The organism is Stenotrophomonas sp. YJH_SMC_65 (assembly GCF_059369475.1).
This window is the reverse complement of record NZ_JCAFSR010000006.1, coordinates 171,363-229,033: the sequence shown is the minus strand read 5'-3', so window position 1 is coordinate 229,033 and position 57,671 is coordinate 171,363. Positions and strand designations below refer to the sequence as shown.

The following is a 57,671-nucleotide window of genomic DNA, read 5'->3' as shown; positions in this document are numbered from 1 at the left end:
GCAGGTCGCCGAATGCGGCCAGCTGCTCGCCGGCCTTGCGCACCAGCTTGGTCGGATCCTTCGGATCGAACACGTCGGCCAGCGCCTTGCCGTTGTATTCCATCGCCAGCTCTTCCGGCGTCGGCAGCTCCGGGTTGGAATACTTCCAGGCCAGGTCGCGCACCGGCTCCCACCACGCACCGCCGTCCTTCTCGTACATCGCCTTGATGCGATGGAACAGCTCGGACATGATCTCGATGTCGCTGCGCGCTTCACCCGGCGGATTGGCGCCCTTCCAGTGCCACTGCAGCCAGCGCGAGGAGTTCACCACCGCGCCGTTCTCCTCGGCGAAGGACGTGGTGGGCAGGCGGAATACTTCGGTCTGGATCGTGCTCGGGTCGACGTCGTTCAACGCGCCGTGGTTCTGCCAGAAGGCGATGGTCTCGGTTTCCAGCGGGTCCATGCTGACCATGAACTTCAGCTTGGAGAACGCGCTGATCAGCTTGCCCTTGTTAGGCGCCGAGGCCAGCGGGTTGAAACCCTGGCAGATGTAGCCGTGGATCTTGCCCTCGTTCATCAGCTCGTACGCCTGCAGCATGTCGTACGGCTTGTCGAGCTTGGGCAGGTAATCGAAGCACCAGTTGTTGTCGGCGGTGGCGGCATCGCCCCACCACGATTTCATCAGGCTGACGTGGAACTTCGGATAGTTCTGCCAGAACGACATCTGGTTGGCGCGCAGCGGCTTCTGCGTGCGCTTGGCGATGTAGGCGTCGTAGTCCTGCTCGTCCTGCCTCGGCAGCGTCAGGTAGCCGGGCAGCAGGTCGGACATCAGGCCGATGTCGGTCAGGCCCTGGATGTTGGAATGCCCGCGCAGCGCGTTCATGCCGCCACCGGCCACGCCGATGTTGCCCAGCAGCAGCTGCACCATGGTGCCGGCACGCACGTTCTGTGCGCCGATCGAGTGCTGCGTCCATCCCAGCGCGTACAGGATGGTCATCGCCTTGTCCTTGCCGGCGGTGGACGCGATCATGTCCCAGATCTGGCGGATGCTGTCGGCCGGCGTGCCGCAGATGCGCTCGACCATCTCCACGGTGTAGCGCGCGTAGTGTTGTTTCAGCAGGTTGTAGACGCAGCGCGGGTCCTTCAGCGTCGGGTCGCTGCGTACGTAGCCGTCGTCACCGTAGGCGTAGTCCCAGCTGGAACGGTCGTAGCTGCGCTTCTCTTCGTTGTAACCCGAATACAGGCCGTCCTTGAAGGCGAATTCGTCCTTCACCAGGAACGGCATGTCGGTGTAGTTCAGCACGTACTCGTGCTGGATGCGGTCCTCGGTCAGCAGGTAGTTGATCAGGCCGCCCAGGAACACGATATCGGTACCGGTGCGGATCGGTGCGTACACGTCGGCCACCGCGGCCGAGCGGTTGAAGCGCGGATCGACCACGATCAGCCGGGCCTTGTTGTGTGCCTTGGCCTCGGTCACCCATTTGAATCCGCACGGGTGTGCCTCGGCGGCATTGCCACCCATGATCAGGATCAGGTCGGCATTCTTGATGTCGACCCAGTGGTTCGTCATCGCACCACGGCCTAGCGTCGGGGCAAGACCTGCCACCGTCGGGCCGTGTCAGACACGTGCCTGGTTGTCGAATGCCAGCATGCCAAGGGAGCGGACGACCTTGTGGGTCAGCACCGCGGTTTCATTGCTGGTGGCCGAGGCCGCCAGCATGCCGGTGGTCAGCCAGCGGTTGACCGTCTGCCCGGCTTCGTTCTTCTGCACGAAGTTGGCATCGCGGTCTTCCTTCATCAGCCGCGCGATGCGGTCCAGCGCATCGTCCCAGCTCAGCCGCTTCCACTCGTTGGAGCCCGGTGCCCGGTACTCGGGGTAGAGCAGGCGCGACTTGCTGTGGATGATGTCGGCCAGGCCGGCGCCCTTCGGGCACAGCGTGCCGCGGTTGACCGGATGGTCCGGGTCACCCTCGATATGGAAGATGCTCGGCTCGGCGTTCTTGGCGCCGTCGCCGAGGCTGTACATCAGGATGCCGCAGGCCACCGAACAGTAGGTACAGGTGTTGCGGGTCTCGGTCGCGCGGGTCAGCTTGTACTGCCTGACCTCCGCGAGCGCGATGCCGGGCGCGAAGCCCATCAATGCCAGGCTGGAGCCGACCAGGGTTGTCCCGGTCACTTTCAGGAACTGGCGGCGGCTCATCGATGGCATGCCGTTCTCCTGGGATGGCGGGGAGGCACGGGCCTCCGGGCTGTCGTTGGGTACGGCCCGGTTATAGCACAGGCCCCCGCACGCCCATGTGGCACAAGGCCCGGCGCCGGCGGGGCGGGCGCGCAACGGGGCCGCTCTGGTAAAGTTGCGTGCCCGCCCCCCGGGGAAGCGTCTGCCGGGCCTGGTTCCAGGATGTTCCGCGCAGCCCCCGCCGTCCTGGCGCGATCCTCCGCGCCGGATCTGGAACACCGAGGAAAAATTTTGCGAAATCAACCAGTTGGGTTCCGCGCATGAGCGCCCCGTCGAAGCCGTCGGACGCCGTTGCGCGCGGCACGCTGTACATCGTTGCCGCCCCGTCCGGCGCCGGCAAGAGCAGCATCGTCAATGCCACCCTGGCGCGTGACCCGCAGATCGCGCTGTCGATCTCCTTCACCTCGCGCGCGATGCGCCCGGGGGAAGTGAACGGCCAGCACTACCATTTCGTCTCTGCGGAAAGGTTCGAGGAAATGATCGCCGCCGGCGACTTCTTCGAGCATGCGTGGGTGCACGGCGACTGGAAGGGCACGGCCCGGCAGTCGGTGGAGCCGCAGCTGGCCGCCGGCCAGGACGTGCTGCTGGAAATCGACTGGCAGGGCGCGCAGCAGGTGCGCCAGCTGGTGCCGGGCACGGTCACCGTGTTCATCCTGCCGCCGTCCAGGCAGGCCCTGCAGGATCGCATGCGCAAGCGCGGCCAGGACAGCGAGGCGGTCATCGCCCAGCGCCTGGGCGCGGCGCGCGATGAAATGCTGCACTTCAACGAGTTCGACTACGTCATCGTCAACGAGGTGTTCGACACCGCCGTGGACGAGTTGTGCGCCATCTTCACCGCCAGCCGCCTGCGCCGGGAGGCCCAGAAGGTCCGCCACGCCGGCCTGATCCAGGCCCTGCTGACTCCCGATCCGGGCGCAACTGACTGATTCCAAAAGAATCGGGTAGGGGTTGGCTTGATTTTGTCCAGCCCCTGCCAGTACACTCCGTCCCCTTTCCCTCATTCGACTGAGCGGCCGACCGGTCGCCGGGAGCCCGTATGGCCCGCATCACCGTAGAAGATTGCCTGGAAGTCGTTAACAACCGTTTCGAACTGGTCATGATGGCATCCAAGCGTGCCCGCCAGCTCGCCAACGGCGTGCAGGCCACGCTGGACAACAGCGAGACCGAGGACAAGCCGACCGTGCTGGCGCTGCGCGAAATCGCCGCCCGCAAGATCGACAACGCGCTGATCGACGAAGTCGAGAAGGCCGAGCGTGAGCGCGCCGAGCGCGAAGCGCTGGAGTGGGCTGCCGCCGAAGTGGTCGCTGACGAAGACATGTCCAAGAACGACGATTGATCGCATCGATCAACGTAATCGTTGGATACACCGAACAGCCCGCCCCGTGCGGGCTGTTTCGCATTCAGGATTTGCCGTAAACGTCGCGCTGGAATAGGCTGCGGGCATGAACCCAGGCCCCACTGCCAAGGTCGCCGCAGCCCCCACTGCCGCCGTACCCGACTACGTCCTCCAGCTTGAACGCGCCGCCCATTACCTGCCGCCGGAACAGCTGCCGCTGTTGCGCCGTGCCTGGGAAGTCGGAGCCTCCGCGCACGCTGGGCAGACGCGCAAGTCGGGTGAGCCCTATATCACCCACCCGGTGGCGGTGGCCCAGGTGCTGGCCGAGCTCGGCCTGGACGTGGAAGCGCTGATCGCCGCGATCCTGCACGACACCATCGAAGACACGCCGCTGACCCGCGAGGCGCTGGCCGCCGAGTTCGGCGAAGCCGTGGCCGAACTGGTCGACGGCGTCACCAAGCTGGACAAGCTGAAGTTCCGCGACCGCCAGGAGGCGGCCGCCGAGAGCTTCCGCAAGATGCTGCTGGCGATGTCGCGCGACCTGCGCGTGATCATGATCAAGCTGGCCGACCGCCTGCACAACATGCGCACGCTGGGTGCGCAGAGCCGCGAAGCGCGCGGCCGCATCGCCCGCGAGACGCTGGAGATCTACGCGCCCATCGCCCAGCGCCTGGGCATGAGCCTGGTCAAGAGCGAGCTGCAGAACCTCGGTTTCAAGGCGCTGTACCCGTGGCGCCACGCCATCATCGAGAAGCACATCCGCAGCCAGCCGGTGGTGCGTCGCGAGGCGATGGCGCAGGTGGAAGTGCAGCTGTCGCAGCGCCTGGCCAAGGAGGGGATCGAGCATCGGCTGATCAGCCGCATCAAGACCCCGTGGAGCATCTACAACAAGATGCGCGACGAGAACAAATCCTTCGACCAGGTGATGGATGTGTTCGGCTTCCGCCTGGTCGTGCGCAGCGTGCCCAGCTGCTACCACGCGCTGGGTTCGGTGCATGCCACCTTCAAGCCGCTGGATGGCCGTTTCCGCGACTTCATCGCCATTCCCAAGGCCAACGGTTACCAGTCGCTGCACACGGTGCTGTTCGGGCCGTATGGCTCGCCGATCGAAGTGCAGATCCGTACCGAGGAAATGGACCTGATCGCCGAACGCGGCGTGGCCGCGCACTGGACCTACAAGTTCGGCGGCGATTCGCCCAACAGCGCACAGAGCCGTGCCCACGCGTGGATCGTCGAGCTGATCGACTCGCAGCGTGCCGCCGGTTCCTCGCTGGAGTTCCTGGACAACGTCAAGGTCGACCTGTTCCCGGACGAGGTCTACCTGTTCACCCCGAAGGGCAAGATCCTGGCCCTGCCGCGCAATTCCACCGCGCTCGATTTCGCCTACGCCGTGCATACCGACGTCGGCAACATGGCGGTGGCCTCGCGCGTGGACAAGAAACTGGTGCCACTGCGCACCAAGCTGGTGTCGGGCCAGTCGGTGGAGATCATCACCGCACGCTCGGCCACGCCGAAACCGCAGTGGCTGGAATTCGTGGTTACCAGCAAGGCGCGCACCGCCATCCGCCACCAGCTCAAGCAGCTGGAGCACGAGGATGCCGTGCAGCTGGGCCACCGCATGCTCGACCGTGCGCTGGAAGCGATGGATTCGTCGCTGGAGCGGCTGCCGAAGGGGCGCCTGGATGCGTTCCTGGCCGAACACCGCTTCCCGCGCCTGGAAGCCCTGCTGGCCGAGGTCGCACTGGGCAACTGGATGCCGACCCAGGCCGCGCAGGCGCTGATGGCCTACGCCGAACTGCGTGGTGGCCCGCATTCGCGCCACCACTCGCAGGAAAAGATCCTGATCAACGGCAGCGAGCGTGGCGTGGTCACCTTCGCCGGCTGCTGCCAGCCGATTCCCGGCGACGAGATCATGGGCTACCACACCGCCGGCAAGGGCATCGTGGTGCACCGCATGGACTGCCCGAACCTGGCCGAGCTGCGCAAGTCGCCCGAGCGCTGGGTGCCGATCGGCTGGGACACCACCGTCTCCGGCGACTACGACACCTCGCTGGTGGTGGAAGTGGAGAACGGCACCGGCGTGCTGGCACAGCTGGCCGCTGCCATCGCGCAGAGCCACTCCAACATCGAGCGCGTGGACTACCTGGATCGCGATTTCAACGCCGCCGTGCTGGCGTTCAACATCCAGGTGCGCGACCGCAACCACCTGGCCGAAGTGATGCGCCGCCTGCGCCGCCTGTCGGTCGTGCAGTCGGTACGCCGCCAGTAGGTCCACGCCATGCGTGGATGACGTTCCGCGCACACGACATACGGGGTCGGATCCGTTTCCCGCCGGGAAACGGATCCGACCCCCAGCCGATGCCGCGCCCACCCGGTACAATCACCGCTCTGTTTTCCCCCAAAGCACCGGAGCGACCCATGTCCCGCCAGATCATCAACACCGAAAAGGCCCCCGCCGCCATCGGCCCGTACTCGCAGGCCGTGCGCGCCGGCAACACCGTGTACTTCTCCGGCCAGATCCCGCTTGACCCGGCCACCGGCGACATCGTCGGCGCTGGCGACGTCGAAGCGCAGGCCCGTCGCGCCTTCGACAACCTCAAGGCCGTGGCCGAAGCCGCCGGCGGCTCGCTGGACAAGGTCGTGCGTCTGGGCCTGTACCTGACCGACCTGGGCGAGTTCGCCAAGGTCAACGCGGTCATGCAGGACTACTTCCAGGCCCCGTACCCGGCCCGTTCCACCATCGAAGTCTCCGGCCTGCCGAAGGGCGCCAGCTTCGAGGTCGATGCGGTGATGGTCATCGACTGACCGCCACGTGGCACGCAAGGCGGCGGTCACTCCGGTCCTGTCACCGTCCGGCGAAGCATCCCTGGCGATGCTCGCCGGCGTCGGTCCGGCCGTGGCCGCCAAACTGCAGGCGCGTGGCCTGGCCACCCTGCAGGATCTCTGGCTTCACCTGCCCCTGCGCTATGAAGACCGGACCCGGCTGACCCGCATCGAAGACCTGCGCAACGGCGTGCCGGCCCAGGTGGAAGGGCGGGTGGTCGCGGTGGAGCGCGTCATGCGCTACCGGCCGATGCTGAAAGTGGCGGTGGAGGACGAAGGGCAGGGCACCCTGGTGCTGCGATTCTTCCATTTCCGCCAGCAGCAGGTCGGCCAGTTCGCGGTCGGCAACCGGCTGCGCTGCTTCGGCACGCCCAAGCCCGGCCACCTCGGCCTGGAAATCGTCCATCCCAGCTACCAGGTGCTGGGCCGCAACGATGATCCCGAACTCGGCGACCGCCTCGACCCGGTGTATCCCACCGTCGAAGGCGTGGGCCCGATGACGATGCGCAAGCTGATCGGCCAGGCCCTGGATCGCCTGCCCGAGGAAAGCACGCTGGAACTGCTGCCCAGCGGTTGGCTCGATGGCCTGGGCCTGCCGTCGCTGCGCAGCGCGCTGCTGACCGTGCACCGGCCACCGCCGGATGCCGACCTCGCCGCGCTGGCCGCCGGCACCCACCCGGCGCAGCGCCGCCTGGCGATGGAAGAACTGCTGGCCCACCACCTCAGCCTGCGTCGCCAGCGCATTGCCTTGCAGGCACACCATGCGCCGCCGCTGGCTGGTCCTGGCAAGCTGGCCAAGGCGCTGCTGAAGCAGCTGCCGTTCGCGCTCACCGGCGCGCAGGCGCGCGTGTTCAAGCAGATCCGTGAAGACCTCGCGCGCCCCAGCCCGATGCTGCGGCTGGTGCAGGGCGACGTCGGTTCCGGCAAGACCGTGGTGGCCGCACTGGCGGCGATGCTGGCGGTGGAGCAGGGCAAGCAGGTCGCATTGGCAGCGCCCACTGAACTGCTGGCCGAACAGCATCTCAACAACCTGCGCGGCTGGCTGGAGCCGCTCGGTGTGCGTATCGCCTGGCTGGCCGGCAAGGTCACCGGCAAGGCGCGCGCCAAGGTGATGGCGCAGGTCGCCAGTGGCGAAGCGCAGGTGGTGGTCGGTACCCACGCGCTGATGCAGGAGGCGGTGGTGTTCCAGGATCTGGCTCTGGCCATCGTCGACGAACAGCACCGCTTCGGCGTGCACCAGCGCTTGGCGCTGCGCGACAAGGGCGCGGGTGGCAACAGCGTGCCGCACCAGCTGGTGATGACCGCCACGCCGATTCCGCGCACGCTGGCGATGTCCGAGTACGCGGACCTGGATGTGTCGGCCATCGATGAACTGCCACCGGGACGCACGCCGGTGCAGACCGTCGCCCTCAACAATGACCGCCGCCCGGAGCTGATCGAGCGCATCGCGCTGGCCTGCCAGGAAGGGCGGCAGGTGTACTGGGTGTGCACGCTCATCGAGGAAAGCGAAGAACTGGATGCCACCCCGGCGCAGGCCACCTACGAATCGCTGCAGGCACTGCTGCCCGGCGTTCGCGTGGGGCTGGTGCACGGACGCCTGAAAGCCGCCGAAAAGCTGGCGACGATGGTGGCGTTCAAGACCGGCGAGATCGACCTGCTGGTCGCGACCACGGTCATCGAAGTGGGCGTGGACGTACCCAATGCTTCGTTGATGGTGATCGAGAACGCCGAACGCCTCGGCCTGGCCCAGCTGCACCAGCTGCGCGGCCGCGTGGGGCGTGGTTCGGCGGTATCGCGCTGCGTGCTGCTGTACCAGGCTCCGCTTTCGCAGATGGCGCGCGAGCGCCTGCAGACCATGCGCGAAACCAACGATGGTTTCGTCATCGCCGAGAAGGATCTGGAACTGCGCGGCCCCGGCGAACTGCTGGGCACCCGCCAGACCGGCCTGGCCGGTTTCCGCATTGCAGACCTGGCCCGCGATGCCGGCCTGCTGCCCGGCGTGCATGACCTGGCCGAGCGGCTGCTGGCCCAGCAGCCCGCGTTGGCCGATCGCGTGGTGCAGCGCTGGATCGGCACCGCCGTGCGCTACGCCTCGGCGTAAGTGGCGGGGTCAGGCCCCTTTGCACAGCAAAGGGCTCTGACCCCATCCCCGGGACGCTCATCCACGCACGGCGTGGATCCACTGTAGAGCCGAGCCCACGCTCGGCTGCTGTGCGCGTTGCGCGCGGGAGTCGAGCATGGCTCGACTCTACAGAGAGCTCTCCCTGCCATCCGCGGGAAACCCGTTTTCGGCGTTGCTGTTGAAGTTGTCGGCCAGCGGCCGGCACTACCGCGGGTGCAGGTCGCAGCCCTGCCGCCCCCCATACTTGCAACGGTCATCATCCCGGTCCACACTTCGTTGCCGATCTGAAGACGGCAACGATGACCCACAAGATCCCCCTGTTGATCGACACCGACCCCGGTGTGGACGACGCCCTGGCCCTGCTGATGGCCTTTGCCGATGAACGGCATGACGTGGTCGCCCTGACCATCGCCGCCGGCAATGTCGGCCTGCAGTACACCGTCCGCAACGCCCTCAAGCTCTGCGACATCGTCGGCCGCACCGACGTGCCGGTGTTTGCCGGCAGCCCGGATCCGCTGCTGCATCCTTCCGTAGACGCTGCCCACGTGCATGGCCGTGATGGCTATGGCGACGTGGACCTGCCGCCGCCGAGCCGCCAGGCCGAAGCCGAGCACGCTGCGCTGGCCATCCTGCGCCTGTCGCACGCGCATGCCGGCGAACTGATGCTGGTGATGCTTGGCCCGCTAACCAACCTCGCGCTGGCACTGAAGCTGGACCCGACCCTGCCCCAGCGCATCAAGCGCATCGTGGTGATGGGCGGCGCGGTCACCTGCCACGGCAACATCACCCCGGCGGCCGAATTCAACATCGCCTTCGATCCGGAAGCGGCGCATGTGGTGTTCACCTCGTTCAAGCACCTGCTGGTGTCGGACTGGGAGGCCACCGTCGCCCACGGCCTGCCGCTGGAAGAAGCCGAGAAGTGGCTGCAGGCCGACTCCGATCGTGCCCGCTTCTACGAGCTGATCTCGCGCAAGACCCGTGGCCTGTCCGAAGACAGCAAGGGTGGCCGCTGGTACACCGCCGACGCGGTTGCCATGGCCTGGGCACTGAACCCGGAAGGGCAGCTGCGGGTCGAGTCGCGTCCGCTGAACGTGGAGCTGAATGGCACGTTCAGCCGCGGCGCCACCATCGTCGACTGGAACCGCCAGACCGGCCAGCCGGACAACTGCGATCTGCTGATGGCCTACGACCAGCAGCGTTTCGAGGCCCTGGTACGCCAGGCCCTGGGCGCGGACTGAAGCCGATTGACCGGCACCGGTTGCCCCGGGCGGCAACCGGTGCTTATAATGCCGCTCTTGACCACCAGCCCATTTACGGTGTGAGCCCATGAAGGCCGATATCCATCCGAACTACCGCGACGTCGTCTTCCATGACGTCACCTCCGATTTCAAGATCCTGACCCGCTCGACCATGGCGACGAAGGAAACCATCAAGTGGGAAGACGGCAACGACTACCCGCTGGTGAAGGTTGAAATTTCCTCGGCTTCGCACCCGTTCTACACGGGCAAGCACAAGGTCATCGACACCTCGGGCCGTATCGACAAGTTCCAGAAGCGCTACGCGCGCTGATCTGTCGATCCAGCTTCGAACCGACGGCCGCGCTCTGCGCGGCCGTTTGTTTTTCCCCAACGCCTACCCAACGGGCGTTTGGATGGACAGAACACTGCGTTCGTGTGACAACGCTTTTGCCGATCCGGGCCGCTTGCTGGCCGGGTTCTGGCCGCCTGCCGTCTACGACTTCTGTCTAGCGCCGGGCAAATGCTGCTGTGCGATAATGGCATGATCCCCGGCACAGGCCGAGGACGTCATTCACGTGCCTGACCAATGCGCTTGGGCAGGCGCCTTCCCATGAAGGAGCGCACACAGTGTCCGATCTTGATCAGGTCACGCTCAACGCCGGCGATAAGTCCGTCGTTCTGCCCGTCATCAAACCCACCCTTGGCAACGACTGCGTCGACATCGCGAAGCTGACCAAGGAAACGGGGTTTTTCACCTACGATTCCGGCTTCACCGCGACGGCCAGCTGCAAGTCCGCCATCACTTACATCGACGGCGACAAGGGCGTGCTGCTGTATCGCGGCTACCCGATCGAGCAGCTGTCGGAAAAGTCGAGCTACGTCGAAGTGGCCTACCTGCTGATCAACGGCGAGCGCCCGAGCGCCGAGCAGCTGAAGGCCTTCACCGATGAGCTGACTGCCGAAGCCAATGTCGACGACTCGATCAACACCCTGATCGGCAGCTTCGCCAAGGACGCCCACCCGATGGCCATCCTGGCTGCTGCGATCGCGCAGCTGTCGGCCATCTACCACGACGCGCTGGACCTGTCCGACGCCGAACAGCGCCGCCAGGCCGCCGTGCGCCTGATCGCCAAGGTGCCGACCCTGTCGGCGCTGATCTACCGCCATGGCAAGGGCCTGCCGGCCAACAAGCCGGACACGTCGCTGGACTACGTCAGCCGCTTCCTGAAGCAGACCTTCGAGTCGGCTGACGGCCAGTACGATCTGAACCCGGATGTGGTCAAGGCGCTGGACCTGCTGTTCATCCTGCACGCCGACCACGAGCAGAACGCCTCGACCTCGACCGTGCGCCTGGTCGGTTCGACCGGTGCCAACCCGTACGCGTCGGTCGCCGCTGGCGTCACCGCGCTGTGGGGTCCGGCCCACGGCGGTGCCAACGAAGCCGTGCTGAAGATGCTGGAAGAGATCGGCAGCGCCGACAACGTCGAGTCCGCCGTGGTCAAGGCCAAGGACAAGACCTCCGGCTTCCGCCTGATGGGCTTCGGCCACCGCGTCTACAAGAACTTCGACCCGCGCGCCAAGGTCATCGGCGAGATGACCAGCAAGGTGCTCAAGCAGCTGGGCGTGCAGGATCCGCTGCTGGACGTGGCCGTGAAGCTGGAACAGGCCGCGCTGCAGGACGAGTACTTCGTCGCGCGCAAGCTGTACCCGAACGTCGATTTCTACAGCGGCATCATCTACAAGGCGCTGCAGATCCCGACCGAAATGTTCACCGTCATGTTCGCCCTGGGCCGTACCTCCGGCTGGGTCTCGCATTGGCTGGAACAGCAGGTCGATCCGGAAATGAAGATCGGCCGTCCGCGCCAGGTCTACACCGGCAGCGACGTGCGCGACTACCAGGGCTGATCGCCCCGCGTAGGTTGTGCCGAGAACGCCCCGCATGCGCGGGGCGTTTTTTTTTCTGCCGCCCTGGTGGGTGCCAACCAAGGTTGGCACGCTTTCGACACTCGCGAAAAACCATCCACGCATGGCGTGGATCCACTTGTTCCCGCCCTTGGTTGGCACGCTCCCCATCCACGCGTGGCATGGATTTACCGCGTTCCCGCCTTGGTAGGTGCCAACCTTGGTTGGCACGCTCCCCCATCCACGCGTGGCATGGATTTACCGCGTTCCCGCCTTTGGTAGGTGCCAACCTTGGTTGGCACGCTCTTCAACGCGCCAAGACCGCGTGATTCAGGGGTCTCACCAGCTTCACAAGCGCTCGCGCAGCCTCAGGACGCCAGCTGCATTCGCAGCACCTGAAATGGAGCGTCCATCCCGATGAGTACCCGATTCGACCCACCCGAGCGCGGCCCGCTCGGCGCTGACGTCGCCGCTGTCGTCACTGCCCCCATCGTTCCGCCCGCCAGCGAAAGCGCGGTGTCGTGGGGAGCCATCTTCGCTGGCGCCGCCGCCGCCGCTGCGCTCTCTCTCATCCTGCTGATCCTCGGCGTGGGCCTGGGGTTGTCGTCGGTGTCGCCCTGGTCGTTCGAAGGCGTCAGCAAGGAAACCTTCGGCTGGTCCAGCATCGCCTGGCTCACCTTCACCGCGCTGGCCGCTTCCGGCCTGGGTGGCTATCTGGCGGGTCGCCTGCGTACCAAGTGGACGCAGATCCACGGCGACGAAACCTACTTCCGCGACACCGCGCACGGCTTCGTGTCGTGGGCGGTGGCCACGCTGCTGACCGCGGGCCTGCTGACCTCGGCCATCGGTGGCGTGCTGGGTGCGGGCGCAAAGGTGGCCGGCGCCACTGCCGGTGCCGCTGCGTCCACCGTCGGCGTGGCTGCAGCCGGTGCCAGCGGCGCTGTGGCGGCTGCGCCGGAAGGCGACCTCGACTATTGGGTGGATGCGCTGTTCCGCAGCACGACCCACGCAGGGCCGGCCGATCCCGCAGCGCCGCCGCCGGGCGCACCGATGGACCCGGATGCCGCGCCACCGCCGGCAGCGGGCGCCGGTCCGCGCGACGCGCGCATGGCCCCACCGCCGCGACCGGCGCCGGGCAACGGTCCGATCGGCGATCGCCGCGAAGTGCGTGCCGAAGTGAACCGCATCATCGTCAACAGCCTGCAGGGGGAAGGCCTGGATCCGGCCGATACCCAGTATCTGTCACAGCTGATCGCGCGCGATACCGGGATGAGCCCGGCTGAAGCGCAGGCCCGCGTGACCGATGTGCAGACGCGCATGCGTGCAGCGCTGGAGAAGGCCAGGAATACCGCCAAGCAGGCTGCCGACGATGCGCGGAAGGCGACCGCCTACGCCGCATTGTGGCTCTTCATCACCCTGCTGATCGGCGCGTTCTTCGCCAGCCTCAGCGCCACCTGGGGCGGCCGCCGCCGCGACCTGTAATCCACCCTTCCATGCAAGGAGACCTGCCATGAAGATGATTCTGCTCTGGTTGCTGGGCGTGCCGATTCCGCTGCTGATCCTGTACGCGATCTTCTTCTGATCGCGCACCACCGCGCCGTGTCATCGGGCCGCCGAAAGGCGGCCTGATGCCATCCCGCAGATCCACGCCACGCGTGGATGCCCCACAGTAGAGTCGAGCCATGCCCGACTCTACAAACGCAATGCAATGAGGTTTATTGCATTCAAACAGTGAGGGAAATTGCATAACCCTCAAACATAGAGCGCCTTCAAAAATTCTCCTTAACGTTCAACGTTTTAGGAATGCTTGAATGGCCTGCATGGCAATGGATTTCTAACATTCTCTCCGTCGCCCGCACCCATCCCCGCGGGCGGCGCTTCCCTCCCTTTTCTCCTTGGGGAGGGGAGCTTTCAAATTCCCCCTTGTCCGAGAGAGACAATCATGCACGCCATTATCAAGAAGGCCGCGCTCGCTGCAGCGCTGGCCACTGCTTCGCTGTCCGCGCACGCTGTTGAAACCAGGATCTCCGTCTACGCCGACGTCGACCCGACCCTGGCGCTGCTGCGCGATGACGGCACCCCGCTGCCGGACCTGGTCACGCTGACCCACGATCCGCTGCGCGGCCTGATTCCGGACACCCAGCGCGTCCGCATCCACTCCAACGATGAAACCGCCGATATCGAGGCCCGTATCGACGGTCCATTCGTGCTGGCCAACGAGACCGGCGCCGTCACCGTGCCGATGACCATCAGCCTCAACAACCGCGCACTGGGTACCACTGCCATCGAGTACAAGGCGGCTGATCTGTTCACCGGCGCCGGCTCCACTCCGGGCGCCTCGATTTCGATGCCGTTGACCATTGCCCAGACCACGCCGGCGCCGATTGCCACCAAGGGCCGCTACGCCGGCATCGTCAGCGTCGTGTTGAACCAGAAGGCCACCACGCCGTAATCCCCGCGCGCCGGTCCGCACGCCGGGCCGGCCGCTTCTACAGCGGTACCCCCATGATTCGACACGCCCCCGCCGTCACTCGGCTGGCGGTCGCGCTCGCCCTGGCAATGGTTGCTCCCTTGGTGGCGGCCCGCGGCGTGCCCGCCGGTTTCGAGGATCTGGTCGATGGCCAGACCGAACAACTCGACATCCAGCTGTTCGGCCGCTCGGCCGGGCTGTCGCCGGTGCGCGTGACCCTGGAGCACGTGCAGCTGGAAGATCCTGCGCGCGTGCTGCAGGCGCTGGCCCTGCCTGCCGAAGCACAGGCCGCGTTGCTACCGGCGCTGTCGCAACCGTTGCCGCGCAACAGTCACCTGGCCTGCCGCTTTGGTGGCGCCACGGCGGGGTGCGGCTATCTGGACCCGCCCGAAGAGCCCACCGCGGCGCGCGCGCTGTACGACGAAGGCGAGGGCGCCGTGCGCCTGTTCGTGGCGCGGCAGTGGATTCCCGGCGAGCCGGCAGCGGAGCGTTACCACACGGTCACGGCCAATGCCGAGAACGCCTTCCTGCACCAGCAGACGCTCAATGTGAGCGGTGGTCGCGATTACCAGGCACTGTCCGCGCGCGGCGTGGGCACGCTGGGCCTGTTCGACCGCGGTCATCTGTCCGCCGAGTGGTACTACACCCAGCAACGCTACCGCAGCCGAAGTGACGACGACTTCCAGTTCGACAACGTCTATTACCGCCATGACCTGGGCCAGGCGCATTACCTGCAGCTCGGGCGCATGGATCGCCGCAACCTGTCCAGCCCGCAGGGTGGCACCTTCAGTTTCAGCATGCTGCCGCTGGACCGTTTCCAGGGCGCGCGCGTGGGTACCACCCAGGCCTATGTGGACACCGATGCCGCCGTGCAGGCCACGCCGCTGACGGTGCTGCTGGCGCGCGACGCTCGCGTCGATGTGTTCGATGGCGAGCGGCTGCTGCAGACCTTCTACCTGCAGGCCGGCATCAACCAGATCGACACCCGCAATTTCCCGTTCGGCAACTACCTGGTGCGCATGCGCATCTACGAGGACGGTGTGCTGGTGCGCACCGAGGAGGCGCCGTTCGACAAGGGCGGCGACTGGACCAACAGCCAGTGGCAGTGGTTCGTGCAGGGCGGCCGCCGCAACGAGCGACGCAGCGATCGTTTCGACGGTGAGTCGGTTGCGGTGGCGGGCGTACGTGTGCCGTTGGGCCGCGATGCCGCCATGACTGCCGGCGCTGCCAACCTCGGCGGCCACAGCTACGGCGAGCTGCGCCTGGACCTGCGCCGCGTGCTGGCCACCCAGGAAATGCGCGCCTCGCTCAGCGGCATGCGTGGAAGCGATGGCAGCAATGGTCAGCAGCACCAGCTGTCATACCGGCGCAAGGCGTCGTGGAATCTTTACCAGCAGCGCATGCGCGGCAAGGCCTGCCAGTTCGAGGCCGATGCACGCGACCAGCTGGGCTGCACCAACTCACTCAGCGGCTCGGTATCGCTGCCGCTGGCCGGCGGCAACGTCTACGTGGGCTACACCCGGCGCCAGACCTGGCGCACCGGCTGGCATCGGCCTGAATCCGAGCAGGACCCGTTGTTCGGGCTGGATCCCTTGCTGCCGCCCGGTCCGCTGGAGCCGCGCCGCGAGCCCGTGCTCAGCCGGACCTGGCAGGCCAGCTTCAGCCGCAGCCACCGCTGGCAGGACTTCAGCGTGTCCACGCGCGTGGGGCTATGGCAGCAGCGCAGCACCGACAGCGTGCGCGGCAGCAACGAGCGTGACCGTGGCATCTACTTCAACCTGAGCCTGACCCGCCTGCAGCGCAACCATGACAGCAGCGGCCAGCGCCGCTACGCGGTGGACGTGCGCCAGCCGCAGCATCAGCGCCCGGCCATCGACTACAGCGTGGGCCAGAGCCTGCGCCAGGACCGGGACACGCACTATCGGGAGTTCAACGCCGAACTGCGCGGCAACAACACTGACCGTTACAGCGCCTCGCTGAGCGGCCAGCTGCAGAACGGCATCGGCAACACCGCCGCCAGCATCGCGCACTATCAGCAGCGCGGGCGTGGCGAGACCGGCTACAGCGGCAGCCACAGCTCCGGCTTCGCACTGGGCCGTCGTGGTTTCTACTGGAGCGGTGCCAACGGCGCCGAGGCCGGCCTGGCCGTGCAGGTGGACGGTTTCGACGATGCCGACCTGCATGGCGTGGCCGCGGAATTGCAGGTGGGTGGGCTGCGCCGACAGCGTCTGCAGATCGGCGAGCGCCGGCTGCTGCCGCTGCAGGCCTATCAGTCGCAGCGCGCCGAAGTGCAGGATGCCAGCACGCTGGACAGCATCGCCGCGATCCGCGTGACCGGCGTGGGCGGTGCACGGCCGATGTTCCTCACGCCCGGCAAGCTGATGCGCATGCCGGTGCCGATCGAAGTGACCTACACCTTCATTGGCAACGCCAAGGACCTTGCGGGGTCGCCGCTGGGCGGCGCCCGCATCCTCAACGCGCCGGTGCCCGGCACCAGCGCCAACGGCAGCTTCGTTGCCGATTTCCCGCGCCGCGAAACAACGCTGTACCTGCTGCAGGACGACCGCCTGCTGCACTGCCCGTTGCAGGTGCGCGAGCGCCGCCAGGTGGTGCTGCTGGTCGGCGCCGTGCACTGCGAGCCGCTGGCCGTGGCCCAGCTGCCGCCCGAGATCCGCCAGCAGGCCCGCGTGACCCGCCTGCTGCAGGAACGCGCGTTGATTGCCGCCACGCCCCAGACCGCTGCTGCAGGAGGTACGCCATGAGCCGGCGTTGGATGTGTGTGTTGATGCTGGTGTGTGCGCTGGTGCTGGTGATGCCACGGGCGTGGGCGCAGTGGCCGCCGGAGACGCATCCGACGGACCAGAGCCGGGACATCGTGATGAGCTGGGATCGCTCGGCGGTGCCGGGTGATGTGGAGCTGTGGGCGCCGCGGACCGTGCTGGGGTTCAGTCACGACCTGGCGTTCAAGTATGGGCAGATCCACGTAGTTTGTGGGTCTGCTTCTGATAGTGAGTTTGGGCGATGCGCGACGGAAGGAGATTCATCGATAGTTAGCGGACCGTCCGAAATTGTCCTGCGGCTTGTGGAGAGCCGGACAGGCCTGCGCACGGAGCTTCGGGTGCTCGGGAGCCTTCAGAGAGTCCTGAGTGATTGGAGTTGTAACCCAGATTATTGGGACAGAAATCAGCGGGCGCTCCATGAAGCGTTCTATTACACCTGTGGTAGCGATCAGCCAATCGGTACAGGTTCCCAGCTCGTATTTCCATCATCCGAGCTGACGCGTCTCGTCGCTGGTCACTGGAGAGCCACAATGCGCCTAAAAATCAAGGCCGACCCCGCCGCAGCACCCGTCGCCACAGCCACTTTCAACTTCGATTTCACCGTCACCGACTACGACGCGATCTCGATTTACTTCCCGGGCTTCGACGGCATCGCACCGCTGGTCAACATGGACCTGCGCTACGACCCCATCCGCAAGATGGTCGGCGGCTACAAGGAAGTGGACATGTGCCTGTACGACGGCGTGGGCTCGCAGAGCGAGTTCCTCGGCGTCACCGTGCGCGACAGCGGGCCACGGCCCCCGCCTGGGCGGGACTACGCGGTCTGGCACGGAGATGGCGGCAGTGACGACACCCAACGCCTCGACTACCAGGTCGGCCTGAAATACGGCGGAAACCTGCTGGCCATGAAACACGGCGAGGAACAGCTGCTGCGCGGCATCGACAGCGCGCAGCTGCGCCTGGTGATGCTGCCGGGCATCAATCAACCCGTGTACTGCGTGCCCACGCCGCTGGTGCTGGAAACGCCGCCTACCCCCATCGCCAGCAAGCGGCCCGGTCTTTACGACGGCGAGCTGACGGTAGAGCTGCGCGTGCCGACCGCCAAACCCTGATCCCACGGAGCCTCATCATGAAGAAGCTGCTGTTCTGTCTGCTGCCGTTGAGCGCGCTGCTGGCGCCGCCGGTACATGCCAACCTCTCGATCCATCCGATGCGCGCGGCCGTCGATGGCAAGCGCGGTACGCAGATCCGCGTCTACTCGCACTCCACCCAGCCGCAGTACGTGCAGGCACGCCTGTTGCGCATCTCGAATCCCGCCCAGGCTGGCGAGGAAGAGGTGGACATGGAGGCGGCCGATGCCGCGGTCGCCATCACCCCTGGGAAGTTCGCACTCAGTGGCGGAGGCAATCGCCTGATCCGGGTGATTCCGCTACGCAGCGTGGAGAAGGAAGTGGCCTACCGCGTCTACTTCGAGGGTGTCAGGGGACCGGACGGGACCCTGCTCGAGGGTGACGAGCAGGCGGCACAGGCCAACGTCGGCGTCAGCCTGGTCTGGGGTGCGCTGGTGAACGTGCTGCCCGCCAATGGCAGCGTGGATCTGCAACTGCAGGGCGACACCCTGCGCAACGTGGGGACCTTGCGGGTGGGCATCACAGGGCTGGCCGAGTGCACCGGCAGTGGTGCCTGCACGACCCACGACTTTGCCAAAAGCCTGTACCCGGATGCGGAGCTGAAGCTGCCGTTCCAGCCTCAGCCGGGCAACACCGTGCAGCTGCATTACCGCCTGTCCAAGGACGGCTACCGCGAGCACGTAACCACCCTGGCGCCAAGCGCCTGATCGTTCCTGGCCCCGCGCTGTTCGCGGGGCCTCATTTTCGATGTCCTGTTAAGGAAGAGAGCATGAATCATATCTATCGTCGTATCTGGAGCAATGCAAAGCAGTGTTGGGTGGTCGTGGGCGAGCTGGTAGCAGCGCGTGGAAAGCCACGAAGCACCTTGATTCATCGTCGCGGGACCGCACTGATTGTCTTCATCGCACTGGCCGGTGCGGCCGGCAGCGCGAATGCGGGCCTCGATGTCGGTTGTTCGGGTGACAACGGGAACATCCGGCACTGCATTCCATTCATGGGTGTGTGGGATCCGCGCATGTCGACAGGCTATGCCGACATGAGTTTGGATGTGACGAACTCGATGGCGATCGGTGCGGGGTCCAGGATCTACGGAAGCTACTCATTCGCCTTCGGTCAAGGCGCACGGATCGAGAAGCGGAACAGTGTCGCTTTTGGATACCACTCTACTTCCTCCGACGTTGACAGCGTGGCGATCGGTTACACGTCGCGTACCGGCAGCAATGGAGGCCACAATGTCGCCATTGGGGCCAAGGCCTTTGCCGATTACATTGGCGCAACCGCTTTGGGAAACAGCTCAACGGCTCGCGCTGAGAATGCTGTCGCCATTGGAAGCGGCGCCTCGGCCACCGCATCGAATGCGGTGGCCATTGGTGCCAATTCGGTAGCCAACGGAAGCAACACAGTCTCGGTGGGAAGTAGCAGCATTAAACGTAGGATCGTGAATGTCGCATCAGGTAACATTTCCTACGGTAGCGCGGACGCGGTCACCGGTGGTCAGCTGTATGAAACCAATCAGAATGTAGCCTCGGCGCGAAGCACTGCGGATTCGGCTTACTCGACCGCCAGGACGGCCAGGACTGTTGCCGATACGGCGAAGTCCAATGCGGACAATGCCTTGTCGAAAGCCAATGTGCTTTCCGGCCTTCTGAGCCAGACGTCTGCCTCGGGGAATGTTCGTGTAGGTGCAAGTAACAGCGGCACCGTACTGGATGTGCGCAACAGCGCAAACGCCAGCCGTAAGATCACGGGCGTGGCGGATGCCACGCTAAGCACGACCAGTACGGATGCTGTTTCAGGCAAGCAGCTGAATGCCACCAACACCAATGTAACGGCCGCACGGTCCGTCGCCGACTCCGCCAAGACCAATGCCGACAGCGCGCTGGCAAAAGCCAATGTGCTTTCCGGTCTTCTGAGCCAGACGTCTGCCTCGGGGAACGTTCGCCTAGGTGCAAGTAACAGCGGCACTGTACTGGACGTCCGCAACAGCGCGAGCGCCAGTCGCAGGATCACGGGCGTGGCGGATGCCACGCTAAGCACGACCAGTACGGATGCTGTTTCAGGCAAGCAGTTGAATGCCACCAACACCAAGCTGGCAGATGCACAGCGCGTCGCAGACGCGGCAGCCGCGCGCCTGAGCGCATCCGCCCCGGCCATCGGGCTGGCGGCAGAGGCGGAGGGAAGCGGAAGCACCGCCAGCGTAGCAATGGGGCGCTCGGCGAAGGCCTACAACACCAACAGCATCGCAGTTGGTGCAGATGCTCGGGCCGGTGTCGACGCCAACGGCGACAAGAGCGCTGCCACCGGTGCAGTTGCTCTCGGTGCTGCAACGCGCGGTGGCAATGGCGCGGTGGCGGCAGGCCTGCGTGCTTCGGCAGTGGGTGATCGCGCCGTGGCCGTAGGCAATGATGCGACGGCCGCGGCGACCCATGCCGCCGCGCTGGGCTACAAGGCAGATGCGAGCGGCAATCAGGCCGTCGCCATTGGCCGGGAGGCCGCCGCATCGGCCTTGTATTCGACGGCGCTTGGCAATCTTGCAAAGGCGGGTGCCGAAAGTGCCGTTGCGTTGGGCGACCGCGCCCTGGCATCGCACACGGGAAGTGTCGCTCTGGGCAACGGCTCCCAGACCACCGGCATCAATCAGGTCTCGGTCGGCAGTTCCAGTATCAAGCGCAAGATCGTCAACCTTGCGGATGGCGCTGTCAGCAGCAGCAGTACCGAGGCCATTACGGGCAAGCAGTTGAATGAAACCAACGGCCGGGTAACGACTGCACAGAATGCTGCGAACGGCGCGCAGGCAACGGCCAATGCCGCACAGGTTGATGCCACCAAGGCCTTGGCTGAAGCTACCGTATTGGGTGGGCTGGTCGGGCAGGTTTCGGCCACGGGGATTGTCCGCCTGGGTGAGCAGAACCGCGGCACGACGTTGGACGTGCGCAACAGTGCCAATGTCGATCGGAAGATCAGTGGTGTAGCGGACGCGATATTGAGCGCCAGCAGCGCCGAAGCAGTCTCTGGGAAGCAGTTGTATTCAAGCAATTCACGGATCTCAGTTCTGGAAGGGGTTAGTCAGTTCCTGAGTATTGGCGTGGCGCCCATCAGTGAGCCTGCTGCAGCGGGGGCAGGAGGGGTCGCTATCGGTAACTCAGCCAAGACAGGTTCTGAAAGTGGAACTGCGGTTGGTACTCGAGCCAGGGCAATGGGCAGGAGTTCGACTGCGATTGGTAGAGGGGCAACCGTTTTTGAGCAATCCGAGAGTGGCTTTGCAATGGGGGCCGGTGCTGAGGTGGGGGCAGCGGGCGGTGGAGCAGATGGCGGTGTTGCTATTGGTGCGGGCGCAAAGATCGGGAGTGGAGCCCATGGCTCGCTGGCACTCGGAAGCAGCGCTCAGGCAAATGAAGCCGGAGTTGCATCGTTCGGAAACAGTGGTATGCAGCGCCGCCTTGTAAACATCGCCCGAGGCACCGCCGACCACAACGCCACCACCGTTTCTCAGCTCAAGGATTCGCTCGCCACCCTCGGCGGCAGTGCGGGTATGGACGCCAGCGGCAACATTATCGCCCCGACCTACAAGGTGCAGGGTGGAACTCAGAGCACCGTTGAGGGCGCGCTGATGGCGCTCGATGGCGCTGTCATCACCGCAGACCGTCGCGCGGACAAGGTGGAAGGCCAGCTCAGCTCGATCTTCCAGGACTCACCTTCGACCCGCGCCGACGGCATGAACCAGATCGCGCTGAACGGCGTGGATGGCATGGTGCTGACCAACCTGGCTGACGGCCGAGTGGCGCCGGGAAGCCGTGATGCCGTAACCGGCAGTCAGTTGTACGCCGCAGAGCAGAAGATCTCGCAAAATCGGAATGATCTGGAGGCGATGCGCAAGGAGCGGGAGATAGGTGAGCAGGCCATGCGTGGATTGGATGCGAGCGTCATCGACTACGGCGGTGCGCGTTTGACTGGTGTGGCGGAGGCGAAGCTGTCGGCTGACAGCTCGGATGTTGTGCGCGGCAGTCAGCTCTATGAGACCAACAGCCGCGTTTCGGAACTTGAGGATGTCGCACAGTTTGTGAGTATCGGGTCAGCCCCTTTCAGTGAACGCGCAGAAGCGGGTGCTGCAGGCGTTGCGGTGGGGAATTCAGCAAAGACGGGGCTGGAGGGAGGAACTGCGGTAGGCACGTTTGCGGGGGCCATGGGCAAGAACTCGACCGCAATTGGTAGAGCGGCGACTGTCTCTGTGGATTCTGCCAATGGATTCGCAATGGGAGTCGGTGCGCAGGTCGGTGGAGGCGCGGGCGGTGCGAATGAAGGTGTCGCGATTGGTGCAGGCGCAAGAGTTGGAAGCGGGGCTCACGGATCGCTAGCACTTGGAAATGGCTCCCAAGCAGATGAAGAGGGCGTGGCGTCATTTGGCGGTGTTGGCATCAAGCGCCGCCTCGTAAACATCGCCAACGGCACCGCCAACCACAACGCCGCCACCGTCGGCCAGCTGCGTGGCGCACTGTCCGCCCTCGGCGGAGAAGTCGATACCAATGGCAACATCGTCGGCCCCAGCTTCAACGTGCAGGGCCAGTCCCAATCCACGCTCAATGGTGCATTGGAAGCGCTCGACGGCGCAGTCGTCAGCACCACCTCGCGGGTGAACCAGGTCGAATCCCAGCTCCGCTCCGTGTTCCAGGAAACTCCCTCGGTGCGTGCAGACGGCACCCACCAGCTCACCCTGGCCGGTGCCAACGGCATGGTCATCTCCAACGTGGCCAACGGCCTGATCGCGGCCGGCAGCCGCGATGCGGTCAATGGCGGCCAGCTGCATTCGATGCAGCAGCAGATCAACGGCCGCATGGATGGGCTGGAGCAGCGCATCGACGATCAGCCGCAGGCCCGCGCCATGTCGGCGGCGTCCACGCCTTCGCCATCCACCGAAGAGATCGCGCCGACGCCGGAGACCGGAGGCTCGCCGCAGATCGCCTCAACCGGTGAAGGTGACAAGCCGGCCCCGCAGCCGAAGCCGAAGCAGGACGACACGCCCAAGCCGCAGGTCGACACCGCCGAGCTGGAGAAGATGCTGGCCCGCGCCAACGAGTACACCGATGGTGCGATCAGCACCTTCGAACGCCGCCTGGACAAGATGGACAAGCGCTTCAACCGCATGGCGGCGATGAGCAGCGCACAGAGTGCGATGGCGATGAATACCGCCGGCCTGGCTACCTACAACCGCCTGGGTGCGGGCGTGGGTTACAGCGAGGGTGAGTCGGCGATGGCGGTGGGCTACCAGCGCGTGCTGAACGAGAAGGGTTCGGCCACCTTCAGCCTCAATGGTGCGTTCACCAACAGCGGTGAGCGCAGCATGGGCGTCGGCGTGGGCATCGGCTGGTAAGCCGTGCAGCCCCGGCGTGGTGCGCGTAATGAACCCCGCCGCGCCGGGGTCCTTGCCGAGGAGATGGCAATGTATCGATGGGTAAGCCGATTCATCAGCTACCGCACGTTCTATCTGTGGCGGGCGCGTTTCTACTACTACACCCGCAATCTGGATCGCTGGGTGCAGTTCACCTTGTTGTGCCTGGTGGGCATGGTGCTGGTGCTCTGGTACCACTGGCGGGTGGCGAGCGTGCCGCCACCGCGCGTGCATCCGGAGGCTGCCGCGCTGCGCGTGGAGAACATCACCCAGGAAGCGATCCACCGCATCGTGCTGGTGCGCCATGGCGGCCCGACACCGGGCGAGCCGTTCACCACGCCGGAAGACGTCCGCGCGGGAACGCTGCGCACCCTGCGGGTGCGACAACTGCTGGACAGTGAGAGGGTGTGGCAGCTGAAAGCCCACATGCTGGCCGACATGGCGGCGTACATCGAAGCCACGGGCAGCTGCTTCCCCTTCCCATGCTGGCAGGTGAGCCACCGGCTGGAGCTCATGCGTGCGGCGGAGGCGGAGAACGCGGCCATCAACCGGGGGCTGGAGCCGGTGCTGGAGGTGCCGTTGGACAGGATGCCCAACCTCAACGGCGGTGAGCGCGCGCGGATACAGACGGCGTGGTCGGACCCGTTCGGCGATGTCTACAACCAGACTTGGTTGCTGGGCGATCTGCAGAACATGCACGCGCGGATGATGATGGCGTACCCGCAGCGGGTGGGAGCACCGTGGCTGATGCGCCTGCTTGGCGATGAGCCGGAGGAGCAGCACCATGATGTCTGGTAGGTCAGCGCGCCTTCTGTAGGGCCGAGCCATGCTCGGCTGCTCTTGGGCCAGGTGTCCGGATGCCTGATGCATCGTGCGGACCAACGGTCCGCACCCACCAGAAGAAGTAAGCAGGCAGCGCGCCTTCTGTAGAGCCGAGCCATGCTCGGCTGCTCTTGGGCCAGGTGTCCGGATGCCTGATGCACAGTGCGGACCAACGGTCCGCACCTACCAGAAGAAGGAAGCAGGCAGCGCGCCTTCTGTAGAGCCGAGCCATGCTCGGCTGCTCTTGGGGCAGGTGTCCGCATGCCTGATGCACAGTGCGGACCAACGGTCCGCACCCCAAGGCCGGAACCACCCAAGGCCGGAGCTACCGTCACCCGCCGATATACGCGGTGATCTCCGCCTGGGCCAGCAGCTGCCGCAACTGTGCGACAGACGCGCGTCGCATCGGCTTCTCATCCACCGGCGACAAGGGCGCCTGGCGCAGGGCGTCATACGGCAGCACGGCCAGGTCGAAGGTCAGCTCTTCGGCGCTGAACACCCACACCGGCACGTCCAGGCTCCGTTCGCGGTCCATCCGCAGTCGGCGCGTCCGCGACTCGGCGGGAATGCCGTGCTCGTCGAGGAAGCGGTGCACGGCTTCCGGGTCGTCGCTGTGCAGGTGCAGCTGTACGGGGCTGTTGGCGTCGGCGGTGCCCTCCAGCACCGGGCCGGCCAGGCGCGGTGCGAAGCCGTGCAGGAACTCCAGCGCGCGCATCGCGGCTTCGCGGCGGCGCTGCAGTTCGTTGCCGTGCTGGGGGCCGGAGAACAGCCGCTGGTACTCGCGCAGGGCGTCTTCGATCTCGGTGTTGCGGGGCAGGGAGGCATCGTCGTGGATGCCGAGCCGGCTGGCAGCCTTCAATTTGGCCTGGTGGTAGTCGCGGATGCCGCCTTCGGCCATCAGGCGGGCGGCTTCGTGGGCGAGGCGATGGCGCCGCTCGCGGGTCTGGCTGGCAGCATGCTGACGGGCGCGATGCATGCGATGACTCCTGTTGCGACTTGGCTACAGACTAGCGCACGGATGTGACATCCGCGTGGGTATTTCATGGAGGCGAGCAAGTGGGTGCCGTTGATCCTGTAGAGCCGAGCCCATGCTCGGCTGCTCTACCGCAGGCGCCCGGAGCCGAGCATGGGCTCGGCTCTACAGCCGCATGGGTGCCAACTCACCGTTGGCACCCACCAGAACCTTCCTCAGAAGATATCGAACGCGGCGGCGTCGGCCTGCGGCGTATTGAGGTTCAGGTCGTAGTCGGTCAGGCGGTCCATGTCTTCCACCTTCACCCACTCGGTCGCGCCGTTGAGGGTGGCCTGGACCATGCCGCTGGGCGGGTCGTTCTGCGCGATCGGGGTGTCCTTCAGCGCGGTGCGCATGTAGTCGATCCAGATCGGCAGGGCGGCCTTGCCACCGTATTCGCGGTAACCCAGCGAACGGAAGTCGTCGCGGCCCACCCACACGGTGGTCACGTACGGGCCACCGAAGCCGGAGAACCAGGCGTCGCGGTGGTCGTTGGTGGAGCCGGTCTTGCCGCCCACGTCCTCGCGGCCGAGCACCTTGGCCTGAACGCCGGTACCGCGCTGGACCACGTCGCGCATCATCGATACCAGCTGGTAGGCGGTGCGGGCGTCGATCGCGCGCGGGGCAGTGCGGGCATCCGGGTTGGCCGGTGCCGCCGGGGTTTCGACCTTGGCTTCGGCCTTGGCGGCGGCCGGGTCCACCTTCGGGGCCGGAGCGCCGAAGTTGAAGCCGTCCACCACCTGGTTGACCGGCTGGTCACTGCTGCCGGCGCAGTCGCGGCAGGCCAGCGCCGGGTTTTCCTTGAACACCAGGTTGCCGTCGCGGTCATTGACCTGGTCGATCAGCCAGGTGTCCACGCGCGAGCCGCCGTTGGCGAACACGGCGTAGCCGCGCGCCACCGACAGCGGGGTCAGCGAGGCGGTGCCCAGCGACATCGACAGGTTCGGCGGCAGCTCCGATTCGGCAAAGCCAAACTCGCTGATGTACTTGCGTGCGTAGTCCACGCCCATGCCATCGAGCAGGCGCACCGACACCAGGTTGCGTGACTGCACCAGCGCTTCGCGCAGACGCATCGGGCCGCGGAAGCCGCCGCCGTCGTTCTGCGGGGCCCAGGTCTTGCCGCGGCGATCGCGGAACACGACCGGGGCGTCGAGCACGATCGAGGCCGGGTTGTAGCCCTTGTCGAAGGCAGCTGCGTAGACGAACGGCTTGAAGCTCGAACCCGGCTGGCGGCGGGCCTGGGTGGCGCGGTTGAACTTGTTGCCGGAGAAGCTGAAGCCACCCACCAGCGCCTTCAGCGCGCCGCTGTGGGCATCCAGCGAGACCAGCGCGGACTGGCCGCGGGGGATCTGGTCCAGCAGCCACTCGCCCTCCTTGGCCCCGGCGCGCACGCGCACGATGTCGCCGCGCTGCACCAGCTTGCCCGGGGTCTTGTTGGTCCACTTGGCGGCGCCGGCCGGCAGCACGATCTCGCTGCGGTTGGCCAGCACCACGGTGGCGCTGCCGTCGGCGCCGGTGCTGGCGACGATCGCCGGCAGCAGGCCGGCCTGGCCGTACATGCCGCGTAGGTGCTCGGCCAGGGCGGCGGCGTCTTCGCCGGCACCCACCTGCACCTGTTTCTCCACGCCGTGCCAGCCGTGGCGGTGGTCGTACAGCAGCAGGCCGTCGCGCACCGACTGGTTCGCGGCGGTCTGCAGGGTGGAGTCGATGGTGGTGGTGACGTGATAGCCCTTGTTGACCACGTCGCCGCCGAAGCGGGCGATCATCTCCTGGCGTACCAGCTCGGCCACGTACGGAGCATCGACCTGCACCGGCGGCTCATGCGCGGTGGCGTGCATCGGCACGGCCTTGGCCGCGTCGGCCTCGGCCTGGCTGACGAATTTCAGGTCGGCCATGCGCTGCAGCACGTAGTTGTCGCGGCGCTGGCGGGCACGCTCCGGGTTGGAGATCGGGTTGCCCGACGAGGGGAACTTGGGGATGCCGGCCAGCGAGGCCATCTCATCCAGGTCCAGCTCGTTCAGTTTCTTGCCGTAATAGAACTCGGCGGCAGCGGCCACGCCGTAGGCGCGGTTGCCGAAGAAACTCTTGTTCAGGTACAGCTCGAAGATCTCGTCCTTGCTCAGCTCGGACTCGATCTTGCGCGCCAGCAGGATCTCGGCCAGCTTGCGGGTGTAGCTGTACTCGGAGCTGAGGAAGAACTGGCGGGCCACCTGCTGGGTGATGGTGGAGCCACCCGGCACGCGCTTGTCGCTGGTGGTGGCCAGCAGCCAGACCGCCCGGCCGATGCCCATGTAGTCCACGCCGCCGTGCTCGTAGAAGCGGGCGTCCTCGGTCGCCAGGAAGGCCTGCTTCAGCTTCTCCGGCACGTCCTTCATGGTGATCGGGGTCCGCCGGGTCTCGCCGAACACCGCCATCAGCTTGCCATCGGCAGCATAGACGTACATCGGCTCCTGCATTTCCACGTCGCGCAGGGTCTGCACGTCGGGAAGCTTGGAGGAAACGGCGTAGTACAGACCGCCCACGGCGGCCGCGCCGATCAGCGCCAGGACCAGGACAATCAGGAAGATCCAGCGCAGCCAGCGGCGGAGTCGAGTCATCGGGTTCAGATTCCGATTGCGAATTTCGTGGTCGCAGAGTATAGATTACGCAAGGTGCCGGCTGGGGTCGGCACCGGGGAGCGCAAGGGGAACAGTCAGGGGCTGCATGGTGAATCCGTGAAGGAATTCACAGCAGGGCCGTTGCCATTTGCTAAGAATACGTTATTAATGCTTGGGCGCAGGTCTTGCGTCCAAGTGCCCGTCGGCAGGGGAGAAACCGTGGGGCTCATCCCAAAAAGTCAGTCGCCGCTCGTAGGCGTCGACATCAGTTCGACTGCGGTAAAGCTTTTGCAGCTGTCCCGCAGCGGCAATCGTTTCCGCGTGGAACATTACGCTGTGGAACCTCTGCCGCCCAATGCGGTGGTGGAGAAAAACATCGTTGAAGTGGAGGCCGTGGGTGAGGCCATCCGTCGGGCGATGAACCGTTCAGGCAGCAAGGCCAAATTGGCCGCTGCCGCCGTCGCGGGGTCGGCAGTGATCACCAAGGTGATCCCGATGCCGGCCGATCTCGACGAAAACGACATGGAAGCCCAGATCGAGCTGGAAGCGGTCAACTACATTCCGTATCCGATCGAGGAAGTGAACCTGGACTTCGAGGTGATCGGGTCGATCCCGAACAACCCGGAGATGGTCCAGGTGCTGCTGGCCGCGTCGCGTTCGGAGAATGTCGAGCTGCGCCAGTCCGCGCTGGAACTCGGTGGCCTGCAGGCCAAGGTGATGGACGTGGAGGCCTTCGCGGTCGAGAACGCCTACGCCCTGGTCGCCAGCGAGCTGCCGGTATCCATCGACGGCGTGGTCGCGCTGGTCGATATCGGCGCCACCATGACCACCCTCAATGTCCTGCGCGGCGGCCGCAGCCTCTACAGCCGCGAGCAGGTGTTCGGTGGCAAGCAGCTGACCGACGAGATCATGCGCCGCTACGGGCTGAGCTACGAGGAAGCCGGGCTGGCCAAGCGCCAGGGCGGCCTGCCGGAAAGCTACGAGATGGAAGTGCTGGAGCCGTTCAAGGAAGCCACGGTCCAGCAGATCAGCCGCCTGCTGCAGTTCTTCTACGCAGGCAGCGAATTCAACCGCGTCGATCACATCGTGCTGGCCGGCGGCTGCGCCGTGCTCGGTGGCCTGCCGGAGATGGTCGAGGAACAGCTGGGCGTGCCGACCGTGGTCGCCAACCCGCTGGCGCAGATGACCCTGGGGCCGAAGGTGAACGCGCATGCGTTGGCCCAGGATGCCCCCGCGCTGATGATCGCGACCGGTCTGGCGCTGAGGAGCTTTGACTGATGGCACGCATCAATCTATTGCCCTGGCGCGCCGAGCGGCGCAAGCAACGCCAACGCGAGTTCTACGCAATGCTGGGCATGGCCGCCGTCGGTGGCCTGCTGCTGTCGCTGATGATCTGGTTCTACTACGACCGTCAGGTGAGCGGCCAGATGGACCGCAATGCCTATCTGGAAGCCGAGATCGAGAAGGTCAAGGAACAGAACAAGGAGATCGACCGCCTCGACGCGCAGAAGGAACGCCTGCTGGCGCGCAAGAAGGTGATCGAGGAGCTGCAGGCCAAGCGCTCGCAGATGGTCCACCTGTTCGACGCGCTGGTGCGCACCATTCCCGACGGCGTGGTGCTGACCGCGCTGAAGCAGGAAGGGGATGTACTGACGCTGGAAGGCCGCACCCAGTCCAACGCCCGCGTTTCGGCCTACATGCGCAACCTGGAGACCTCCGGCTGGATGACCAACCCGGAGCTGTCGATCATCGAAGCGCGTGACCCGGAGAAGGACAAGGACGGCAAGGCCGGCCCGCTGGCCGACATCAAGGCGCTGCCCTACGTGTTCGTGGTCAAGGTGAAACTGCCGGCGCAGAGCGAAGAGGTGTCGGCGACGCCGGGCCTGAACGCCGATGGCTCGGTGGCGACGGCTGCCCCGGCATCGGTGGCACCGTTGGCCGCAGGTCCGGATGCCGCGACGCCTGCGGCCCCGGCAGCGGGCCAGCCGGCAGCGGCTCCCGCCGCACCGGCTGCTGCACCGTCGGCCGCTCCGGCCAAGCCGAACCAACCGGCCGCTCCGGCCCCGGCACCTGCCCCGAAGCCTGAGGGCAGCCGCCTGGCGCAGCCGCCGCAGGCCTTCAATGCGCTGCTGCAGGGGGACCGGGCATGAGCCAGAAGATCGACATCAAGAACCTGGATTTCAACGACATCGGCAACTGGCCGCAGAAGGCCAAGATCGTCTTCTGCTCGTTGCTGGCGCTGGTCATCATGTTCGTGGCGTGGATGCTGCTGATCAGCGGCAAGCGCGAAGAACTGGCCGGCCTGGAATCGAAGGAAGTCGAGCTGCGCAACGAGTTCACCAAGCAGCAGGAACGCGCGGTGAACCTGGGGCCGCTGAAGCAGCAGCTGGCGCAGATGGAGCAGGTGCTGCAGCAGATGCTGCGGCAGCTGCCGAGCAAGACCGAAATGCCCGACCTGATCATCGACATCTCGCAGACCGCGCTGTCCAGCGGCCTGACCAACGAGCTGTTCGAGCCGGAGCAGGAGCAGATCAAGGAGTTCTACGCCGAGAAGCCGATCAAGCTGCGCATGGTGGGCAGTTACCACCAGTTCGGCGCGTTCGTCAGTGGCGTGGCCTCGCTGCCGCGGGTGGTGATCCTGACCATGCATGACATCAACCTCAAGCCCAAGGAAAAGACCGGCGGCAACGTCCGCAGCGGTGCACTGGAACTGTCCGGTACGGTCAAGACCTACCGCTACCTGGACGAGACCGAGGTGCAGGCGCAGCAGGCGTCCGACGCTGGCAAGGAGGGCAAGAAGTGATGCGCGCGCAGACCGTACGTGGTGCGATGGTGCTGGCTGTGCTGCTGCTGGCTGGTTGCGGCCGTGGCGTGACCAGCACGCCCGGCGACGCACCGAACCTTGAGAAGTGGGTGGAAGGCGAGCGCGCGCGACCGGCGCAACCGCTGGAGCCGCTGCCGGTGATGCAGCAGTTCGAGACCTTTGAATACTCCGCGCAGGGCATGCGCGATCCGTTCACCGATGCCTGGACCAATCCGCAGCAGGGGAACGGCGGATTGCGACCGGACCCGAACCGGCGCAAGGAGCCGCTGGAAGGCTTCCCGCTGGATGCGCTGGACATGGTCGGCACCATCGGTACCGGCGCAGGTACCGTGGCGCTGGTGATGGGGCCGGACAAGGTCACCTACCGGGTTCGCCCGGGCGGTTACCTGGGGCAGAGCGACGGGCGGGTCACGGCGGTCTTCGAAGACCGCGTGGAGCTGATCGAACTGGTGCCGGATGGCGCGGGTGGCTGGCTGGAACGGCCGGCAACGCTCTCGCTTGAAGATCAATGATCGTTTACTGGGGATAGCACGATGACCTTTCACCAAGCCAAGGGGCTGCGTCCCATCCGGCGCTCTACCTTGAACCGTGTCAGCGCGCTGGGAGTCGCGCTGATGCTGGCCTGCGCTCCGGCGCTGGCTGCCGCACCGGCGGAAAAGCCGGTGGGCGCCACCGTGGCACCGGCCGCCGCGCCGGCGGGCCTGTCGGTGGCCAAGATCGATTTCAAGCGTGGCGATGACGGCGCCGGGCGCCTGATCGTGCAGTTCGACGGGCAGGGCGCGATCCCTGACCTGCGCACGCAGGGCAACAGCGTCGTGGTCGACGTCGGCAATGCCCGGCTGCCGGCCAACCTGCAGAAGCCGATGAACGTCACCGACTTCGCCACGCCGGTACAGCGCATCGACGCCAAGCCGTCGGGCGCCGGCACCCAACTGGTGCTGAGCACCGGTGGCGCGGTGGAGTCGCTGGCCTACCAGAGCGGCAACGAATACGTGGTCGAGATCAGCCCGCGCCAGGCCCAGGCCGCCGTGGGTGCGGTCACCGCCGGCAGCGTCACCCAGGCGGCCAAGGCCGTCGGCCAGCGCGGCTTCACCGGCAAGCCGGTGACCTTCAACTTCCAGGACGTGCCGGTGCGCACCGTGCTGCAGTTGATCGCCGAGGAGTCCAACCTGAACGTGGTGGCGTCCGACTCGGTGCAGGGCAACGTGACCCTGCGCCTGGTCAATGTGCCGTGGGACCAGGCGCTGGACATCGTCCTGCGCGCCAAGGGCCTGGACAAGCGTCGCGACGGCAGCGTGATCTGGGTGGCGCCGCAGGCCGAACTGGCCAAGTTCGAACAGGAAAAGGAAGACGCGCGCATCGCCATCGAGAACCGCGAAGACCTGCAGACCGACTACATCCAGATCAACTACCACAGCGCCACGCAGATCTTCAAAGCGCTGACCGAGGCCAAGGGCATCGGCGGCAGCGGTGGTGGTGGCAGTGGTGGTGGTTCGGGCAGCTCCTCGCAGGAAGACAGTGGCTTCCTGTCCTCGCGCGGCCGCATCGTGGCCGACGAGCGCACCAACACGCTGATGATCAGCGACATCCCGAAGAAGATCGCGCGCATGCGCGAGCTGATCAACGTGATCGACCGCCCGGTCGACCAGGTGCTGATCGAAAGCCGCATCGTCATCGCTACCGACACCTTCGCCCGCGAGCTGGGCGCGAAGTTCGGTGTCAGCGGCAGCCGCGACAACGTGTACTTCAGCGGTAGCCTGGATGCCAATGCGAAGACCCGTGAGTCGCAGGTTGCGACCGACCTGGCCAATGCCAAGGCCGAGCGTGACTGGGTAGCCGGTGGCCGGGTCGGCCCGCCGCCGGTGAAGTCCGGCTCGGCGATCACCCGTGGCCTGAACTGGAACCTGCCGGTGGCCGCCGCCAGCAACCCGGGTTCGCTGGCACTGTCCATCCTCAATGCGGGTTACCTGCTGGACGTGGAGCTGTCGGCCATGCAGGAGGAGTCGCGAGGCGAGGTGATCTCCAACCCGCGCGTGGTCACCACCAACCAGCGCGAAGCGATGATCAAGCAGGGCAAGGAAATCGGCTACGTCACCATCAGCGGTGGTACCGCTGGCGGCGTGGCGACCCCGAACGTCCAGTTCAAGGAAGTGGTGCTGGAGCTGAAGGTCACCCCGACCATCACCAACGACAACCGCGTGTTCCTCAACATGCAGGTGAAGAAGGACGAAGTCGACCAGCTGATCCAGCTGGAGGGCTACGGCACCGTGCCGTCGATCAACCGTCGCGAAGTCAACACCGCGGTGCTGGTCGAGGATGGGCAGACCGTGGTGATCGGTGGCGTCTACGAGTTCACCGATCGCAACAGCATCAGCAAGGTGCCGTTCCTGGGCGACGTGCCGTTCCTGGGCAACCTGTTCAAGAAGCGCGGCCGCAACAAGGACAAGGCCGAGCTGCTCGTGTTCGTCACCCCGAAGGTGCTGCGCGTGGCCAAGCAGAACTGAGCCGTCGCACCGGAGTCTTCGAAGAAGGGCCGCCCCGTGCGGCCCTTCTTCGTTTGGGCTGGCGGCATGCACGAAGCAGATCCATGCCCAGCGTGGACGGCTGTTCAGCGGTTCTTGATGCCAATCGCAGGGCACCCTGCGATGATGTCGGGAACCCGTGCCGTCCTGCGCCGGTCAAAGGCCCCCATGAACCTGCCACCGCCGATGCCCGAAACCGTCTCGCCGCCGCCCGCGCCGGCCACCTCCCGCCTGCATGCGGCGTTCACCCAGCTGCGCGACGCGCTGTCGGCCGAGATCGTCGGCCAGGCGGCACTGGTCGAACGCCTGCTGATTGCATTGTTGGCCGACGGCCATCTGCTGGTGGAGGGCGCGCCGGGCCTGGCCAAGACCACGGCGATCCGTGCACTGGCCTCGCGCCTGGAAGCAGACTTTGCCCGCGTGCAGTTCACCCCCGACCTGCTGCCGGCCGACCTCACCGGCACCGAGATCTGGCGCCCGCAGGAGGGCCGCTTCGAGTTCGTGCCCGGCCCGATCTTCCACCCGATCCTGCTGGCCGACGAGATCAACCGGGCACCGGCCAAGGTGCAGTCGGCGCTGCTGGAGGCCATGGGCGAGCGCCAGGTCACGGTTGGCCGCCATACCTATGCGCTGCCGCCGCTGTTCCTGGTGATGGCCACGCAGAACCCGATCGAGCAGGAGGGCACCTTCCCGCTGCCGGAAGCGCAGCTGGACCGTTTCCTGATGCATGTGCGCATCGGTTACCCGGACCAGGCCGCCGAATCGGAAATCCTGCGGCTGGCCCGTGAGCGTGCCCGTGGTGCATTGGGCGAGGCTGCGCCGGCGCCGGACAAGATGCCGATGCAGGACGTGTTCGACGCCCGCCGCGAAGTGCTGGACCTGCACATGGCACCGGCACTGGAGCGCTACCTGATCGAACTGGTGCTGGCCTCGCGCGATCCCGCGCGCTACGACGCCGGCCTCGGCCGCCGCATCGCCTGGGGGGCAAGCCCGCGCGGTTCCATCGCACTGGAGCGCTGTGCCCGTGCGCGGGCGTGGCTGGCCGGCCGTGACTTCGTCACGCCCGACGACGTGCGTGCAGTCGCCGCCGACGTGCTGCGCCATCGCGTGCTGCCCAGCTATGAAGCCACCGCCGAGGGCTGGGACGGCGAGCGCCTGGTGCAGGAGCTGCTGGCCCGGGTGCCGGCACCCTGAGCCTGCGCATGACCGATCCATCCCTGGAACAGGCACCGTCCGCGCTCGAAGGTGACGGGCTGCGCCCGCAGCTGGCCGAACTGGTCGCGCTACGGCGGCTGGCACAGCGTCCTCCGCCGCCGCGCCGGGGCCGCACCGGCAACGCGGGCCAGGCACCGTCCCAACTGCGCGGCCGCGGCATGGAATACGCCGAGTCGCGCGAATATGTAGCTGGCGACGACGCGCGCCACATCGATTGGCGCGTGACTGCGCGCACCGGCCGCGCCCATACCAAATTGTTCCAGGCCGAGCGCGAGCGGGTCAGCCTGATCGTGGCCGATACGTCGCCGGCGCTGTACTTCGGCACGCGCGTGCGCTTCAAATCGGTACAGGCCGCCCGTGCCGGTGCGGTTGCCGCGTGGTCGGCGCAGCGCCGCGGCGACCGCGTGGGTGCGCTGCGCGGCAGTGACCGCGAAGCGCCGATTGCCCCTGCGGGCGGGCCACGCGGCGTGCTGCGCGTGCTCGACGCGCTGACCCGCTGGTATGCACAGCCGCCGGTCGACGATCTGGGCCTGGCGCGTGCACTGGATCATGCCGGTCGCGTGCTGCGCCCGGGGGCACGCATGCTGGTGCTGGCCGATCCGCAGCAGGCCATCCGCATTTCGCCCGCGCGCTGGAGCGCGCTGGCCCAGCATCACGATCTCAGCCTGGTGCTGCTGGTTGATCCACTGGAACTGCATCCCCCCTCGGCGGCGCTGCAGTTCCAGACCGCACAGCAGCGCATCGGCCTCGACCTGCGCCGCAGTGAAGTGCAGGCGCATTGGCAGGCACACTTCGTCGAACCGCTGCAGGAACTGCGGCGCCAGCTCGGCGCACGCCGTGTCGATGTGCAGGTGCTGTCCACCGATGCGCCCAGCGACGCGTGGCTGGCGCCATCACCGACCGAGGTGCCGGCGTGAGCGCCGCGCTGCCGCTGCGCGATGTGCAGTTGCCACCGGCACCTTCATGGTGGCCGCCTGCCCCCGGTTACCTGATGGTCGGCGCGGCGGTTGTGCTGGTGCTGTTGGTGATCGCCGTGCTGATGTGGCGGCGTCGCCGTCGCCGCCAGCGTTGGTTGCAGCTGTTCGATAGCGAACTGGCAGCCACCACCGACGCTGCGGCCGAACTGGCGGCCATTGCCGGATTGCTGCGCCGTGCCGCACGCCGTGCAAAGCCGGGCAGTGAATCGCTGCGCGATGATGCCTGGTGGCAGCGTGTAGACCCGCAGGGCACGTTGCCCGATGCGCGTCGCAGCCTGCTGGCCGAAGGCGCGTATCGCCCACGCGTCGACAGCAACGACGTGGCGGCCGTGCGCAGCTGGGCCCGCGAGCGCTATCTGGCGATGCTGCTGGAGCGCCGCCGATGAACCTCTGGACGACCTATTGGCCATGGCCGGACCTGCAGCTGGCATGGCCACTGGCATTGCTCGCGCTGCCGTTGCCGTTGCTGATGCGCTGGTGGAAGCGCCGTGCAGAACCGGGCGCCGCGCTGCGTGTGCCGTACGCCGCCGCCGAGCTCGAAGCGCTGTCCGGTGGGGGCCGCGTCGACGTGTCGTGGCTGCGCACGCTGCTGCTATGGCTGGGCTGGTGCGCGCTGTGCATCGCGCTGGCACGGCCGCAGCAGCTGGGCGAAGCCATCACGCCGCCGCAGCAGGGCCGGCAGATGATGCTGGCGATGGACGTGTCCGGCAGCATGGGCGAGGGTGACATGGTGCTGGGAGCCCAGGCGGTTGATCGCCTCACCGCGGCCAAGGCCGTGCTGGCCGACTTCCTGGATCGTCGTGCCGGCGACCGCGTCGGCCTGCTGATTTTCGGTGATCGCGCCTACACGCTTACGCCGCTTACCGCAGACCTGGCCAGCGTGCGCGATCAGCTGCGCGACAGCGTGGTCGGCCTGGCCGGGCGCGAGACCGCCATCGGTGATGCCATCGGCCTGGCAGTGAAGCGCCTGCGCAGCCAGCCGGAGGGACAGCGCGTGCTGATCCTGTTGACCGATGGTGTCAGCAACGCCGGTGTGCTGGAGCCGCTGCGCGCCGCGGAAGTCGCGCGCGCCGAAGGCGTGCGCATCCACACGGTTGCATTCGGCGGCGATGGCAGCATGCGCCTGTTTGGTATCCCGATTTCCACCGACCAGGATCCGGTCGATGAGGCCACCCTGAAGAAGATCGCCAGCATGACCGGTGGCCAGTTCTTCCGCGCGCGTGACACCGCGCAGCTGGCCGGGATCTACGCCGAGCTCGATCGCCTGGAGCCGGTCGCCGCGAAGGGGCCGAGCCTGCGTCCGCGCGAAGAACGCTATGCCTGGCCGTTGGGGCTGGCGTTGCTGCTGGGCGTGCTGGCCTGGCTGTGGCCGGAGCGTCGCCGATGATCGCGTTTGCTTCGAATCTCCCCGATTGGAGCGCATTGCACTTCCTGCGACCGGAGTGGTTGTGGGCGCTGCTGGCGTTGCCCCTGATCCTCGCGCTCGCGGTGTACCGGCAGCGACGCAGTGATGCGTGGCGGCAGGCGGTGGACGCACACCTGTTGCCACATCTGCTGGCCGCGGGCGCGAAGCGGCGAGTGCGCCTGCCATGGGCGCTGCTGCTGGGCTGGACACTGGCATCGCTGGCCATGGCCGGGCCGAGCTGGCGCCAGCAGGCACAACCGATGTTCCAGGCCAGCGCACCGCTGCTGGTGGTGCTGGACCTGTCCAGCCGGATCACGGCAACCGATCTTCCGCCGTCGCGCCTGCTGCAGGCGCGGGCGAAAGTGGGCGAGCTGCTGCGCGCGCGCCAGGGCGGGCAGGTGGGGCTGGTGGTGTATGCCGATGATGCCTACACCGTGGCGCCGCTGACCGACGACGGCAGCAATGTTGCGTTGTATCTGGATGCGCTGTCGCCGGACGTGATGCCGCGTGATGGCCAGCGTGCCGACCGCGGCATCGACTGGGCGACACGCTTGATGCGGCAGATCGGCGCGTTGCAGGGGCAGATCCTGCTGGTCAGCGATCAGGCGGACAGCGAAGCTGCACTGGCGGCGGCGCAGGCACGCAGCCTGGGCCTGCAGGTGTCGGTGCTGGGCCTGGGCACGCCTGCCGGTGCGGCGTACCGCGATAGCAATGGGCAGATCCGCCAGGCCGCGCTGGATGAGGGCAGCCTGCGTGCAGTCGCCACTGCCGGTGGCGGCCGCTATGCGCGCATCTCTGCCGATGACAGCGATCTGCGTGCGCTCGGTGTACTCGACGCGCGCGACGGCACGGCGGCGCAGCGGCCGGGCGAAGGCAAGCAGTGGCGTGACGAAGGCTTCTGGTTGCTGCCGCCGGTGATGCTGCTGGCATTGCTGGCCTTCCGCCGTCGCGCGGTGCTGGCCGCGGTGCTCGCGGTGGGTCTGCTGCCGTGGATGAATGACGCGCAGGCGCAGGCCCCTGCGACGCCTGTCTCGCAGCCGGCGCAGGGCACGCTGTGGAAGCGCAGCGACCAGCTGCAGCATCAACGCCTGGCCGAGGGGGTTCAGGCCTACCGCAAGGGCGACTTCGCCACTGCACGCAGACAGTTCGAAGGCATCGACAGCGACGCCGGTTGGTACAACCTGGCTAACACGCTTGCACGCGAAGGCAACTACGACGAAGCGATCGCCGCCTACGACCGCGCACTGGCGCTGCATCCGGGCATGGCCGATGCAGTGGCCAACCGCGCCGTGGTCGATGCCGCACGCAAGCGCAGGCCATCCGGGGGCGGCCAAGGCCAGGATCAACAGAAGCCACCGCAGAACGGGCAGCAGAAACAACCGCAGGGCCCGCAGGGCCAACAGAACCCACAGGGACAGCCGAAGCAGGGCCAGCAGCAACCCGGCCAGGGCCAGCCGCCGTCGGGCCAGCAGGGCCAGCCCAAGGCGGGTGACAACAACGCGCAGTCGGAGCCTCAGCCTGGCGAACGTGGCCGCGATGGCCAGCAGGCACCACCGCAGGTGGAAGATGCCAAGGCGCAGGCGCAGGCCGATGAACAGCAGCGCCAGCGCATGCAGCAGGCGATGCAGCAGGCACGCGAGGGTGAGGCCGGCAAGGGGGGCAAGCCAGTGCCGGGTGGTGAGGGCCGCACGCCGCGCCAGCGCGAGGAGCAACAGGCGGTGGAGGCATGGATGCGGCGTGTGCCGGATGATCCGGGCGCATTGCTGCGGGCCAAGTTCCAGCTGGAAAACGAACGCAGGAAGAGGGAAGGGCGATGACGCGGTCGATCAACATGCACGGGCACTGGCCTCGACAGGTACTGGCGGCGCTGCTGTTGTGGCTGCCGCTGCTGGCCTGGGCGCAGCCGCGCGCGTGGCTGGACCGCGACCGCATCGCGATGGGCGACACGGTCACGCTCAATGTCGAGAGCGACCAGGGCGCCCCTGACTTCACGCCATTGCGCACCGACTTCGACCTGAGCGGGCAGACCAGCAGCCGCCAGGTGGAATGGAGCAATGGCAGCATGCAGCAGCGCAACCTGTATGGCGTGGCGCTGACACCACGACGTAGTGGTGCGCTGGTGGTACCGGGCCTGCAGGTGGGCAGTGTGCGCACCGCACCGCTGACGCTGCAGGTCGATGCGGCCGCCGTGGCGGGGCCCGACAGCAATGCGATGGCCTTCATCGAAACCGTTGTCGATGACGATACGCCGTATGTGCAGCAGAGCGTGGGCGTGGTGGTGCGGCTGTACTTCGCCTCGCAGCTGGCCTCCGGCGAGCTGGTGCTGGATACCCCGGCGGGCGCGTCGTTGCAGCGTGTGGGCGACGACCGCACCGATGTACGCCAGGTCAACGGGCGCCGCTACAACGTGGTCGAACGGCGTTTCCTGCTGATCCCCGAGCGCAGCGGCGCGTTGCGCCTGGCCGGTGCCCGTTTCAGTGGGCGCAGTGCGGGTGGCTTCTTCGACGACTTCTTCGGCGGTGGCGATGGCCGCATGAATGCCACCGGCGCAGACCGCACGCTGCAGGTGCAGGCACAGCCGGCGCAGGCCCCGCAGCCGTGGCTGCCACTGCAGAGCCTGCAGCTGCGCTACACCAGTGCGCCGACCAGTGCCCGCACCGGTGAGGCCGCCAACGTGGTGGTCGAAGCGGTTGCCGAAGGCGCGACGCGCGCGCAGTTCACCGACCTGCCGGTGCCGGATGTCGGCACCAATGCGCAGGTGTTCGCCGAACCGGCACAGTACGAAGAGACCTTCAACGGCAGCACGCCGCGCCTGAAGATCACCCGCCGCTATTCGATCGTGCCGCGCCAGCCGGGTTCGCTGGTGGTGCCGGGGCCGCGCCTGCCCTGGTGGGATGTGCGTAACGGCAAGGCGCAGGAGGCGAAGCTGCCGGACCTGACGCTGGCCGTCGCGGCCGGCACCGGCACTGCCTCACCGGCGCCATTGCCGCCGATCGACACCGATGCCGCGCTGCCGGGCGCCGATGGCCAGGACAGCCGCATCGCCGCGACCGATCCGCGTGCCAGCGGCCTGTCCGAGCGTCCGTGGCCGTGGATGGCGGCGGCCATCGGCCTGGCGTTGCTGTGGCTGCTGACTCTCCTGTGGGGCTGGCAGCGAGGTCGGCGCCCGCGCGCAGTGGCGCCTGTAGCGGGCAAGCCCTCTGTGCCGACTGCGGCGGGCGGGCGTGCCGGCCTGGCAGAACTGCGCCGCGCGCTGGATGGCGAGGGCTTCGACCAGGTGGAAGCACAGCTGTGTGCGATGGCTGGTGTGGAACGCATCGAGCAGGTCATCGCGCGGCTTGGGGATGCAGCCCAGCGTCAAGTGCTACAGGACCTGCAGCAGGCGCGGTGGGGCGGGCAGGGGGATCTGGCGCCGCTGCGCACGCGCCTGCGCGAGGTCTTCCGTGACGGACCGCACTGGTCGGCGGCTGCGGGCACCGCCGACACTGACCTGGCGCCGCTGTATCCGCCGCGGCGAACCTGAACCGGCGCCGCTTGCGCGCTTTGTTAGAGTGCATTCATTTTTCGAGGAAACCCGCGTATGACAGCAGCTGCTGCCGACAAGAAGAAGTTGCCCCTGCATTGGAAGATGGGCATCGGCTTTGCGATCGGCCTGGTCCTGGGACTGATCGTGCACGCCCTGGGCGGCAGCGTCGATGGTCTGCAGGCTGGTGCCAAGTGGGTAATGGACTACGTCACCACCCCGGCGTCGGGCCTGTTCCTCAACCTGATCTTCATGCTGATCGTGCCGCTGATCTTCTCGGCGCTGATCATGGGCGTGTCGGAGATGGGCGACATCCGCGCCCTCGGCCGCATCGGCTGGAAGACCCTGGCCTACACCGTGCTGCTGTCCGGCATCGCGGTGGGCATCGGCCTGGTGCTGGTCAACCTGCTCAAGCCGGGCGCGGGCGTCGATCCGCAGACTGCGGCACTGATGCTCTCGGAGAACGCCGAGCGCAGCAAGGAAATCGTCGCTGGCATCCACGGCACGCCGAAGGGCATGGACATGCTGCTGTCGATCGTGCCGAGCAACGTGCTGCAGGCCGCGTCGGACAACGGCGCGATCCTGTCGCTGATGTTCTTCGCGCTGATGTTCGGCATCGGCATGGTGCTGACCGACAATGAAAAGGTTGCCCCGCTGCGCCGCGCCATCGAAGGCGTGTTCGAAATCTCGATGACCCTGATCAACCTGGTCATCCGCCTGGCCCCTTATGCGGTGGCCTGCTTCATGTTCAACCTGGCCGCGCTGTTCGGCTTCGAGCTGATCATCCGCCTGGGTGCCTATGTGGGCGTGGTGGTGCTGGCGCTGGGCCTGCACATGATCGTGACCTACGGTACCGCGGTGTGGCTGTCCGGCCGCTCGCCGCTGTCGTTCTTCCGCGATACCCAGGAAGCAACGGTGATGGCGTTCTCCACCGCCTCCAGCAATGCCACCCTGCCGACCGCGCTGCGCGTGGCCGACCAGATGGGCCTGCCGCAGCGCGTGTCGCGCTTCGTGCTGACCGTGGGTGCCACCGCCAACCAGAACGGCACCGCGCTGTTCGAGGGCGTGACGGTGATCTTCCTGGCCCAGTTCTTCGGCGTTGACCTGAGCATCGGCCAGCAGATCATGGTGATGGCGGTCTGCATCCTCGGTGGCATCGGTACCGCCGGCGTGCCGTCGGGATCGCTGCCGGTGGTGGCGATGATCTGCGCGATGGTCGGTGTGAATCCGCTGGGCATCGGCCTGATCCTGGGCGTGAATCACTTCCTGGACATGTGCCGTACCGCGCTGAACGTGACCGGCGACCTGGCCCTGACCACGCTGGTGGCCAAGGGCGAGTCGCACGATGGCCCGGCCCTGGGTCCGCAGCAGGACTGAGTCCAACGCCACTGCTGGCGACCTGATCGGGGTCGGATTCCTTTCCGCAGGGAAAGGGCTCCGACCCCTTTCACATGCGGAATCCGGCGGAGATCATGACGTGCCGGCCAGCGGCCGGCACGACCGGGCAAGGTGAACTGACCCCCCGCCCGGCGACTATGGGACAATAGGCCGCCCGCACGTCCGCGGCCGCCTCCCGATTCCGACAGAACCATGACGCAGCCTACCCGTCGCCAGTTGGCCAACGCCATCCGCTTCCTTGCCGCCGATGCGGTTGAAACCGCAAAGTCCGGCCACCCCGGCATGCCCATGGGCATGGCCGACATCGCCGAAGTCCTCTGGAACGACTACCTCCGCCATAACCCGAGCAACCCGCACTGGTTCAACCGCGACCGTTTCGTGCTGTCCAACGGCCACGGTTCGATGCTGCAGTACGCGCTGCTGCACCTGAGCGGCTACGACCTGCCGATCGAGCAGCTGAAGCTGTTCCGCCAGCTGGGCAGCCACACCGCCGGTCACCCGGAACGCCACGAGACCCCGGGCGTGGAGACCACCACCGGCCCGCTGGGCCAGGGTTTCGCCAATGCCGTGGGCTTCGCCCTGGCCGAGAAGCTGCTGGCACAGCGCTTCAACCGTCCGGAGCTGGAAGTGGTCGACCACCGCACCTGGGTGTTCATGGGCGATGGCTGCCTGATGGAAGGCGTGTCGCATGAAGCCGCTTCGCTGGCCGGCACCTGGGGCCTGCACAAGCTGGTCTGCTTCTGGGACAACAACCACATCTCCATCGACGGCAACGTCGAGGGCTGGTTCACCGACAACACCCCGGAGCGTTTCGAGGCCTATGGCTGGAACGTGGTCCGCGACGTCGATGGCCATGACCCGGACAGCATCAAGGCCGGCATCGAGGCCGCGCTGTCGCAGAGCGACAAGCCGACCCTGATCTGCTGCCGCACCACCATCGGGTTTGGTTCGCCGAACAAGGCGGGCAAGGAATCCAGCCACGGCGCACCGCTGGGCAAGGACGAGCTGGAAGCCACCCGCAAGCAGCTGGGCTGGGAATACGGTCCGTTCGAGATCCCGCAGGCGATCTACGACGGCTGGCGCGCCAATGGCGCCGGCACCCTGCGTCAGGCCGAGTGGGAACAGCTGTTCGACAAGTACGCCAGCCAGTACCCGGCTGAAGCAGCCGAACTGACCCGCCGCTCGCATGGCGAACTGCCGGCCGACTTCGTTGCCAAGGCCGATGCGTACATCGCCCAGGTGGCCGCGGAAGGCCCGACGATCGCCTCGCGCAAGGCGTCGCAGCTGGCCATCGAAGCCTATGCCCCGCTGCTGCCGGAAATCGTCGGCGGTTCGGCCGACCTGGCGCACTCCAACCTGACCCTGTGGAAGGGCAGCAAATCGGTTGCCAGCGACGACGCCAACGCCAACTACGTGTATTACGGCGTGCGCGAGTTCGGCATGACCGCCATTGCCAACGGCCTGGCCCTGCACGGTGGCTTCATTCCGTTCGACGCCACCTTCCTGGTGTTCAGCGACTACGCCCGCAACGGCGTGCGCATGAGCGCGCTGATCCCGGCGCACGCCATCCACGTCTACACCCACGACTCGATCGGCCTGGGCGAAGACGGCCCGACCCACCAGCCGGTGGAGCACCTGGCCTCGCTGCGCTACATCCCGAACAACGACGTGTGGCGTCCGTGCGATGCGGTCGAGTCGGCGGTGAGCTGGAAGGCCGCGATCACCCGCCAGGACGGCCCGAGCTGCCTGGTGTTCAGCCGCCAGAACCTGCCGCACCAGCCGCGCAGCGCCGAGCAGATCGCGCAGATCGAGCGCGGCGGTTACGTGCTGGCCGATGCCGCCGGTACCCCGGATGTGATCCTGATCGCCACCGGTTCGGAAGTCTCGCTGGCCACCGAAGCCAAGGCCCAGCTGGATGCGGCTGGTCTCAAGACCCGCGTGGTCTCGATGCCGTCCACCGACGTGTTCCTGCGCCAGGATGCGGCCTACCGTGAATCGGTGCTGCCGAACGCCGTGCGCAAGCGCGTGGCCGTGGAAGCCGGCGTCACCGGTTTCTGGCGCCAGTTCGTCGGCCTGGACGGTGCCGTGATCGGTATCGACACCTTCGGTGCCTCCGCCCCGGCCGACCAGCTGTACAAGCACTTCGGCATCACCACCGCGCACGTGGTGGAAGCCGCCAAGGCGCTGTAAGCAGCATCGCGACGTAATGAGGAAAGGCCGGCGCAAGCCGGCCTTTTCTTTGCCGCAGGAAAAAGGGGACGGAGGGGATTAAGTCGTTTGTGCACAAACGACTTAATCCCCTCCGTCCCCTTTTCTCAGGCGGTGCGCGCCAGTGCCAGCCGCAGCAGGCGCGCGTCCAGGCGTTCGGCGAAATCCTTCGGTGCCTGCAGGCCCATGCGCTGCAGGTACACCGCATCGCCGTCGCCGGCCGGTTGCCGTAGTGCTGCCCAGACGGTACGCAGCTTGTCGCCGCGGGTCTGCGTATTGGCCTTCAGCCACGCCAGCGCTTTCACCAGCACCTGCTCGATCTCGTTGAAGTCACTGCCCAGCGGATAGTCCGGCAGGCTGCCATCGGCGCGGAACGGGGCCAGCGCCGCTGTCAGCGCCTGCGGCGTATTGCGCTGCTGCCGCTGCGGATCCGGTTGCGCGACCGCCAGCAGTTTGCGCGAGGCGTGCGCCTGCTGCAGCAGGCCGCCCTGGAACGGGGCCTCGGTGATTGCGGTCATCGCATGCACGCAGTCCTCGTCGGTCAGTCCGCGCAGGTCGGCAATGCCGTATTCGTTGAGGTAGATGTCGCGCAGGTGGCGCGGAATGGTGGTGTGCCCGTAGTTCCAGCGCACGTTGGATTCACGTCGGCCCTTGTCATCGCGCGCGGCGCGGAACATCAGCACGCTGCGGGCTTCCGGCAGGGCATGTGCCATCGCCACGAAGTTGTACTGGCCGCCCACACCGGATACCACGCGTCCATCGTCCAGCGCGTCGGACACCGCCGCGCCCAGCGCGGTGGCCATCATGCAGGAGTTGAAGAAGCGCGCATGGCGGCGCTGCAGGCGTTCCAGCGTTTCGTTGCCGCCGTACAGCTGGTTGATCTCGCTGATGCGGCGCATGCCGATCGCACGGCACTCGTCCTCTGGCAGCGTGCGCAGCCACTCGTAGAATTCCGGCGAGCCCAGGTAGAACGCGCCGTGCAGGTACTCACCTTCGGCCGCCAGTGTGGCGTGGTCGATCGACAGCGTGCTGCCGTTCTCGATGCGCTGCATCAGCGCCAGGTCATCGTGTACCTTGCGCTTGATCACCCCGGTCTGCACCAGCCTGCGGAAGCCCTCGTTGAGCATCTCGCTGCAGCCGTACAGACCCACTTCGAACGGGTCCACGCCGCCGATCTCCTGCACCAGCGGGTGGCTGGCCAGCTGCGGATCCAGCGCGTGCAGCACGCGGCGGTAGCGCGCGTTGTCGGTGTGGCGCAGCACCAGCGCATGGCTGAGCGCGTCGGCCAGCGTACCGATGCCGATCTGCAGCGTGCCGCCATCGCGCACCAGCGTGCTGGCGTACAGGCCGATGGCGTAGTCGGCATCGCCGACCGGCTGCCGCGGCAGCCCGAACAGCGCCGGGTACGGCGGCGGTGGGGTGATCACCAGATCGAAGAACGAGACATCGACCGTGGCCGAGCCGCCCAGGTAGGGCAACTGGGGATCGATCTCGGCAATCAGCAGCGGACGCGGCAGGCCACGTGCGGTCATCGCGTCCAGCGTGTCCTGGGTGATGTCGTTGTTGCACGACAGGGAAAGCCGGCGGTCGTTCGGGCGCATCGCCACTTTCTGCACGATCACCTGTGGCGCGCGCTGCGCCACCGCATCGGCGGCGTGGGTGTAGTTCAGGCTGGTATAGCTGGACTGCGCCTGGCGCGACCCGAGCAGGGCGCCGGACTGCATGTAGAACTCTTCCACCTGCACATGTGCAGGCAACGCGTCGCGCGCGATCGCATCGGCATAGGCCAGGCGCGGGAAGTCGTCGCCGAAATGGCGCTGCGCGAACGGTGCCAGGAAGCGGGCTTCCAGGCCGTTGCCCCGCGCCTTCGGCGGATTCAGCGACAGCGCGGTATACAGCTGCAGCGGCCGCGACGGATCGTGCTCGACGCGCGCGTAGAGGGCATTGAGCAGCCGATGCGGCTTGCCCAGTGCCAGCGGTGCCCCGATCCGCAGCGGCCCGTCCACGCGCGCAAACAACCAGTCGACGGCGGCGTCCAGGTCGGTGAGGTGTTCGGTCATGCGCGGCGGTCCTGCGTCGGGGGAGTGCGGGCATTACAGCATGTCGGGCTTGAACCGCCGTCGACGCGAGACTTCCGCGCCGGCCACCATGAACTGCCCATCGCCGCGGTAATGCACCGTGCGCGGCAGTTTCGGCCGGGGCGCAACATGGGCGTGCACGATTTCCCAGATGAACAGATTGCTCGCTGCCACCTGGCTGTCGTCGTACAGGCGGCATTCGAAGCACGAATGGCATTGGCCGACCAGTGGCGCGCCGACCTCACGCGCGGGCAGTGCGTCGAGCCCGAAACGGGCGAACTTGTCGACCTCGCGGCCGCTGCAGTTGCCGATGTCCACCACGGTATCGAGCAGCTCCACCCCGGGCACGTTGATCACGCACTCGCCGCTGCCGCGCGCCAACGCGTGGCTGTGGTTTGCGTCCCACAGGTAGGTGGCGACCAGTGAAGGCGAGAAGCCCATGACCATGTGCCAGCCCATCGTCATCAGGTTGCGCTGGCCGCGCCATGCCGTGCTGACCAGCACGATCGGGCCGGGTTCGAGGAAGCGGCGGGCCTGCTCGACCGGGAAATCCTTCTTCGGCAGTGCTTTCATCCGGGGCCAGGGGCGGGAGGAACCGATGCTGGCGCAGCCGGGATGAACCCGGAGTCGAGGGGCTTGACAGGCAGTTCGATTACGCGCGTAATCAATTTGTCGATTACGGATGTAAACCATGACCCCGATCAGCGAAGCCGAAGCCGTCGTGATGGAGGTGCTGTGGCAGCAGGCACCGCGTAGTGCCGATGACGTGGTGGCCGCGCTGGCCCATCGCGACTGGGCCGAGCCGACCATCAAGACCCTGCTCAACCGCCTGCTGACCAAGGGCGCGATCACTGCCGAGCGCGATGGACGGCGTTACCTGTACCGGCCGCTGCTGCAGCGACAGGCGTGGGTGGAGGCGCAGAGCCAGGACTTCATCGGCCGTGTCTTCGAAGGGCGCGTGGCGCCGCTGGTCGCGCACTTCAGCGAACGCGGCCAGCTGAGCGCGCAGGACATCGCCGAACTGAAGAAGCTGATCCAGGAGCTGGACCATGACTGAGCTGCTCGACGGACTGTGGCGGGCCAGCTTGTGGCTGGCCGTGGGTGTGGCCCTGCTGGCGGTGCTGCGACCGCTGCTGGTGCGGTTGGGGGGCGCTGGGCTGGCCTACCGCAGCTGGTGGCTGCTGCCGCTGCTGCTGGTGGCCCTGACGCTGCCATTGCCACAGGTTGCGGTGTTGCAGCAGGTACCCACGCTGCCGCTGAAAGTGATGCCCGGTGCCCTCGATGCCCTGAGCGGGCCCTCGCTGCCATGGGCCGGGCTGTTGTTCGCGCTGTGGGCATTGGGCGCGGGCATCCGCCTGTTGCGCGACCTGCACGCACAACATCGTTTCGAACGGAGCATGGGCCCACTGACGCCGCGCACCGATGGCAGCTGGCAGGCCAGCGGCGATCCCGGCTTGCCCGCGCTGGTTGGCCTGTGGCGCCCACGCATCGTGGTTGGTCCCGACTTCGACCTGCAGTTCACCGCACAGGAACAGAGCTTGATCCTGCAGCACGAGCGCAGCCATCACCGTCATGGCGATCACTGGGCCAACGGTGCGCTGCTGCTGGTGCGCGCGGTGTTCTGGTTCCACCCGCTTCTGCCGTGGGCTGCGGGCCGCTTCCTGCGCGACCAGGAACTGGCCTGCGATGCCCGCACCATGGCCCCGCAGCCGGCGCTGCGCGGCCTCTACGCCAGCACGCTGCTGAAGGCGCAGCTGGTCCACCCGGTTGCGCCAGCGGTCTGCCATTGGCGCAGCCAACCCGTGTTGAAGGAGCGTATCGCCATGTTGAAGCAGTCCAAGCGGAAGGCATTGCCGTGGGTGTCCGGGCAGGTGCTGGTGGTCGGGTTGTGTGTGGGCATGGGCGCGGTGGCATGGGCCAGCCAGGGCGGCGCGGTTGGGAGCCCGGGGATCGGTGTCGAGCCGTTCGAGCACGCTGAAGAAGATGCGGCCAAGGCTGGGCTGGACCGTCCGATCCAGATCGACAGGATGCCACCGCCGTCCTATCCAAAATCCGCGTTCGAGCAGCGCCAGGTAGGTGTGGTGAACCTGCGCGTGGAGGTGGATGCGCAGGGGCGTCCCAGCGATGTCCGCGTGCTCAGTGCCACCAATCCGGGCGTGTTCGATGCGGTGTCGATCGCTGCGGCACGCAGCTGGACCTATCGGCCGGCGATGAAGAACGGTAAGCCGGTTGCAGCGGCGGTGAAGATTCCGATCACGTTCGCCATGGACAACACCGAGGACACCCAATGAAGTCCGCTGCGCTGATCATGGCGGCAGCGCTGCTGGTCGGGTGTGCGAGCCAGGACCGCCTGACCACGGTGGATACCCGCAGCGAAAATGTCGGCCACCAGCGCCTGCAGCCGCAGGCGGGCAGCGGCGGTGGACAGTCGCAGGTGTATTCGCTGGGTGCGACCGAAGGCTACCGGATGCCCCAGCTGTACGCGGCACCGGACCCGGAGGTTGGCGATCGTGACCCGCGCGCGGAACTGGCGCCGACCACGATCTGCCTGCAGGTGGTGGTTGATGCCAATGGCGCCGTGGAGCGAAGCCTGCCATTGACCGATCGTCCGGAGTGCGCGGCAGGTGCTGCGGGCGAGAATGCGCCCCTGCTGCAGGCTGCCCAGGAAGCCGTAGCGATGTGGAAGTACTCGTCCGCAGCGGTCTGCCACTTCGCGGCGGGCAAGGTGCCTGCCGACCGCGGTGACTGCCGGGGCGCCGAGCGCGTCGAGCCGGTAGCGGTCACCCTGCAGTACGCCTTCACGTTCGAGATCGTGAAGGGCCAGCACGTGGTGCGGATGCAGGGAAAATGAACACTGGCGGTCCGCGATGGAAACCGATGGCGCCGGGCTCTGCCCGGCGTATGTCAGGCCCCGCCTTGGATATTGGCCTTTACCGCAGGCTGCATCAGCTTCGGTTCTTCCAACGTCGCATCGCGGGCCTGGCGCACGCTGACGAACTCCGCCTCGGCCACGCCGTCGTGCACGTGGATGTTGTGCGCGCGCTGTTCACCGATGGTAGTTTCGTTGGCGAAGTCGCGGCCGCCCGGGCCGTAGTCGTGGCAGACGAACACGCGGGTGGCATCCGGCAGGGCCAGCAGGCGCTGGATCGAGCGGTACAGCTGTGCGGCATCACCGCCGGGGAAGTCGCAGCGGGCAGTGCCGCCGTCGGGCATGAACAGCGAGTCGCCAGTGAACAGCGCATCGTCGATCAGGTAGGCGATGCTGTCGCTGGTGTGGCCAGGCACGGCGATCACCTGGCAGCGCAGTTCGCCCAAAGTGAAGGTCTCGCCGTCACTGAACAGGTGGTCGAAGATTTCATCGGCGCCCGGAAGCTGCAGGCCATAGCGTGGCGCAAACGTCGCCTGCACCGCACGGATGCCTTCACCGATGGCCAGCGTGGCCTGCGGAAAGCGCTGCTTGAGCCGGCGCCCGGCCGACACATGGTCGGCGTGGGCATGGGTCTCCAGCAGCCAGCGCAGCTGCAGGCCCTGTTGTTCGATGGCCTGTAATGCCGCGCGCAGCGGTGATTCGCTGCTGGCGTCGGTGTCCGGGTCGTAGTCCAGGACCGGATCGATCAGCGCCGCCTCGCCGCTGGCCGGGTCGCTGACCAGGTAGCTGAAGGTGTTGCTGTCACGGTGGAAGAACGACTGCACCTGGACCGGCATTGGAGCTCTCCTCAGCGCGTGCCGAGCACGCGGTTCAGCAACTGCGCCAGGTTTTCACCGGCCAGCCGCAGCTGCGCTTCGGCCAGCGGCCGGTAGCGCTCGGTGTACTCGTCACCGATTTTACGCGAGGCCGGATAAACGCCAGCTTGCATGGAGATGCGGCAGCTGGCCTCGGCCCAGACCTGCGGGTCGCGCTGCGGGTTGGACTGGCGCGCCAGCTTCGGTGCGCGCTGGCTCTGCAGCACCGGCAGGTAGCCGGCATCGTCCAGCTTGCGGGTGTTGAGCATGCCGCTGTCCCACAGCGAGTGCAGGTTGGTACCGCGGTTGCCGAACTGCAGCTGGAAATCATTGCCGCCCTTGTCGTGGGCGTAGCCGGCGTGCATCGGCTGGTGGATGTCGCCGACCAGGTGCACGACGAACTTCAGCGCCTGCAGGCGCTCGCCGTCAGTCAGGCTGCGGTCGCCCAGAATGGCGCTCTGCGCCTTGAGGGCTTCGACGATGCAGTTGCCGTTCCTGCAGTGCTTCGGTGCTTCGTAGTGGCAGTCGTCTTCGGCAATGTTGACGTAGTGCCAGCCGGCCGAGCGACGGCCCAGGCCCGGGTCCTTGGCGCGCAGCTGGTCGGCCCAGGGCGCGATGCTGGCCAGGGTGGCGTCCGGTTCGGTGGCCAGCAGGCGGTCCACTTCGGCGCGGGCGGCGGGGGTGAGGCGGGCGTCGGCGACTTCGGCGACAAGGCGGTGGCCTTGCGCGCCCCAGGCATGGGCAGGGGCGGAGACGGACAGCAGGGCCGGCGCCAGGGCGGCGGCGAGGAACAGGGAGTGCAGGGCTTTCATGCGCCCATTCTAGCGGGGTAGGTGGATTGAAGAGCGGCGCGTTCCTGTTCCGAAGTGGAAGCGTAGAGGGAGGGGCGGCGGGACACGCCGTAAATCCGTCCTTGGAGGAGGCTCGATGGCGCCATCCATGCCGCCAACGGTCCCGCCGCCCCTCCCTCTGCGCTCCCCTCCAAACATGGCCGCGGAGGCGGATGCAAACGTCAAATGCAACATCAAAAACAAATGCAGGATCAAAATCGGCCTCCTGCAATTACAGGCAATCACTGCGCCTCGGATGCACGGGTTCTGCTCTTGCCTTTGCTTGAGCTGGTACGCACGCGGTGATGGGAAGGGGCAAGGCGGGGAGCGGAGCCGGGACCGTTGGCGCCATGGATGGCGCCATCGAGCCCCCAGGGATGGGTTTACGGCGTGTCCCGGCTCCGCTCCCTGCCTTGCCCCAGCTCCGGAACCGCTTCAGTCCCAGGCACAAAAAAGCCCCGGCAATTACCGGGGCAACATGCTGCGAGGGCTTTGCGTGTAGCGGGGGAGCGGGGGCGAAGCCCCCGCGCCCAATACACCGCTTTAGAACTTGAAGACGTACGAAGCGCCGTAGACCAGCGGATCGATGTTGACCGTGCCGATCTTCTCGCCGTTCAACTTCACCTTGCTGTCGATGTCGATCCAGCGCATGTCCACGCGCAGGGCGCCCTTCTCGCCGATCGCAAAGTCCACGCCGGCGTGTGCGGCCAGGCCCCACGAATCCTGCAGCTTCAGCTTGCTGCCGGCCAGCGCACCCGTAGTGTCTTCGCTGAAGAAGGTGGTGTAGTTCAGGCCGGCGCCGACGAACGGCGACACCTTGCCCTTGCTGTTGAAGTGGTACTGCAGGGTGACCACCGGCGGCAGCTGCTTGGTGCTGCCGACGCGGCCCAGGCCGTTGATGTTGATGTCGTGCTTGAACGGCAGCGCGGCCAGCACTTCGATGCCCAGGTTGTCGGCGATGAAGTACTCGCCGGTGATGGTCGGCTTGACGTCATTGTCGACGTCGACCTTCAGGGTGCCGCCGGCCAGCCAGCCGTTGTTCGACTTCGGCGCCACCTGGTGCACGCCGGCCGAGACGGTCCAGTCGCCCTTGGACTGGGCCATGGCCGGGGCGGCGGCGAGCGACAGGGCGGCGGCCAGGCTGGCCACGATCAGGGGGGAGGTCTTGCGCATGGGGGTGTTCTCGTTGCTGGGTGGATGGCGACAGTCTCGGCCTCACGCCGCGCTAACGCTTTGATCCGGATCAAATCCTGTCCGTGGGCCGGCCGGCGGTCCCGGCTGGCCCACGGTGGCCAGCGGCGGTTTGCTAGACTTGTGGGCCCTATCCATCCCGCCGCACCTGTCGCGGCCGCAGGAGCTTGAGAAATGGCAATCAAGGTTGGTATCAACGGTTTCGGTCGCATCGGGCGTAACGTCCTGCGCTCGGCGGTGCTGAACTTCGGCGACGACATCGAAATCGTGGCCATCAACGATCTGCTGGAGCCGGACTACCTGGCGTACATGCTCAAGTACGACTCCGTGCACGGCCGCTTCAAGGCCGACGTGGCGGTGCAGGGCAACGACCTGCTGGTCAACGGCAAGAAGATCCGCCTCACCCAGGAGCGCGATCCGGCCAACCTGAAGTGGAACGAAGTGGACGTGGACGTGGTGATCGAGTCCACCGGCCTGTTCCTGACCAAGGAAACCGCGCAGAAGCACATCGATGCGGGCGCGAAGAAGGTCATCATGTCGGCGCCGTCGAAGGACGACACCCCGATGTTCGTCTACGGCGTGAACGACAAGACCTACGCCGGCCAGGCGATCATCTCCAACGCGTCGTGCACCACCAACTGCCTGGCCCCGCTGGCCAAGGTCATCAATGACAAGTGGGGCATCAAGCGCGGCCTGATGACCACCGTGCACGCGGCGACCGCCACCCAGAAGACCGTTGACGGCCCGTCCAACAAGGACTGGCGCGGCGGTCGTGGCATCCTGGAGAACATCATCCCGTCGTCCACCGGTGCGGCCAAGGCCGTCGGCGTGGTCATCCCGGAACTGAACAAGAAGCTGACCGGCATGAGCTTCCGCGTCCCGACTTCGGACGTGTCGGTGGTCGACCTGACCGTCGAGCTGGAAAAGGAAGCCACCTACGCCGAGATCTGCGCTGAAGTGAAGGCACAGAGCGAAGGCCCGCTGAAGGGCATCCTGGGCTACACCGAAGACAAGGTGGTGGCCACCGATTTCCGTGGCGAGACCTGCACCTCGGTGTTCGACGCCGAAGCCGGCATCGCCCTGGATGGCACCTTCGTCAAGCTGGTCACCTGGTACGACAACGAGTGGGGCTACTCGAACAAGTGCCTGGAAATGGCCAAGGTCGTCGCCGCCAAGTAAGGCCGGCGAGCAGCGCGCGCGGACCCCGGCCTGGCCGGGGTTCGTCGTTTATGGGGCCAGCCCTGTCGTAGCATGGGCCGGTCGACCGCTGCCGCTGGGGCGCGGAACCGCATTGGAAGCATGCAATGGAAGCACTGATAGCCCTGGTCGTACTGGTTCTTCTGGCTATTCCGCTGTTGCTGGTGGTCGCGCTGGTGATGATCGCCGGCCTGCGCCGCCGCGTCGCTGCGCTGGAAAGCGCGCTGGCCGATGCGCCGGCCAGTGTCAGGCCGGTGGCTACCGCGCCTGCGGCTGAACGGCCTGCGGCCACGCCTTCGGCCAGTGCCGATCCACCGTTCCTGCGGCCGGTCGTCACTGCTGCACCGCAGCCCCCGCAGCCGCCGGCGCGCGAGGCAGCGCCCACCGGAGCGCCCGTCCTTCGTCCTGTTGCGCCACCGCCAGTACCGCCTGCGCCGGTGCAGCCACCGTTGCCTTCCGAGCCGGCACTGCCCAACTTCATCGAGCGCGGCATTGGCGCGGTCAAGCGTTGGTTCACCGAAGGCAACGTGCCGGTCAAGATCGGCATGCTGGTGCTGCTGGCCGGTGTCGCGGCGCTGCTGAAGTACGTCAGCGACCAGGGCTGGCTGGTGTTGCCGATCGAGCTGCGCCTGGCCGGCATCACCGTGGGCGCGCTGGGCCTGCTGGCCTTCGGCTGGCACCAGCGCGAGCGCCGGCGCCTGTTTGCGCTGGCCTTGCAGGGCGGTGCCATCGGCGTGCTGCTGCTGACCATCTTCGCGGCCTTCAAGCGCTTCGACCTGATTCCGCCGGGCTTCGCCTTCGCCAGCTCCATTGCCCTGGTGGCCGGGCTGTGCGTGCTGGCGGTGGTGCAGAACTCGCGCACGCTGGCCGTGCTGGGGATCCTGGCCGGCTTCATGGCACCGCTGTGGCTGTCCACCGGCAGCGGCAATCACGTGGGGCTGTTCAGCTATTACGCGGTGCTCAACGCAGGCATTTTCGCCATCGCCTGGTTCCGCCCTTGGCGCGCGCTGAACCTGCTGGGCTTCGCCTTCACTTTCGGCATCGGCACCTTCTGGGGCGTGCTGCAGTACGTACCGGACAAGTTCAGCAGCACTGAGCCGTTCCTGCTGTTGTTCTTCGTGTTCTACCTGCTGATCCCGCTGCTGTACGCGCGCCGCCAGCCGGCCGGCCGGCGCGATCTGATCGATGGCAGCCTGGTGTTCGGCGCGCCGCTGGTCGCATTCTCGTTGCAGGCAGGCATGCTGCACGAACAACCGATGACGCTGGCACTATGCGCGCTGGGCCTGGCCGCGATCTACGCGGTACTGGCACGGGCGCTGATCGCACGTGCCTCGTACACCATGCTGGCGCAGTCGCATGCCGTGCTTGCGGTGGGCTTCGCCACGCTGGCGGTGCCGCTGGCCTTGTCGGCGCGTGCCACCGGTGCCGTGTTTGCGCTGGAAGGTGCAGGCCTGGCCTGGTTGGGGCTGCGCCAGAAGCGCTGGCTGCCGCAGGTATCCGGCGCGTTGCTGCAGATCGGCGCCGCATTCGCCTTCGTTGCCGGTGGCGACCACTGGCACGAAGACCTGCGCTTCCTGATCAACCCGACCGCCATCGGCGCGCTGTTGCTGGCCCTGGCCGGCTTCGCGTCGGCGTGGAGCTACCAGCGCAGGCCACGTCATGAGGTCGCACTGGTGTACTACCTGTGGGGCCTGCTGTGGTGGCTGGGCGGCCTGGTCCATGAGATCACGCGCTTCTTCCCGTACCGCACCGAAGTGGACGCGTTGCTGGTGCTGGCCGCGGTCACTGCCTGGCTGGTGGCCGAAGTGCAGCGTCGCCAGCCGGCACGTGCACTGGGCGTGACCGCACTGGCCATGCTCGCGCTGGGCTTCCCGCTGGCCCTGGTGCAGAGCGATGCACACCACCAGCCGTTCGCCGGTTATGGCGCGCTGGCCTGGGCGGTGTTCGCGGTGCTGGGCGTGCGGACCCTGCTGTGCCTGCGCCAGGGCGGCGATACCGTGGCCCGCATCGCGCAGTTCCTGTGGTGGCTGCTGTGGCCGTCGCTGCTTTCGCTGCTGGCCCTGTGGGGCGGTGGCGAAGCCGATCTGGCGCAGGGCTGGACGACCCTGCTGGTGACCTTGCCATGGCTGCTGATGGCGGCACTGTCGCTGTGGCGCTGGAATGCGCTGCGCTGGCCATTGGGACAGGCCTTCGACAGCGTGCGCGTCCCGCTGCAGTGCGTGCTGTTCGGCCTGCTGTCGATCGGCTGGCTGTTGGGCCAGCTGCTGCCGGGCGACGCTGCACCGCTGTTGTGGCTGCCGGTGCTGAATCCGGCCGAGATCGGCCAATGGTTGAGCCTGTTGCTGCTGGCGCGCTGGCTGTACAGCAATCAGGGTTCGCAGGCCCCGCAGGCATTGCTGAACATCCGCATGCCGCTGCTGGCACTGGCGGCCTTCGTCGCGCTGACCAGCCTGGTGCTGCATGGCGTGCACCATTGGGGTGGGCTGGCGTGGAACGCGTCGATGATGCGCTTCAGCCTGGCCCAGACCAGCCTGACCGTGTTGTGGAGCGTGCTGGGCGTGATTGCCTGGGTGTGGGGTTCGCGTCGTGGCCAGCGTGTGCTGTGGATGGTCGGTGCCGTGCTGATGGGCGTGGTACTGGCCAAGCTGGTTATTGTCGATCGCCAGCACCTGGGCAACCTGCTGGGCATCGCATCGTTCATCGCCTACGGCCTGCTGTGCACGGTCGTGGGTTATCTGGCACCGGCTCCGCCGAGCGTGGCGCCGACCGTGGAGGAAAAGCAATGAGGAAGTGGAGCAGGGCGCTGCTGCCGGCGATGTTCGGCATGCTGGCCGCCGTCGTGGTGCAGGCGGCTGATTACCGCACGCAGTATGCCGAGCAATGGCCGCTCACATTGTCCAGCGCGCAGTCCGGTGCCTACCGCATCGTGCTGGAGCCGGCGATCTACCGCCGTGCCGTGAGCCCCGACCTCAGCGACCTGCAGGTGTTCAATGCAGCCAGCCAGCTGCTGCCGTCGGCACTGCTGGCGCCGGACCAGCCGCTGGCGCAACCGCCGGTGCAGCGTGAACTGCCGTGGTTCGTGCTGCCGCCGCTGGCCGATGCCCAGCGCAACGATCTGCAGCTGCTGACCGAGCGTGATACCGATGGGCGCGTGCGCCGGGTCGAAGCACGGGTGAGTGGCGGGGCGACGGCGAACGGGCAGGGCGGCTGGCTGATCGACGCCAGCATGCTCGACCAGCAGCCGCTGGCGGCGCTGGTGCTGGACTGGGCCGACAGCGGCCAGCCGCTGCAGGCGCAGGTTCAGCTGGATGCCAGTGATGACCTGCAGCACTGGCGATCGATGGGTCGCGACGTGCCGCTGGTGGATCTGCAGCGCGCCGGCAAGCGCCTGCTGCAGCGCCGCCTGCAGGTGGACGGCACTGCACGCTACCTGCGCATCCTGGCGCAGGGCGACTCGCGGCTGCCGACCCTGCGCGGCGTGTTGGCGGAACTGCCGCCAGCGCCGGCCACGCTGCCGTGGGAATGGCTGTCGCTGGAGCCGACGTCGAAGGGCAAGGGCGAATACACCTTCGAGATGGATGGCCGGTTCCCGGTGGCGCGCGCCGATGTGGCCAGCACCGACAACAGCCTGGTGCAATGGACGCTGTTCAGTCGTGATGACGAGAGTGCCGAGTGGCAGCGCCGCAGCGCGCCGTGGATCGCCTACCAGGTGCAACAGGGCACGCAGGGCCAGCGCCAGCAGTCGGCGGCGCAGCCGCTGGGCGGCGTGCACCGCGACCGCTACTGGAAGCTGGTGGCGAATCCGGCGGAATCTGCCACTGCGCCGACGCTGCGCCTGGGCTACCAACCGGAAGTGCTGGTGTTCCTGAGCCAGGGTGCGGCGCCCTACGCACTGGCGGTGGGCAGCGCGACCGCGCGCCGCACGGACGCGCCGATCGGGGTGTTGATCGAGGAACTTCGGCAGCGCAACGATCCGTCGTGGCAGCCGACGCTGGCGCGACTGGAAGGCAGCCCGGAACCGCTGGCGGGCGACGCGGCGCTGAAACCGCAGCATGACTGGAAGTCGTGGCTGTTGTGGGCGCTGCTGGGTCTGGGCGTGCTGGTGGTGGGTGGCCTGGCGCTCAGCCTGCTTCGGCAGAAGCCGACGCCTTCGGCGTAGGTTCCGGCGAACGGCGCGGCCCCTCGTGGGTGGCTGCAAAGCGCGATCCCGGGGATGGGCCGAGCGGGTGGGCTGGGCAGGGGACGCCGTGAATCCGTCCCTGGAGGCTTAGCCGCGCCATCCATGGCGCGGATACCCCTGCCCAGCCCACCCGCCCGGCCTCTGACAGTTTCCGTGTGCGTCCACCCACGGAAAGAAAAAAAAGAAGAGCAAAAGCTGCTTGGCTGGGCGCTCTTTGTAGAGCCGAGCCCACGCTCGGCTGCTCTCCACGAGATCCCCAGCCGAGCATCAGCTCGGCTCAACCTTCCATCGCCCTCCGACACCAGAAACCGTCTTTGCTTTCGCCGTCCGCTCCGCCTCATGAACCTGTCGAGGCCAGGGGGGTCTGGGCTCGCGGGGGCGTAAGCGCCATGGATGGCGCGCCCGAGCCTCCAGGGATGGATTCACGGCGTCCCCCGCGAGCCCACACCGCCCCGGCCCACCCACAGCATCACAAGGCGCCAGCGCGTTGGCTCTGGCTGTTGCCGTTGCTGTTGCCGTGCGCCTCTGCCTGCCGCAGGCATCGGCCCTCCCACCAGCCGCACC

The 57,671-nt window shown here is 66.8% G+C and carries 42 protein-coding genes (1 of these 42 only partly in view); 34 read left to right on the top strand and 8 right to left on the bottom strand.

Translation table 11 applies throughout. From position 1 onward, the window contains the following. On the bottom strand, positions 1–2,188 hold the 5' portion of the coding sequence (fdnG, locus tag AC5P7A_RS13310) for a formate dehydrogenase-N subunit alpha (protein WP_164232758.1). It extends 881 nt beyond the left edge of the window; 2,188 of the gene's 3,069 nt are visible here — the first part of the coding sequence; it begins with the start codon at positions 2,186–2,188; its stop codon lies off the left edge, out of view. A 290-nt stretch (positions 2,189–2,478) separates the two neighbouring features. On the opposite strand from fdnG, the gene gmk reads away from it, so the two are divergent. The 15 genes from gmk (at position 2,479) to AC5P7A_RS13235 (ending at position 24,203) form a co-directional block, all read left to right on the top strand. Then, positions 2,479–3,144: a guanylate kinase gene (gene gmk / locus AC5P7A_RS13305; RefSeq protein ID WP_014648271.1), complete on the top strand. Its 666-nt coding sequence runs from the start codon at positions 2,479–2,481 to the stop codon at positions 3,142–3,144. 110 nt (positions 3,145–3,254) lie between these two features. Beyond that, positions 3,255–3,554: a DNA-directed RNA polymerase subunit omega gene (gene rpoZ, locus AC5P7A_RS13300; protein WP_005410877.1), complete on the top strand. Its 300-nt coding sequence runs from the start codon at positions 3,255–3,257 to the stop codon at positions 3,552–3,554. Between the two features lie 106 nt (positions 3,555–3,660). Beyond that, the gene (locus tag AC5P7A_RS13295; protein ID WP_005418955.1) at positions 3,661–5,823 is read left to right on the top strand and encodes a RelA/SpoT family protein; all 2,163 of its coding nucleotides are present in this window, start codon (positions 3,661–3,663) and stop codon (positions 5,821–5,823) included. A gap of 149 nt (positions 5,824–5,972) precedes the next feature. After that, positions 5,973–6,359, top strand: a complete 387-nt coding sequence (locus AC5P7A_RS13290; RefSeq protein WP_005418954.1) for a RidA family protein — start codon at positions 5,973–5,975, stop codon at positions 6,357–6,359. 7 nt (positions 6,360–6,366) lie between these two features. After that, the gene (gene recG, locus AC5P7A_RS13285) at positions 6,367–8,478 is read left to right on the top strand and encodes an ATP-dependent DNA helicase RecG (protein ID WP_049440470.1); all 2,112 of its coding nucleotides are present in this window, start codon (positions 6,367–6,369) and stop codon (positions 8,476–8,478) included. A 320-nt stretch (positions 8,479–8,798) separates the two neighbouring features. Continuing rightward, positions 8,799–9,737, top strand: coding sequence for a nucleoside hydrolase (locus tag AC5P7A_RS13280; RefSeq protein WP_049407499.1), 939 nt, complete (start codon positions 8,799–8,801; stop codon positions 9,735–9,737). A gap of 88 nt (positions 9,738–9,825) precedes the next feature. Beyond that, positions 9,826–10,068 (top strand): type B 50S ribosomal protein L31, encoded by a 243-nt coding sequence (locus tag AC5P7A_RS13275; protein ID WP_010484049.1) that lies wholly within the window; start codon positions 9,826–9,828, stop codon positions 10,066–10,068. 296 nt (positions 10,069–10,364) lie between these two features. After that, a complete protein-coding gene (locus AC5P7A_RS13270; protein WP_014648268.1) occupies positions 10,365–11,642 on the top strand; it encodes a citrate synthase in 1,278 nt (425 codons plus the stop codon). 414 nt (positions 11,643–12,056) lie between these two features. After that, positions 12,057–13,121, top strand: a complete 1,065-nt coding sequence (locus AC5P7A_RS13265) for a membrane protein (protein WP_046432315.1) — start codon at positions 12,057–12,059, stop codon at positions 13,119–13,121. Positions 13,122–13,581: 460 nt separating this feature from the next. Beyond that, positions 13,582–14,091 (top strand): CS1 type fimbrial major subunit, encoded by a 510-nt coding sequence (locus AC5P7A_RS13260; protein WP_227864377.1) that lies wholly within the window; start codon positions 13,582–13,584, stop codon positions 14,089–14,091. A 53-nt stretch (positions 14,092–14,144) separates the two neighbouring features. Further along, positions 14,145–16,871 carry a TcfC E-set like domain-containing protein gene (locus AC5P7A_RS13255; RefSeq protein WP_495220202.1) on the top strand — a complete coding sequence of 909 codons (2,727 nt, stop codon included), beginning with the start codon at positions 14,145–14,147 and terminating at the stop codon, positions 16,869–16,871. Continuing rightward, a complete protein-coding gene (locus tag AC5P7A_RS13250) occupies positions 16,868–18,001 on the top strand; it encodes a CblD like pilus biogenesis initiator family protein (protein WP_032962169.1) in 1,134 nt (377 codons plus the stop codon). The genes AC5P7A_RS13255 and AC5P7A_RS13250 overlap by 4 nt, the downstream gene beginning before the upstream one ends. Positions 18,002–18,018: 17 nt before the next feature. Next, on the top strand, positions 18,019–18,726 hold the full coding sequence (locus AC5P7A_RS13245; RefSeq protein ID WP_014648264.1) for an alpha-fimbriae chaperone protein: 708 nt from the start codon (positions 18,019–18,021) through the stop codon (positions 18,724–18,726). Between the two features lie 62 nt (positions 18,727–18,788). Continuing rightward, positions 18,789–23,387 (top strand): ESPR-type extended signal peptide-containing protein, encoded by a 4,599-nt coding sequence (locus AC5P7A_RS13240; RefSeq protein ID WP_495220201.1) that lies wholly within the window; start codon positions 18,789–18,791, stop codon positions 23,385–23,387. 69 nt (positions 23,388–23,456) lie between these two features. Continuing rightward, a complete protein-coding gene (locus tag AC5P7A_RS13235; RefSeq protein ID WP_014648263.1) occupies positions 23,457–24,203 on the top strand; it encodes a membrane protein in 747 nt (248 codons plus the stop codon). A gap of 355 nt (positions 24,204–24,558) precedes the next feature. On the opposite strand, the gene AC5P7A_RS13230 is transcribed toward AC5P7A_RS13235, so the two are convergent. Both AC5P7A_RS13230 and AC5P7A_RS13225 read right to left on the bottom strand, forming a co-directional pair. After that, on the bottom strand, positions 24,559–25,203 hold the full coding sequence (locus tag AC5P7A_RS13230) for a hypothetical protein (protein WP_262224770.1): 645 nt from the start codon (positions 25,201–25,203) through the stop codon (positions 24,559–24,561). A gap of 212 nt (positions 25,204–25,415) precedes the next feature. Further along, positions 25,416–27,836: a penicillin-binding protein 1A gene (locus AC5P7A_RS13225; protein WP_046432301.1), complete on the bottom strand. Its 2,421-nt coding sequence runs from the start codon at positions 27,834–27,836 to the stop codon at positions 25,416–25,418. A 219-nt stretch (positions 27,837–28,055) separates the two neighbouring features. On the opposite strand from AC5P7A_RS13225, the gene AC5P7A_RS13220 reads away from it, so the two are divergent. The 13 genes from AC5P7A_RS13220 (at position 28,056) to tkt (ending at position 43,890) form a co-directional block, all read left to right on the top strand. Continuing rightward, on the top strand, positions 28,056–29,114 hold the full coding sequence (locus AC5P7A_RS13220) for a pilus assembly protein PilM (protein ID WP_014038321.1): 1,059 nt from the start codon (positions 28,056–28,058) through the stop codon (positions 29,112–29,114). Beyond that, positions 29,114–29,986, top strand: coding sequence for a PilN domain-containing protein (locus AC5P7A_RS13215; RefSeq protein WP_495220200.1), 873 nt, complete (start codon positions 29,114–29,116; stop codon positions 29,984–29,986). Before AC5P7A_RS13220 ends, AC5P7A_RS13215 begins: the two co-directional genes overlap by 1 nt. Continuing rightward, entirely contained in the window at positions 29,983–30,639 is a 657-nt protein-coding gene (locus AC5P7A_RS13210; RefSeq protein ID WP_495220199.1) for a type IV pilus inner membrane component PilO, read from the top strand. Before AC5P7A_RS13215 ends, AC5P7A_RS13210 begins: the two co-directional genes overlap by 4 nt. Then, positions 30,639–31,172, top strand: a complete 534-nt coding sequence (locus AC5P7A_RS13205) for a pilus assembly protein PilP (protein ID WP_005418914.1) — start codon at positions 30,639–30,641, stop codon at positions 31,170–31,172. Before AC5P7A_RS13210 ends, AC5P7A_RS13205 begins: the two co-directional genes overlap by 1 nt. A 21-nt stretch (positions 31,173–31,193) precedes the next feature. After that, the gene (locus AC5P7A_RS13200; protein WP_142235229.1) at positions 31,194–33,164 is read left to right on the top strand and encodes a type IV pilus secretin PilQ; all 1,971 of its coding nucleotides are present in this window, start codon (positions 31,194–31,196) and stop codon (positions 33,162–33,164) included. Between the two features lie 186 nt (positions 33,165–33,350). Next, positions 33,351–34,376 carry an AAA family ATPase gene (locus tag AC5P7A_RS13195; RefSeq protein WP_014648255.1) on the top strand — a complete coding sequence of 342 codons (1,026 nt, stop codon included), beginning with the start codon at positions 33,351–33,353 and terminating at the stop codon, positions 34,374–34,376. Positions 34,377–34,384: 8 nt separating this feature from the next. After that, positions 34,385–35,314: a DUF58 domain-containing protein gene (locus AC5P7A_RS13190; RefSeq protein WP_134809232.1), complete on the top strand. Its 930-nt coding sequence runs from the start codon at positions 34,385–34,387 to the stop codon at positions 35,312–35,314. Beyond that, entirely contained in the window at positions 35,311–35,760 is a 450-nt protein-coding gene (locus tag AC5P7A_RS13185) for a DUF4381 family protein (RefSeq protein ID WP_032962172.1), read from the top strand. Before AC5P7A_RS13190 ends, AC5P7A_RS13185 begins: the two co-directional genes overlap by 4 nt. After that, complete coding sequence (locus tag AC5P7A_RS13180; RefSeq protein WP_014648252.1) at positions 35,757–36,761, top strand: vWA domain-containing protein; 1,005 nt, start codon at positions 35,757–35,759, stop codon at positions 36,759–36,761. Before AC5P7A_RS13185 ends, AC5P7A_RS13180 begins: the two co-directional genes overlap by 4 nt. Then, positions 36,758–38,596, top strand: a complete 1,839-nt coding sequence (locus AC5P7A_RS13175; protein ID WP_495220198.1) for a VWA domain-containing protein — start codon at positions 36,758–36,760, stop codon at positions 38,594–38,596. Before AC5P7A_RS13180 ends, AC5P7A_RS13175 begins: the two co-directional genes overlap by 4 nt. Next, entirely contained in the window at positions 38,593–40,302 is a 1,710-nt protein-coding gene (locus AC5P7A_RS13170; protein WP_142235233.1) for a BatD family protein, read from the top strand. The genes AC5P7A_RS13175 and AC5P7A_RS13170 overlap by 4 nt, the downstream gene beginning before the upstream one ends. A gap of 57 nt (positions 40,303–40,359) precedes the next feature. Further along, positions 40,360–41,679 (top strand): dicarboxylate/amino acid:cation symporter, encoded by a 1,320-nt coding sequence (locus tag AC5P7A_RS13165; protein ID WP_014648249.1) that lies wholly within the window; start codon positions 40,360–40,362, stop codon positions 41,677–41,679. A 213-nt stretch (positions 41,680–41,892) separates the two neighbouring features. Beyond that, the gene (gene tkt / locus AC5P7A_RS13160; RefSeq protein ID WP_014648248.1) at positions 41,893–43,890 is read left to right on the top strand and encodes a transketolase; all 1,998 of its coding nucleotides are present in this window, start codon (positions 41,893–41,895) and stop codon (positions 43,888–43,890) included. Between the two features lie 125 nt (positions 43,891–44,015). Here the strand turns inward: tkt and AC5P7A_RS13155 are convergent, their stop codons facing one another. Both AC5P7A_RS13155 and AC5P7A_RS13150 read right to left on the bottom strand, forming a co-directional pair. Beyond that, positions 44,016–45,968: an acetyl-CoA hydrolase/transferase C-terminal domain-containing protein gene (locus AC5P7A_RS13155; RefSeq protein WP_111206043.1), complete on the bottom strand. Its 1,953-nt coding sequence runs from the start codon at positions 45,966–45,968 to the stop codon at positions 44,016–44,018. Between the two features lie 33 nt (positions 45,969–46,001). Continuing rightward, positions 46,002–46,559 (bottom strand): flavin reductase family protein, encoded by a 558-nt coding sequence (locus tag AC5P7A_RS13150; RefSeq protein WP_014648245.1) that lies wholly within the window; start codon positions 46,557–46,559, stop codon positions 46,002–46,004. 118 nt (positions 46,560–46,677) lie between these two features. Between AC5P7A_RS13150 and AC5P7A_RS13145 the strand changes: the two genes are divergently transcribed. From AC5P7A_RS13145 to AC5P7A_RS13135, 3 genes are read left to right on the top strand one after another with little or no spacing between them, the layout of a single operon-like run. Beyond that, positions 46,678–47,043, top strand: a complete 366-nt coding sequence (locus AC5P7A_RS13145; protein WP_014648244.1) for a BlaI/MecI/CopY family transcriptional regulator — start codon at positions 46,678–46,680, stop codon at positions 47,041–47,043. After that, positions 47,036–48,277: a M56 family metallopeptidase gene (locus tag AC5P7A_RS13140; RefSeq protein ID WP_111206044.1), complete on the top strand. Its 1,242-nt coding sequence runs from the start codon at positions 47,036–47,038 to the stop codon at positions 48,275–48,277. The genes AC5P7A_RS13145 and AC5P7A_RS13140 overlap by 8 nt, the downstream gene beginning before the upstream one ends. Then, positions 48,274–48,837, top strand: a complete 564-nt coding sequence (locus tag AC5P7A_RS13135) for a hypothetical protein (RefSeq protein ID WP_014648242.1) — start codon at positions 48,274–48,276, stop codon at positions 48,835–48,837. Before AC5P7A_RS13140 ends, AC5P7A_RS13135 begins: the two co-directional genes overlap by 4 nt. A 53-nt stretch (positions 48,838–48,890) precedes the next feature. Here AC5P7A_RS13135 and AC5P7A_RS13130 read toward each other — a convergent pair whose 3' ends face one another. The 3 genes from AC5P7A_RS13130 to AC5P7A_RS13120 all read right to left on the bottom strand — a co-directional run bounded on the left by AC5P7A_RS13130 (position 48,891) and on the right by AC5P7A_RS13120 (position 51,712). Beyond that, positions 48,891–49,691 carry an MBL fold metallo-hydrolase gene (locus AC5P7A_RS13130; RefSeq protein WP_014648241.1) on the bottom strand — a complete coding sequence of 267 codons (801 nt, stop codon included), beginning with the start codon at positions 49,689–49,691 and terminating at the stop codon, positions 48,891–48,893. An 11-nt stretch (positions 49,692–49,702) separates the two neighbouring features. Next, positions 49,703–50,521: a S1/P1 nuclease gene (locus AC5P7A_RS13125; protein WP_049440438.1), complete on the bottom strand. Its 819-nt coding sequence runs from the start codon at positions 50,519–50,521 to the stop codon at positions 49,703–49,705. Positions 50,522–51,082: 561 nt separating this feature from the next. Beyond that, positions 51,083–51,712 (bottom strand): OmpW/AlkL family protein, encoded by a 630-nt coding sequence (locus AC5P7A_RS13120; protein ID WP_014648239.1) that lies wholly within the window; start codon positions 51,710–51,712, stop codon positions 51,083–51,085. A gap of 192 nt (positions 51,713–51,904) precedes the next feature. Between AC5P7A_RS13120 and gap the strand changes: the two genes are divergently transcribed. The 3 genes from gap to AC5P7A_RS13105 all read left to right on the top strand — a co-directional run bounded on the left by gap (position 51,905) and on the right by AC5P7A_RS13105 (position 57,086). Beyond that, positions 51,905–52,909, top strand: coding sequence for a type I glyceraldehyde-3-phosphate dehydrogenase (gene gap / locus AC5P7A_RS13115; protein ID WP_065200483.1), 1,005 nt, complete (start codon positions 51,905–51,907; stop codon positions 52,907–52,909). A 125-nt stretch (positions 52,910–53,034) separates the two neighbouring features. Next, entirely contained in the window at positions 53,035–55,713 is a 2,679-nt protein-coding gene (locus tag AC5P7A_RS13110; RefSeq protein ID WP_495220197.1) for a DUF2339 domain-containing protein, read from the top strand. Beyond that, complete coding sequence (locus tag AC5P7A_RS13105; RefSeq protein WP_032962132.1) at positions 55,710–57,086, top strand: DUF3999 domain-containing protein; 1,377 nt, start codon at positions 55,710–55,712, stop codon at positions 57,084–57,086. The genes AC5P7A_RS13110 and AC5P7A_RS13105 overlap by 4 nt, the downstream gene beginning before the upstream one ends. Positions 57,087–57,671 lie beyond the last annotated feature (585 nt).

What these genes read in the sequence shown, in the direction of transcription:
- AC5P7A_RS13230 (WP_262224770.1), bottom strand. Translation starts at nt 25,203, where the DNA reads ATGCATCGCGCCCGTCAGCATGCTGCCAGCCAGACCCGCGAGCGGCGC.
- AC5P7A_RS13190 (WP_134809232.1), top strand. Translation starts at nt 34,385, where the DNA reads ATGACCGATCCATCCCTGGAACAGGCACCGTCCGCGCTCGAAGGTGAC.
- AC5P7A_RS13205 (WP_005418914.1), top strand. Translation starts at nt 30,639, where the DNA reads ATGCGCGCGCAGACCGTACGTGGTGCGATGGTGCTGGCTGTGCTGCTG.
- AC5P7A_RS13140 (WP_111206044.1), top strand. Translation starts at nt 47,036, where the DNA reads ATGACTGAGCTGCTCGACGGACTGTGGCGGGCCAGCTTGTGGCTGGCC.
- AC5P7A_RS13130 (WP_014648241.1), bottom strand. Translation starts at nt 49,691, where the DNA reads ATGCCGGTCCAGGTGCAGTCGTTCTTCCACCGTGACAGCAACACCTTC.
- AC5P7A_RS13290 (WP_005418954.1), top strand. Translation starts at nt 5,973, where the DNA reads ATGTCCCGCCAGATCATCAACACCGAAAAGGCCCCCGCCGCCATCGGC.
- AC5P7A_RS13200 (WP_142235229.1), top strand. Translation starts at nt 31,194, where the DNA reads ATGACCTTTCACCAAGCCAAGGGGCTGCGTCCCATCCGGCGCTCTACC.
- AC5P7A_RS13255 (WP_495220202.1), top strand. Translation starts at nt 14,145, where the DNA reads ATGATTCGACACGCCCCCGCCGTCACTCGGCTGGCGGTCGCGCTCGCC.
- AC5P7A_RS13155 (WP_111206043.1), bottom strand. Translation starts at nt 45,968, where the DNA reads ATGACCGAACACCTCACCGACCTGGACGCCGCCGTCGACTGGTTGTTT.
- AC5P7A_RS13250 (WP_032962169.1), top strand. Translation starts at nt 16,868, where the DNA reads ATGAGCCGGCGTTGGATGTGTGTGTTGATGCTGGTGTGTGCGCTGGTG.
- AC5P7A_RS13295 (WP_005418955.1), top strand. Translation starts at nt 3,661, where the DNA reads ATGAACCCAGGCCCCACTGCCAAGGTCGCCGCAGCCCCCACTGCCGCC.
- AC5P7A_RS13175 (WP_495220198.1), top strand. Translation starts at nt 36,758, where the DNA reads ATGATCGCGTTTGCTTCGAATCTCCCCGATTGGAGCGCATTGCACTTC.
- AC5P7A_RS13165 (WP_014648249.1), top strand. Translation starts at nt 40,360, where the DNA reads ATGACAGCAGCTGCTGCCGACAAGAAGAAGTTGCCCCTGCATTGGAAG.
- AC5P7A_RS13280 (WP_049407499.1), top strand. Translation starts at nt 8,799, where the DNA reads ATGACCCACAAGATCCCCCTGTTGATCGACACCGACCCCGGTGTGGAC.
- AC5P7A_RS13225 (WP_046432301.1), bottom strand. Translation starts at nt 27,836, where the DNA reads ATGACTCGACTCCGCCGCTGGCTGCGCTGGATCTTCCTGATTGTCCTG.
- AC5P7A_RS13180 (WP_014648252.1), top strand. Translation starts at nt 35,757, where the DNA reads ATGAACCTCTGGACGACCTATTGGCCATGGCCGGACCTGCAGCTGGCA.
- tkt (WP_014648248.1), top strand. Translation starts at nt 41,893, where the DNA reads ATGACGCAGCCTACCCGTCGCCAGTTGGCCAACGCCATCCGCTTCCTT.
- rpoZ (WP_005410877.1), top strand. Translation starts at nt 3,255, where the DNA reads ATGGCCCGCATCACCGTAGAAGATTGCCTGGAAGTCGTTAACAACCGT.
- AC5P7A_RS13245 (WP_014648264.1), top strand. Translation starts at nt 18,019, where the DNA reads ATGAAGAAGCTGCTGTTCTGTCTGCTGCCGTTGAGCGCGCTGCTGGCG.
- AC5P7A_RS13195 (WP_014648255.1), top strand. Translation starts at nt 33,351, where the DNA reads ATGAACCTGCCACCGCCGATGCCCGAAACCGTCTCGCCGCCGCCCGCG.
- AC5P7A_RS13275 (WP_010484049.1), top strand. Translation starts at nt 9,826, where the DNA reads ATGAAGGCCGATATCCATCCGAACTACCGCGACGTCGTCTTCCATGAC.
- AC5P7A_RS13260 (WP_227864377.1), top strand. Translation starts at nt 13,582, where the DNA reads ATGCACGCCATTATCAAGAAGGCCGCGCTCGCTGCAGCGCTGGCCACT.
- gmk (WP_014648271.1), top strand. Translation starts at nt 2,479, where the DNA reads ATGAGCGCCCCGTCGAAGCCGTCGGACGCCGTTGCGCGCGGCACGCTG.
- AC5P7A_RS13150 (WP_014648245.1), bottom strand. Translation starts at nt 46,559, where the DNA reads ATGAAAGCACTGCCGAAGAAGGATTTCCCGGTCGAGCAGGCCCGCCGC.
- AC5P7A_RS13120 (WP_014648239.1), bottom strand. Translation starts at nt 51,712, where the DNA reads ATGCGCAAGACCTCCCCCCTGATCGTGGCCAGCCTGGCCGCCGCCCTG.
- AC5P7A_RS13170 (WP_142235233.1), top strand. Translation starts at nt 38,593, where the DNA reads ATGACGCGGTCGATCAACATGCACGGGCACTGGCCTCGACAGGTACTG.
- AC5P7A_RS13105 (WP_032962132.1), top strand. Translation starts at nt 55,710, where the DNA reads ATGAGGAAGTGGAGCAGGGCGCTGCTGCCGGCGATGTTCGGCATGCTG.
- AC5P7A_RS13235 (WP_014648263.1), top strand. Translation starts at nt 23,457, where the DNA reads ATGTATCGATGGGTAAGCCGATTCATCAGCTACCGCACGTTCTATCTG.
- AC5P7A_RS13210 (WP_495220199.1), top strand. Translation starts at nt 29,983, where the DNA reads ATGAGCCAGAAGATCGACATCAAGAACCTGGATTTCAACGACATCGGC.
- AC5P7A_RS13110 (WP_495220197.1), top strand. Translation starts at nt 53,035, where the DNA reads ATGGAAGCACTGATAGCCCTGGTCGTACTGGTTCTTCTGGCTATTCCG.
- AC5P7A_RS13125 (WP_049440438.1), bottom strand. Translation starts at nt 50,521, where the DNA reads ATGAAAGCCCTGCACTCCCTGTTCCTCGCCGCCGCCCTGGCGCCGGCC.
- AC5P7A_RS13265 (WP_046432315.1), top strand. Translation starts at nt 12,057, where the DNA reads ATGAGTACCCGATTCGACCCACCCGAGCGCGGCCCGCTCGGCGCTGAC.
- AC5P7A_RS13215 (WP_495220200.1), top strand. Translation starts at nt 29,114, where the DNA reads ATGGCACGCATCAATCTATTGCCCTGGCGCGCCGAGCGGCGCAAGCAA.
- gap (WP_065200483.1), top strand. Translation starts at nt 51,905, where the DNA reads ATGGCAATCAAGGTTGGTATCAACGGTTTCGGTCGCATCGGGCGTAAC.
- AC5P7A_RS13145 (WP_014648244.1), top strand. Translation starts at nt 46,678, where the DNA reads ATGACCCCGATCAGCGAAGCCGAAGCCGTCGTGATGGAGGTGCTGTGG.
- AC5P7A_RS13240 (WP_495220201.1), top strand. Translation starts at nt 18,789, where the DNA reads ATGAATCATATCTATCGTCGTATCTGGAGCAATGCAAAGCAGTGTTGG.
- AC5P7A_RS13135 (WP_014648242.1), top strand. Translation starts at nt 48,274, where the DNA reads ATGAAGTCCGCTGCGCTGATCATGGCGGCAGCGCTGCTGGTCGGGTGT.